Below are 56,973 nucleotides of genomic sequence, written 5' to 3'. Positions count from 1 at the left end.
ACCATGAAGGCGTGGTTGCGCGTGACCGTAGCCGTCGTCCAGACCGGATCGACCACCGCGAGATCGCCCTGCGGAACGAATTTCAGAACCTTCGCATCGGCGGCCCGCGCGAGCCGCGGTGCCGGAAAAGCCAGCGCCGCCGCGCCAGCCTGGAGAAATCTGCGCCTCGTGGTCATGCCGGCCTCCCCTGTGACGCGGGGCCCTGCATGAGGCAGGCCTCGCACCGTTTCAGGGTATCGCAAGCGGCGTGCCAGCCAAGGGGAACAACGCCCTGGTCTCGATCTTTCATCCGGCGGGGGCGCGGCAGGATCCCGGCGTGCACTCACACCGGCAGGCAATGCTCAGAAAGGATTGACGTAGTTCGTGATGGCGATCTGCCGAAGCAGGACCTTGCGGATGACATGCGCGACAGCGACGCGGTCGGTGAAGATGGCCTCTAGATATTCGATCCTGCATCGGCTTTTCCCGAAAACCGCAGGCAGCTTGTCGCGGCTAGAGAGCACGCTGAGTTCTCTCGGAAACACGCCGTCATCCCGGACAAGCTGTGAAGCAGCGCAGCTCCGGGATGACGATTCCGTGCAAAACGAGTGCGCTCTAGAACGGGATATCGTCGTCGAGATGGCTCGACGAGGAGCGCGAGCCGCCGCCACCGCCACCGCCGCCCGACATCGCCGGCTGGCGCGAGCCGCCGCCGCCCATAGGGCTCGAGCGGCCGAAGGACGAGCCGGAGGAGCGGTCCTCCATCGAGCCGCCGCCCTCGCCATACTCGTCCGAACCGCCCTGCCCGCGGCTGTCGAGGATGGTCAGCTCGCCGCGGAAGCGCTGCAGCACGATCTCGGTCGTGTACTTCTCGACGCCGGACTGATCCTGCCATTTGCGGGTCTGGAGCTGGCCCTCGATATAGATCTTCGAGCCCTTGCGCAGATACTGCTCGGCAACCTTGGCGAGGTTCTCGTTGAAGATTACCACCGAGTGCCACTCGGTGCGCTCCTTCTTCTCGCCCGACTGCTTGTCGCGCCAGGTTTCGGAGGTCGCGATGCGCAGATTGACCACCGGCTCGCCCGAGCCGAGGCGGCGAACTTCGGGATCGCGCCCGAGATTGCCGACCAGAATGACTTTGTTGACGCTACCAGCCATGAGAGGCTCCATTTCCTGCGCACTTCGAAACCGGCGTTCGACCGGAGCCGGACCCTACCGGCCTATCGGCGCACTATCAACGATGTTCCCGTTTTGTTCAAGCGCTTCAGCAGACGTTGTCCCCCGAATTCGTCGCGGCGCGATTGGGCCGGCTTCCGCCGCAGCCAAGCCTATGGCGCAAACTCATTCTCGCCCCAGATCGTGGCTTCCGTCAGGCCGAGCATCGCGAATTCACCCGCCCGCAGCGGCGCTTCGCCGACCGAGAAGAACTCGTCGAGCTGCGGCGGCGCCACCGACGTGCCGCTGAGCATGGCATGGGCCTGGCCGCGATGATGCACCTGATGCTGGAACAGGTGGAGCAGCAGCCGGTCGAGCTGCTCGCGCTGGATGCGCGAACCGCGATGCACCTCGACGATGCGCACAAGCCCGTTCCGGGCGGCGCCCTCCACCACCGCGATCAGGCGCCGGTCCATCTCCTCCTGCGCCGCCTTCAGGGCGGCTAGCGTCTCGCAGGGTTCCGGCTCCGCCCATGCGGCCGGACCGAGCCGGCCGCCTTCCATCGCATCGATGTAGAACCGGTCGACGATCAGGATATGGTTGAGCGTCGCCCGCAGGCTCGGGAAGAAGCCCGTGCGCGGGGCAGCGAATTCCGCCTGGGAGAGCCCGGCACAGGCATTCAGCAGGCGGTGATTGGCCCAGAGATTGTTGTAGGCCATGGTCCGGTAAGGGCGCAGCTCGTCCATCGCCGTCTCCTCCTCGACGTTCGGCCGGCATCTAACCATATCCGGGCGCACGAGGCGTGGCAGGAGCGCATATCTTGCCGCCATTGCGAGCGCAGCGAAGCAATCCAGAGACGGCAGAGCCCGACGCCCCCTGGATTGCTTCGCTCGCTCGCAATGACGAAAAAGCGTCTACCCGTGCCGCGGCTCGGTGATCTTCGGCAGGAACCAGGCGAGCAGCCCGATCGCCGGCAGGAAGGCGCAGATCCGGTAGACTGCCTCGATGCCGATCCGGTCGGTCAGCTCGCCGAGCATGGCGGCCGCGATGCCGCCGAGCCCGAAGGAGAGCCCGTAGAACAAGCCGCCGACCAGCCCGATCCGGCCGGGCATCAGCTCCATCGCATAGATCAGGATCGCCGCGAAGGCGCTCGACATGATCATGTTGATCACGATCGTCAGCGCGCCGGTCCAGAACAGGTCGGCGAAGGGCAGCACCAGCGTGAAGGGCAGCGCGCCGAGGATCGAGAACCAGATGATCTTGTTGCGGCCGATCCTGTCGCCGAGGATGCCGCCGAAGAGCGCGCCTGCCGCAGAAGAAGCGAGGAACAGGAACAGCATGAGCTGCGAGCTCTGCACGGAGATGCCGAACTTGCCGATCAGGTAGAAGGTGTAGAACGAGCTGAAGCTCTGCGAATAGGCGTTCTTCGAGAACAGCAGGATGACGAGGATCGTCGCGGCGAAGGCCACCGCCGCCGTCGAGCGCTCGCGGACGACGGGGCCGGCGCTCTGCTTCGCCGCCTTGGCCGCGGCCTGCACGCGCTGCAGCGCGGCGTGGCGCCCGGCGGTCCAGGCCAGCAGCATCATCGCCAGCAGCGCGGCGGCGGAGAACCAGGCGAGGCTGGTCTGGCCCCGCGGCACGATGATGAAGGCCGCCAGCAGCGGCCCCAACGCCCCGCCCGTCTGCCCGCCGACCTGGAAGATGCCCTGCGCCAGACCGTGCCGGCCGCCCGACGCGCTGCGCGCCATGCGCGTCGCCTCGGGATGGAAGATCGAGGAGCCGAGGCCGACGCAGCCGGCCGAGAGCAGCAGCAGCGGATAGCTGCCGGCATAGGCGAGCCCGATCAGCCCGGCCAGCGTGAAGCCCATCCCCGCCACCATCGAATAGGGCATCGGATTCTTGTCGGTATAGGCGCCGACCAGCGGCTGGAACAGCGAGGCGGTGATCTGGAAGGTCAGCGTGATCAGGCCGATCTGCCCGAAATCCAGCCCATAGGCCGTCTTGATGATCGGATAGATCGCCGGGATCAGCGACTGCATCATGTCGTTGAGCAGATGGGTCGCGCTGAGCGCGATCAGCACCGGCATCGCGGCGGCGCTGCGGGCTGGGCTGGCGGTCGGGCTGATGGTCATGGCCGGCGTGTCTTCTTGTCGTTCGTCCGCGAAGATCGATCCGGGGCCGGGGGCGCCGCGATGGTGCGCCCCGCCTCTCCGGTGTCGGCTAAGCGGTTGGACCCAAATCGGGCCCGAGACCAGCCGGAATCATGCAGGGACGTCATGCATCTGCGAAAGGAAAGTCATGACGAAACCAGCCCCGGCGCCTTGCCTGCCGGCCCGCTCTCTCGCTAAGCCTCCGATCCCTGCGCCGGGCATCGGCGCGCCAGCGAGGACATGCCTTCGATGAGCGTTGCAAACGGCCGGCAGTTCCTCGCCATGCCGGGGCCGACCAACCTGCCCGACCGTGTGCTGCAGGCGATGATGCGCCCGGCCGAGGAGCTCAGCTCCGCCTCGATCGTCGACCTGACGGATTCGATCCTCGCCGACCTCAAGCAGGTCTTCCGCACCAGCGGCGAGACCTTCGTCTATGCCGCCAACGGCCATGGCGGCTGGGAGGCGGCGCTGACCAACGTGCTCTCGCGCGGCGACAAGGTGCTGGTGCTGGCGAGCGGGCGCTTCGCCATCGGCTGGGGCGAGATGGCGGCCTTCATGGGCGCGGATGTCGAGGTGCTGCCGGGAACCTGGCGGGCTGCGATCGATCCGGCCGCCGTCGAGGCGCGGCTGCGCGCCGACACCGGCCACGCCATCAAGGCTGTGCTGATGGTGCAGATCGATACCGCTTCTGGCGTCGTCAACGACGTGCCGGCGATGCGCCGGGCGATCGATGCCGCCGGCCACCCGGCCCTCTTCATGGTCGACGGCGTCGCCTCGGTCGGCTGCATGCCCTTCGAGATGGACGCCTGGGGCGTCGACGTCGCGATGTCGGCCTCGCAGAAGGGGCTGATGAGCTCGCCCGGCCTCGCCTTCGTCGCGGCGAACGCGAAGGCGCTGGCGGCGCACAAGACCGCGACGATGAAGACGCTGTACTGGGACTGGTCGTCCCGGATGGACACCGTCGCCTATATGAAGCACTGCGGCACGGCCCCCGAGCACCTGCTCTTCGGCCAGCGCGCGGCGCTGGACATGATCCTCGCCGAGGGGCTGGAGGCGGTCTGGAAGCGCCACGCCCTGCTGGCCGGCGCCACCCATGCCGCGGTCTCGCGCTGGGCGGAGGGGCAGTCGCTGGCCTTCAACATCACCGAGCCGGCGCAGCGCGCGCCGTCCGTCACGCCCGTTATCGTCCATGGCTTCGATACTGCGGCGATCACCGATTACTGCCGCGACATCTGCGGCGTGCAGCTCGGCATCGGTATCGGCGAGCTCGGCGGCAGGGCCTTCCGCATCGCCCATATGGGCCATGTCAACGCGCCGATGGTGCTGGGCGCGCTCGGCGCGGTCGAGATGGCGCTGCAGGCGCTGGCCGTCCCCCACGGCAGTGGCGGCATCGCGGCGGCGGTGGAGTATCTCGGCGCCGCAACCGCCTGAGCCGGGCGTTCCGGGGATCTTCCTGCCGCGCCATGCGACGCAGCGGCAGGCCTCGCCCCGCCTTGACGCTGTCGGAAACCCGGCGTGTAAGACCCCGAAAACGAGCTCGACCATGTCCACGACACGCATTGCGAACGCCGCACTCCGCGCGAAGGTGACGACGGCGGAGACCGCCGCGGCCCTGATCCCTTCGGGCACGACGCTCGGCCTGAGCGGCTTCACCGGCTCGGGCTATCCGAAGGCCGTGTCGCTGGCGCTGGCGGCCCGCATCGAGGCGGCGCACGCCGCCGGTGATCCCTTCCTCGTCAAGGTCTGGACCGGCGCCTCGACCGGACCCGAGCTCGACGGCGCCCTCGCCAAGGCCGACGGCATCGAGTTCCGCCTGCCCTACAACTCCGATCCCATCGCCCGCCAGAAGATCAACAGCGGGAAGATGTCCTATTTCGACATGCATCTTTCGCAGGTCGCGCCGATGGCCTGGCAGGGTTTCCTCGGCCCGCTCGACATCGCTGTGATCGAGGTCGCCGGCATCCGTGCGGATGGCTCGCTGATCCCGTCATCCTCCATCGGCAACAACAAGACCTGGCTCGACCGCGCCGGCAAGGTGATCCTCGAGGTCAATCACTGGCAGAGCGCGGCCCTTGAGGGCATGCACGACATCTATTACGGCACCGCCCTGCCGCCGAACCGCGTGCCGATTCCGCTGGTCAGGCCGCAGGACCGCATCGGCGAGGCCTATCTGCGCTGCGATCCGGAGAAGGTCATCGCGATCGTCGAGACCGACACGCCCGACCGGAACGCGCCCTACTCGCCGCCGGACGCGGTCGCTGGCGCCATCGCCGGCCATCTTATCGAATTCCTGCGGCACGAGGTGGCCAAGGGTCGGCTGCCCTCCTCGCTGCTGCCGCTGCAGTCGGGCGTCGGCAACATCACCAATGCCGTGCTCGCCGGCCTGCTCGACGCCCCCTTCGAGAACCTGACCTCCTACACCGAGGTGATTCAGGACGGGATGATCGACCTGATCGATGCCGGCAAGCTGACCTTCGCCTCGGCGACCGCCTTCTCCGTCAGCCCCGACGCCGCTCAGAAGCTCAACGCCGACATGGCGCGCTACCGCGACAAGATGATCCTGCGCCCGCAGGAGATCAGCAACCATCCCGAACTGGTGCGCCGGCTGGGCTGCATCGCGATGAACGGCCTGATCGAGGCGGACATCTACGGCAATGTGAACTCGACCCACATCATGGGATCCTACATCCAGAACGGCATCGGCGGCTCGGGCGACTTCGCCCGCAACGCTTTCCTGTCGATCTTCATGACGCCCTCGACGGCGAAGAAGGGCGCGATCTCGGCGATCGTCCCGCAGGTCAGCCATGTCGACCACATCACCCAGGATGTGCAGGTCATCATCACCGAGCAAGGCCTCGCCGATCTTCGCGGCCTGAGCCCGAAGCAGCGAGCCAGGGTCATCATCGCCAACTGCGCGCATCCGGATTACCGCCCGGCGCTCGAAGACTATTACCGTCGCGCCCAGGCCGGCTCCTACGGCCAGCAAACGCCCTGCCTGCCCGGAGAGTCCCTGTCCTGGCACAAGAGCTATCTCGAGACCGGCTCGATGCTGCCCCGCTGAAGGCCCGGCCGGCCCCCGAAAGGCCCGGCCCAGTCCTGCCACATCCTGTCAGTATCGACCGCATCGGCCGCCCTGCATCGCGGCCGGCGTGCTAGACATGGCGGCTCGTCGCGGCCGTCTCTGGCATGGCGCGGCATTTGCCCTATCTGTACGGCTTCATCCCCGCGGACGCCCCCATGGCTCGTAAAACCTCGCCCGGCAGCAATTCCTCGTCCGGCAAGAAGTCCTCGCTCGCCGATCAGGCCGCCTCGCTGGAGGCGATGTTCGATCAGGCGCAGAAGCCGGAATCGCGCGTCATCTCGGTGCGCGGCGCCCGCGAGCACAACCTAAAGAACGTCGACCTCGCGATCCCGCGCGACAAGCTCGTGGTGTTCACCGGCCTCTCGGGCTCGGGCAAGTCCTCGCTCGCCTTCGACACGATCTATGCCGAAGGCCAGCGCCGCTATGTCGAGAGCCTCTCGGCCTATGCCCGCCAGTTCCTCGAGATGATGCAGAAGCCCGATGTCGACCAGATCGACGGGCTCTCGCCGGCGATCTCGATCGAGCAGAAGACGACCTCGAAGAACCCGCGCTCGACGGTCGGCACCGTCACCGAGATCCACGACTACATGCGCCTGCTCTGGGCGCGCGCCGGCATCCCCTATTCGCCCGCGACCGGCCTGCCGATCGAGAGCCAGACCGTCCAGCAGATGGTCGACCGGCTCGTCGAGCTGCCGGAGAAGACGCGCGGCTACCTGCTCGCGCCGGTGGTGCGCGGCCGCAAGGGCGAGTTCCGCAAGGAGATGGCGGACTGGCTGAAGCGCGGCTTCCAGCGGGTCAAGCTCAACGGCGAGTTCTACGAGATCCCGGACGCGCCCGCGCTCGACAAGAAGTTCAAGCACGACATCGACGTGGTGGTCGACCGCATCGTCATCCGCCCCGATCTCGGCGCGCGCCTCGCCGACTCGCTGGAGCAGGCGCTGGAGCTGACCGAGGGCATCGCGGTCTTCGAATATGCCGACGAGAAGGAGGAGAACGGCGAGGCCCGCCGCATCACCTTCTCCTCGAAATTCGCCTGCCCGGTCTCCGGCTTCACGATCCCCGAGATCGAGCCCCGGCTGTTCTCGTTCAACAACCCCTTCGGCGCCTGCCCAGCCTGCGACGGCCTCGGCCACGAGATGCGCATCGACCCGGACATGATCGTGCCGGACCATTCGGTGACGCTGAAGAAGGGCGCCATCGCCCCCTGGGCCAAATCGACCTCGCCCTATTACGGCCAGACGCTCGAGGCGCTGGCGAAGCATTTCGGCTTCTCCATGAACAAGCCCTGGTCGGAGCTGCCCGAGACCGCGCGCAACGCCATCCTGTTCGGCACCGGCTCCGAGCCCGTGCGCATGGCGTATAATGACGGCCTGCGCGCCTATGAGGTGAAGAAGCCCTTCGAGGGCGTCATCACCAATATGGAGCGGCGCTGGAAGGAGACGGAGTCGGACTGGGCCCGCGAGGAGATCGGCCGCTTCATGTCCGAGACGCCCTGCGCCGCCTGCAACGGCTATCGCCTCAAGCCCGAGGCGCTCGCGGTCAAGCTCGACATGCGCCATATCGGCGAGATCTCGAAGCTCTCGGTCAAGGACGCGCTCGACTGGGTCACCGCCCTGCCCGCGCGGCTGTCGAAGAAGCAGAACGAGATCGCCCCGCGCATCCTCAAGGAGATCCGCGACCGGCTGACCTTCCTGCTCGATGTCGGGCTGGAATACCTGACGCTGGCCCGCGCCTCGGGCACGCTGTCCGGCGGCGAGAGCCAGCGCATCCGCCTCGCCAGCCAGATCGGCTCCGGCCTCACCGGCGTGCTCTATGTGCTGGACGAGCCCTCGATCGGCCTGCACCAGCGCGACAACGAGCGGCTGCTCGGCACGCTCCGGCGCCTGCGCGACCTCGGCAACACCGTGATCGTGGTCGAGCATGACGAGGACGCGATCCTCACCGCCGATTACGTCGTCGATGTCGGCCCCGGCGCCGGCATCCATGGCGGCCGCATCGTCGCCAAGGGCACGCCGCAGGACATCCTCGACGACCCGAACTCGCTCACCGGCAAATACCTCACCGGCGAGCTCTCGGTCGCGGTGCCGGGCAAGCGCCGCAAGGCGACCAAGGGCCGCGCGCTGAAGATCGTCGGCGCCCGCGGCAACAACCTCAAATCCGTCGATGTCGAGGTGCCGCTCGGGCTCTTCACCTGCATCACCGGCGTCTCCGGCGGCGGCAAGTCGACGCTGGTCATCGACACGCTCTACCGGGCGGTGGCGCGCAAGCTGAACGGCTCGATCGAGCACCCGGCGCCGCATGACCGGATCGAGGGCATCGAGCATCTCGACAAGGTCATCGACATCGACCAGTCGCCGATCGGCCGCACGCCGCGCTCCAACCCGGCGACCTATACCGGCGCCTTCACGCCGATCCGCGAATGGTTCGCCGGCCTGCCCGAGGCGAAGGCGCGCGGCTACCAGGCCGGCCGCTTCTCGTTCAACGTGAAGGGCGGCCGCTGCGAGGCCTGCCAGGGCGACGGCGTCATCAAGATCGAGATGCACTTCCTGCCGGACGTCTACGTCACCTGCGACGTCTGCAAGGGCAAGCGCTACGACCGCGAGACGCTCGAGGTGAAGTACCGCGAAAAATCCATCGCCGACGTGCTCGACATGTCGGTCGAGGAGGCCAAGCTGCTGTTCAAGGCAGTACCCTCGATCCGCGACAAGATGGAGACGCTGCACCGCGTCGGGCTCGACTACGTCAAGGTCGGCCAGCAGGCGACGACGCTCTCGGGCGGCGAAGCCCAGCGCGTGAAGCTCTCGAAGGAGCTCTCGAAGCGCGCCACCGGCCGCACGCTCTACATCCTCGACGAGCCGACGACCGGCCTGCATTTCCATGATGTCGCAAAGCTCATGGAGGTGCTGCACGAGCTGGTCGACCAGGGCAATTCGGTGGTGGTGATCGAGCACAACCTCGAAGTGGTGAAGACCGCCGACTGGGTGATCGACATGGGCCCCGAAGGCGGCGACGGCGGCGGCATGGTGGTGGCCGAAGGCACGCCGGAGGACATCGTGCGCATCGGCAAGGGCCACACCGCGCGCTTCCTGAAGGAGGTGCTGGACCGGCGGCCGATCAAGAAGGGGAAAGGCGCCGTAAGGGAAGCGGCGGAGTAGAAATTTAGCAGCGATTCATGCTGGAGAGCGTATGTGTCGTTAGTCGATCTTGTTGTCTCAAGCGGAACTAATGACACATAATGCGAGACCGAATCTAAAGCGTCGAGCACACTCGCAATGAAATTGCCTTCGATGGTTCATCGACGCGCTAAAGCAGTCACCCCACTTTCAAGCACTTGCTTATCACGCAATATCTAAAGTATCGCAATATATAAATGCGAGTCGGATGGAGTTGTTTCCAGAATATACCGACCATTCAATGAATCATATCGAACTAGTATTCAACACCAGTATAGAAATTGCAAATGATGATTCAATTAAATTGCTTTCTGCCGCCGATTTTGCAATTCTGATTAATGCTTGCCTTCTGCATGATGCAGGGCTGCATCTAACAAAAGATGGATTTTATTCCTTAATTGACAAGAACTGTATTTGGAAGCCCCTCCCACATTTTAATGAGTCGCCTTGGCATGATCTATGGATTTCATTCTTGGCGGAGGCTCGTAGATTTAACGATAAGACTCTAGAATCTTTATTTGGCACTAATTTCAAGCCTGTCGAAAGCTTTCCTAATTCATCTGAAGTTTGGTCAGAGTTTGATTATCTATTAGCTGGTGAATTCATTCGTAGACATCATGCTCGACTTGCGCATGAAATTGCTATTTATGGTATACCATCTACTAATGGCACAACCTTCAAAATATTCAATGCGGAAGAGAGTGATGACATTTTCTTCGCAATTGAACTAAGCGGCCTTGTTGCCCGCAGCCATGGCATTCCCCTTCGAGATACGTTTAAATATCTGGAAAAGCGCTTTCATGGCCGCATTGAAACTAGATCCGCTCATCCAGTTTTCTTGATGGCACTCTTAAGAATCGCTGACTATTTGCAGATTCAATCGGAAAGAGCGCCGACTGCTCGAACGAAAATGGCGACGATGAGAAGCCCGATCTCGGCGCGCGAGTGGCTAGTTCATCAATGCGTCGAGGATATTTCCAATGTGTCCGACCCCGAGTCTGTTGATATAAAGGCAAAGCCTACCGACGTGGAGGCATATTTGCGACTGCAACACTGGGTCACCGGCCTTCAACAAGAGCTTGATCAAACTTGGGCCGTTTTAGGTGAAGTTTTCGGATTGCAGAGCCATAATAAATTGAATAAGCTTGGGCTGCGATTTCGTAGAGTAAAATCAAATATTGATGACACTTACGATTTTGAGCGGGAGTCAGATTTCGTTCCACAGAGGATAAATTTCACAACATCAGAATCCGAGCTTTTAAAGCTTCTCGTCGGGCCACTCTATTCTAATGATATTATGGTTGGAATTAGAGAAATTGTGCAGAATGCACTAGATGCGGTTCGCGAACTTAATCTCCTAGTCGACGCAGGAGAGATTCCTGCTCCAACGATGCAGTGGCAAACCGATTATGATGTTAAAGTTGAATTTCTCAATTCGGATGAAGATAATTGTGTAGGCAAAATAGTCATTAGCGATCGCGGCGTTGGCATGACGCTTTTGACTTTGCGGGACTATTTTCTGAAGGCCGGCGCCTCTTTCCGTAAATCAGACGCATGGAAGCGCCAATACGAAGATGGCGAAGGTCGATCACGCGTACAACGTACCGGGCGATTTGGCGTAGGCGCTCTGGCAGCTTTCCTGCTTGGCAATCGTATCTCCGTTGAGACGCGCCACTACTCAGCACCGGTGGGTCGCGGCTTATCTTTCACTGCAACTATGGATACCGATGCCATCAATATAACGTACTTAGATTGCCCAGTCGGGACCCGAATAAGTGTCGACATTCCCAAACATGTTGGAAAAAATATTTCGGATTCTTTGCCAAATTTATCGTGGAGAAAACTATCCTATACGCTACCGATAAGCTCTTATTTCGGTCGAAAGCCCTCATTAGCATACTCAATGGGCGGAGAAACGCTTGATATCGATAGTAGTTTAATTTTGCCTTCTTTAAATTTCACCATCGATGATATTTGGCACAAGGTATGCATTGAACATTTCACGATTTTCTGGAATTACATTGGGTCTGGAGTGCCTATATCTGTTAATAACGTTATTATAAATGACAAAAAAGGAAACTACCGGAATTATATGGATTCAGATGAGTTTCTTTTTTCTGATCCAAATATCGAGGTTGTTGATTTTTCTGGACACTTCCCACTAAATCTCCAAAGGAATGAGCTGGCTTCTAGATCATTCCCTTTTGCAAAAGAATTACTTGAGGACGTTGTTGATGACTTCATTGTAAGCACAATTAATTCTTTAATCGAAGATCCCTCAATAATCCCGGACTACCCTGGAATAAGAACGGCCTATTCTTATCGATATTCGGATCGCAGAACATGGTTGTATTGTTCTGACGGACTAGTCTTGAACCGATCATCTTTTTTGAAGAAGTATAATCTAAATTTTGCAATTTGCAATTGCGGTATTTCCGATGAAACAGCTATCGACTATTCATTGATTGAATTCTCGAAGGCGTTATCGTTGCGCTGCATTGCTACGAGCGTGTTTTCTCCTAGCATAGCGTATGCTGGATTTAAGTCAAAGGGCGACCTTCTTGAGCTCATTCGAGGATCTGGCAATGAATTTATCCGTCATCATACAGAGTCTTTGAACTGTTACGTTCCGGCTAAGATCTTGGATAAGATTATGTCTGAATTTCGTCCCGGAAGGGAAGCGAAAGGAATACTAAGTGAATTTTCCGCAGAATCCGGAGATTATTGGAAAGCTATCTCAGGCTCACTCTCTTTTGATACTCTATTCGTCGATAGTTTAAAGAAGCATCTTTTTGCGGAGAACGAAAAATTTAACGCCTTCACCCTCAATAAAATTACAATTTCAGATAAGGATGAAGAAGTTCAATCAATAATTCTCGATCGCTGGATGAAATTGGTTGGCGTACCTTATATTCCTGTTGAAATTAATAAACTGAAGAATCTTCGTCGTAGACTAAGAGAAAAACTGAGTAGCACTAAATACGAAAACATCATGCGAATCAGGAAGATTAACAGCTGAGCCTCAGTCAGAATCGAACATTCTGCCTTCAGTAAGAGTGAATGAGATACTTTAATTATTGCATGTCGTTAGGTGAAAGTGCGGTGGAGCAAACTAATCCCCGCCCCTCCTCACCCGCCGTAACCTCCCTTCGCCCATCACCCAAACGGGGCGGCCGTCCGGAGGTATGCTGGAGGTTGGGTGAGGGTCGGCGCCTGCGGGCGGGGGTTACGCCCCGCTCCCGGGAGGCTTCGGGGCACCGCCCTGGGGGTACTACGGCCCCTGTGCGAGGAGCTCGCTGGGAGGATCGGCGGGGAGGCTGAACCCGGCCCAAGATGCGACGAGGTGAAGAACCGAGCTGGCATCGCGGACCGAGGGGAAGCCGAGCCGACGGACGAGAAGCGCGGCCCGGAGTTACAAAATCGCCGAAGGCGGAGCGCCACGGGGCGTGCGACGGGTGGCTCAACCCCGCCGCGCCGCGTCCTGGCTCAACGGATGCGGATTTTCTCGCGCCTCGCGGCGCTCCGCCAGCCCCTGTCGCCACCGCCGCGCATCCGCGCGGGCGGATCACCTGCGCATGCCCGCCGCCCTGCGAGCCTGCGCGCCCTCGCAAGCCACGGAGCCCGCCATGCCGACCGACAAGCCCGCCGAGGACCCTGCCGTCATCGACGCCAGGATCCGCGCCGGCACCGCCGCCGATATCCGCGCCGCCCGCGCCGGCTACAGCCCCGAGCGGCCCTTCGGCGGCATCCCCGTGCCGACCGATTTCTGGAGCTACCGGCGGATGCGGCCGATCCTCCTGCACCGTTTCGGTGACATCTTCGAGGTCTGGCGCTATTGCCGCCACAAGTCCTGCGGGCGCCGGAAGAGCTGCAAGCGCAGCGACTGGAACTGCCTGAGCGAGTTCATCCTCGCCCAGACCGACGAAAACCGCCGGCTGCTGCGCTATTCGATCCAGAATTATGCCGCCGGCATGAACGGCGAAGAGGCGACGGCCAAGGCGCTGGCCCGCGTCGAGGACGAGATCGCCCGCTTCGGCCTGATGGAGGAGCCTACCCCTCCGCCTCCCGCCAATGCGGCGAGGTGACATAGGCCGTGATCGTATCCTGGTCATGGGCGCGGATGGTCACCCGCTCGCCCTTCGGCATGTAGGCGATCTCGCCGGGGCCGATCTCGACCGTCCCGGCATCGCTCGAGACCGAGAGCCGGCCGGCCAGCACGAGCATGATGTCGTCGACCGCCATCACGTGTTCCAGCACGGAGCCGGCGCCCCAGCGGCCATAGCCGACCGTGACCGGCCCGCCATGGCGCTCGTCGACGAGGTTGCCGGTGTAGATCTCGCCCTCCTGCCCGGGCGAGCGTTCCATCGTCGCGTCGGCGAGAGCGAGCTTCCTGAGCTTCATCATCGTCTCCCAATCGGATCTGCTGCGGATCGGGCCCGGAACTGCGGGCGGCCCGGCCGTCCGGGCATGAACAGGAACTACGGCGCTGCGGCGCGGAGGTTCCCGTGCGGGGCGCCCGCTGCCACCGGCGCGGGCCCCTCTCCTGCCCGTCCGCTACCCCGGAATAGCCGGCCGGCCCCGCCCGGCGCGGCGCTAGACTCCCGCCGGGAACAGCAGGAGCCAGCATGACCAGAACCCGCGCAAACATCCTCGGCGTCGGCGTCGACGCCGTCGACATGGAGGCCGCGCTCGCCCGCATCGAGCAATGGATCGCCGACGGCAAGGGCGGCTTCGTCTGCGTCACCAGCGCGCATGGCATCATGGAGAGCCAGAGCGACGCGCATCTGATGGCCGTGCATGGCCGGGCCGGCATGGTGGTGCCGGATGGCGCGCCGGTGGCGATGATGGCGCGCTGGCTCGGCTTCCCGCAGACCCGGCAGGTCTACGGGCCGGAGCTGATGCGCCGCCTCAGCATCATCTCGGCGCAGCGCGGCTACCGCCAGTTCTATTATGGCGGCGGCGACGGCGTCGCCGAGGCGCTGCGCGACCGGCTGCAGGCGACGATGCCGGGGCTCGACGTCGTCGGCACCTGCACGCCGCCCTTCCGGCCGATGACGCCGGAGGAGGACGCCGCGACGGTCGAGGCCATCAACGCGGCGCGGCCCGACATCGTCTGGGTCGGGCTCAGCACGCCGAAGCAGGAATTGTGGATGGACGCGCATGCGTTGCGCCTCGACGCGCCCGTCATGATCGGTGTCGGCGCTGCCTTCGATTTCCTGTCGGGAACGAAGCCGCTGCCGCCGGCCTGGGTCCGGCGGTCGCCCGTGCAATGGCTCTGGCGGCTGGTCTCAGAGCCGCGCCGCCTCTGGCGCCGCTATCTGTGGATCGTGCCAGGCTTCCTGTGGCATGGCGGGCTCCAGCTCCTCCGCCTCCACCTGCCGGAACGTCGGCAGCGCGCCGGGGACGGCCGCGGCCCCGCCGGCTAGCCCCGGATGCCAGAGCGACCGGCTCGGAATCTTCGACCGGTCGCAGCGATGGGCATAGCGCCGGGCGATATCCGAAACCTCGGTCAGCAGCGCGTCCTCCAGCCGGGTCGGCGAGAGCCCCATGCCGATCAGCCCGGCATTGCTGACGTCGAGCTCGTTCTCCTCGGGCTCGAGGCGCGGGTTGTCGACATGCCGGAACGGCGTGCCGCTGATCCGCGAGATCAGCCGCGCGAGGTCGATCACCCGGTGCGTCTCGGTGACCTGGTTCAGTATCCTGACCCGCTCGCCGCTGGCCGGCGGCTCCGACAGCGCCAGCGCGATGCAGCGCACCGTGTCGCGGATATGGATGAAGCCGCGCGTCTGCCCGCCGCTGCCATGAACGGTGAGAGGATAGCCGAGCGCCGCCTGCATCAGGAAGCGGTTGATCACCGTGCCGTAGTCGCCGTCATAGTCGAAGCGGTTGATCAGGCGCTCGTCGGCGGCGGTCTCGTCGGTCTGCGTGCCCCAGACGATGCCCTGATGCAGGTCCGTGACCCGCAGCCGGTCGTTCTTGGCATAGTATTGCAGCAGGAGTTGATCGAGCGCCTTGGTCAGGTGGTAGATGCTCTCCGGATCGGCTGGATAGAGAATCTCGGTCTCGAAGATTCCGCGCGGGGTCTGCGCTCCGACGCGCAGATAGCCCTCTGGGCGCGGAAAGCCGGTCGAGCTGTAGCCATAGACGCCAACCGAGCCGAGATGGACGAGATACGCGTCGAGCCCAGTCTCGGCCAGCGCGCAGAGCAGGTCATGGGTCGCGGCGACATTGCCGCCGACGGTGTATCGTTTCTCCTGCGCCGAGCGCATCGAGTATGGGGCCGAGCGCTGCTCGGCGAAATGCACGATCGCCTGCGGCTGGACCGCGAGGAGGAGATCGCGCAGGCGCGGATAGTCCTCGCCGACGCGCATCTCGACGAAGCCGATGCGGCCGCCGCCGATGCCCTCCCACGCCGCGAGCCGCTCCGCGATCGGCCGGATCGGCGTAAGCGAATCGGTGCCGAGAGCCCGGTCTATCTGCCGCCGCGAGAAATCGTCCACGATCATCACGTCATAGCCGAGGCGGGACAGGTACAGGCTCGTTGGCCAACCGCAAAACCCGTCGCCTCCCAGGACGAGAACCTTGCGGCGCGTTCCATCGCCGCGTCTCGGGACAGATGTCATCAAGGCATCCCTCCGGTATTTCTAGAAAAGGGACGAACAGACCTCAGAAAGGCACAAGCATCGAGCTGCCCTCCCGCAAGCACTCGCGAAATGGCCAGGAGTGGTCGGCTCCCGTTTCAGAAGATGAATTTTTGAATTCCCCCTTGGTACGGGCAGCTTATAACATTGCGGCGTCCGCGCCTTCCGCTCTTTGGGGGTAGCCCGTCGGGTCATGGATTGTTGAGGATCAAGTCCCCCGGCCGGACCGCGCGCAGCGCCGGCAGCGGCATGAGGGTTCACGGCACCCCTGCGCCTTGGCGCCGCAGGGGTATGCCTTGGTCACGCCTCGTTAACCCCTTTTTTCCACCCTGCCCGCTTCGGACGAAAGGAATCAGAATGAACAACCTCGCGCCCCGCGCCGCCGTCGCCCTTGTCGCCCTGATGGCTGCGGCCCCTGCCTACGCGGCCCCCGCGACGACGCTCGGCACGTTCAGCAACTGGAACGCCGCGGCCTATGGCTCGGGTGACAGCCGGCGCTGCTTTATCATCGCCGCGCCGACCGCCGCTGCTCCTTCCACATTGCGCCATGGCGACGTGCATTTCTTCGTGCAGTCGAGCGACGGCGCACACCGCACCGAGTCGAGCCTGCAGGCCGGCTACGCCTTCGCCAAGGAATCTGAGATCACGGTGACGATCGGCGACGAAAGCTTCCGGATGATCACCCAGGGCAACAATGCCTGGCTGCGTCAGCTCGAACGCGAGCCGGAACTGCTCGCCGCCATGCGGGCCGGCAGCGAGATGGTGCTCGCGGCGCGCTCCGCGCGCGGCAACGAGACGAGCTACACCTTCTCGCTGAACGGCGTCACCGCGGCCGCCCGGCTGCTCGATCGCTGCGCCTGAGCGACCTTACGACGCAGCGCAACATCAGCGTGGGGACGGCACGGCAGAATTCATTGCCGCCCCTGCGCCTCTTACGCATGCAATACGCGCCCTGCACCGGAATCGGGCGGAAACCGCCCCGATTCGCGAAGGATCATAGCTGCCCTGTTCGATTCCCCGCGAATATGGTGAATTAAACCCTGCACCGCGGCGCACAACCGGCAGAGCCCATCATGGCGCTCAACAATGCGGCAACACCTTTTCGGGCCTCCGTTGAAACAGGATAAATGCCTGTTTTTTAGGCTGCATTCTTTCAAATCTTACCAACGCGTTACCCACTCAGCGCGGGTGAGCCGCCAAAAAAGGAGAAATCAAGATAGGTTCATGCACTCATCGCATAACGGACCTGACCTTCTGCCTCTGTTTGCGGCGCACCGTCTGTCTTATCTGCAGTGCACAACGAATTTATCGCTGTGGGCACCGACCCGCTCCGGAACTTGACTAGGACGACCACCATGTTTCTCTCCATGATCGCTGCCAAAATCCGCGCCTATCTCCGCTATCGTGAGACCGTCCGCGAACTCTCCCGCCTGACCGACCGCGAGCTCGACGATCTCGGCCTGTCGCGCTCGGAAATCGCCTTCATCGCGCGCACCCACGCCGCGTGAGGATGGCATGCGGCTCCCTGACGGGAGCCGGTCACGAGTAGTGTCTCCCGGACTCGCGTTCCCCTCCCCTCGCGAAGACCGGTTGTAGAGCGAATGCCCGCTTTCGAGCGGGCATTTTGCGTTTCGGGCTCCCGTATCCCTTGACCTTCGGGGCGGCTGCGGACACATCCGCAGGCTATGGAACCCATTCACATCATCGGCGGCGGGCTCGCCGGCTCCGAAGCAGCCTGGCAGATCGCCGAGGCCGGCGTCCCGGTCGTGCTTCACGAGATGCGCCCCGTGCGCGGCACCGACGCGCACAAGACCGAGGGGCTCGCCGAACTCGTCTGCTCGAACTCCTTCCGCTCCGATGATTCGCTGAGCAACGCGGTCGGCCAGTTGCATTGGGAGATGCGCCGGCTCGGCTCGCTGATCATGGCCAAGGGTGACGCCCATCAGGTCCCGGCCGGCGGCGCGCTCGCGGTCGACCGCGACGGCTTCTCCCAGGCGGTCACGGCTGCGCTGGAGGTGCATCCGCTCGTCAGCATCGCGCGCGGCGAAATCGCCGGATTGCCGCCCGCGGAGTGGGACAGCGTCATCGTCGCGACCGGCCCGCTCACCTCACCTGCCCTGGCCCAGGGCATCCAGTCGCTCACCGGCGAGGATTCGCTCGCCTTCTTCGACGCCATCGCGCCGATCGTGCATTTCGACTCGGTCGACATGGATCAGGCCTGGTTCCAGTCGCGCTACGACAAGGCCGGCCCCGGCGGCACTGGCGCCGACTACATCAACTGCCCGCTCGACCGCGACCAGTACGAGGGCTTCATCGACGCGCTGCTCGCCGCCGAGAAGACCGAGTTCAAGGAATGGGAAGGCACGCCCTATTTCGACGGCTGCCTGCCGATCGAGGTCATGGCCGAGCGTGGCCGCGAGACCCTGCGCTGGGGCCCGATGAAGCCGGTCGGACTGACCAACAAGCACAACCCGACGGTGAAGGCCTATGCGGTCGTGCAGCTTCGGCAGGACAATGCGCTCGGCACCCTGTTCAACATGACCGGCTTCCAGACCAAGCTGAAATATGGCGAACAGGCCGCGATCTTCCGGATGATCCCCGGGTTGCAGAATGCCGAGTTCGCCCGTCTCGGCGGCATCCATCGCAACACCTATCTCAACTCGCCGAAGCTGCTCGACGACAGGCTGCGGCTGAAGGCTGATCCCCGGCTGCGCTTCGCCGGCCAGATCACCGGCTGCGAGGGCTATGTCGAGAGCGCTGCGACGGGGTTGCTCGCCGGCCGCATGGCCGCCGCCGAGCGCCTCGGCCATGACCTCGACCTGCCGCCAGCGACGACGGCGCTGGGCGCCCTCGTCAATCATATCACCGGCGGGCATATCGTCACGATCGACGAAGGCCCGCGGTCCTTCCAACCGATGAACATCAATTTCGGCCTGTTCCCGCCGGTGGAGGGTGCGGCGACGCATGGCCCCGACGGCAAGAAGCTGAAGGGCCCGGCCAAGAGCGTCGCCCGCAAGCATGCCCTAACCCACCGCGCGAAGCAGGTGATGGAGGACTGGGCGGGCGCGGAACCGAAGGGCGTGCCTGCGAGCGCCTGACCTGAACTCAGCAACCGGCCACACCCGATCGTGATGGCCGGATACGACTAAAGTCGAATGCGGCGCCCGCGAACAGAAAACGCCCCTATTTAGCCCCGTTTCTCCGGCGCAACTGCGCGAATATGCCGATTTGCGGCGTTTCGATGGTATTTCGCTGCCCCATCGTCAGCAGGGTTTTCGCATGCCGCGATGCAGCAAGCGCTGTGGCAGTGCGTCATCAGCTCGCCTATCGAAGGCGCCAGCAGAACAATATCGAGGAAATTCCGAGAGATATGACGACGACAACCGCCGAGGCGCGTCCGGCAGCATCCGACGCGAACATCCGCAAGGCCGTCACGGCCGCCACCGTGGGCACCGTCATCGAGTGGTATGACTACGCGCTCTACGGCGCGGCTTCCGGCCTGATCATCAACAAGCTGTTCTTCCCGAACCTCTCGCCGACCACCGGCGTGCTGGCCGCCTTCGCCACCTTCGCGGTCGGCTACTTTGCCCGCCCGGTCGGCGGCATCGTGATCTCGCATATCGGCGACAAGTTCGGCCGCAAGCCCGCCCTGATCCTGACCATCGCGATGATGGGCGTGGCGACGGTGCTGATGGGCCTGCTGCCGACCTACGAGACCATCGGCATCATGGCGCCGATCCTGCTGGTGCTGATGCGCCTGATCCAGGGCTTCGGCGCCGGCGCGGAGCTCGCGGGCGCGATCGTGCTCGTCGCCGAATACGCACCGGCCAACCGGCGCGCCTTCTATACCAGCCTGCCCAACGCGGCGACGCTGGTCGGCATCATGCTGGCGACGCTGTCCTTCCTGGCGATCTCCTATCTGCCGGAAGAGGTGCTGCTCGGCTGGGCCTGGCGCGTGCCCTTCCTGATGTCGGGCGTGCTGTTCCTGGTCGCGCTCTACATCCGCAAGCATCTCGACGAGACGCCGGAATATGTCGCGGCGATGGCCCGGGCGGAAGAACGCAAGCACGAGCAGTCCGTCCCGCTCGGCGACCTTTTCCGCAACAGCCCCAAGGAGGTCTTCTTCGGCTTCCTGTCGGTGACGGCGCACAACGCCAACGCCTACATCCTCAGCGCCTTCTCGCTGAGCTACATGACCAACACGGTCGGCATGAGCCGCACGGACGGCCTGATCGCGGTGACGATCGGCTCGCTCTTCGGCATCGTCGGTGTCGGCTTCATGGGCGTGCTGGCGGACAAGATCGGCGCGGCCAAGGTCTACATCTTCGGTGCGCTCGTCATCGGCGCCCTCGCCTTCCCGCTGTTCTGGATGTTCGACACCGGCAGCCTGCTCTGGTGCACGGTCGGCATCGCGCTCGGCTACGGGCTCGGCTTCGGCTCGACCTCCGGTGCGCAGGGCGCGTTCCTGACCAATCTCTACCCGACGCGCTACCGCTTCTCGGGACTGGCGATGTCGCGTGAGCTGAACGGTGTGCTGGTCGCGGGCCCGACGCCCTTCATCGCCCAGGCGCTGGTCGGCTGGGCCAATGGCAGCCCGGTCTATGTCTCGGGCTACATCGTCGTCTGCTGCCTGCTCTCGATCTTCGCGATCCTGGTGATCAAGAGCCGCTCGGTTCACGTCTGAGCATCGGTTCGATCCAGAAGCGCTCCGCCGAGGCACCCCGGCGGAGCCGCAGAAGACAAAGCCCCCGGCCTCGGCCGGGGGCTTTTTCGTTGGTCGCCTTCCTGTCCGTCAGACAGCCCGGCGCGCGGCGCGCCAGATCGCCCATTGCCGCCGCCAGGCCGGCAGGGTGATGATCGTGCGGTAGGGATCGTAACCCGCGACCTCCATCCGCCTGAGATAGGGCTCGACCAGCCCCGCCGGCAGGAAGGCCGGCATCACGGCGGCGGGAATCGTCCCGCGCAGGTCGCGCAGCTTCTGTAGATGGCCACGCGCGATCTCGCGCATCTCCTTCAGCGAATAGAGCAGGCCCGGCCCGCCCCGCCCGCGCACGATGTCGTCGCGGGTGACGCCGCTGCGCGCCAGCAGGTCGGCCGGCAGATAGACCTGCCCCTCGGCCGCGTGCCAGGGGAAGGCCCGCATCAGCCCGGTGAAGGCATAGGCGACGCCGGCATAGCCCGCGGCAGCGGCCCCGCCGGGATCACGGCCTTCGGCGAGGACGATCGAGGCCAGCCGGATCAGCGCGCTCGATGTCTCGCCCGCATAGCCCTCGAGGTCTCGCAGCGAGGGCATCGGATCGTCGTAGAGGTCGAAGATGCGCGCCTCGATCAGGCCGGTCAGCGGCGCGATGGGGAGGTTGTAGCGCGCGATCGTATCGAGCAGTGCGGCTGCCACCGGATGGGCCTGCGCCTCGCCGTCGGGCTGGCCCTCGAGCAGGTCGCGCCACCATTGCAGCCTGACCTCGCCCGGCAGCGGCTCGCTGACCAGCGCCCGCACCCGCGCGATCTCGTGGCTGAAGGCATAGAGCGCAAACAGCGCGGGACGCTGCGCTTCGGGGGCGTAGAGGCAGGTGATGTAGCGATCATGGTCCTGCTCGCGCACCAGCGTCGCGCAATGAGCATAGGCCTGCGGCAGCGGCGATCCTGCGGCTTCGCTGCGGCGGTCGGTCTCGGTTGCCTGCGGCATCACATTCTGCCTCGATCGGGCGCTGCATCACGGGACCGATGCGCGTCCTACCGGGCGCGAAGCTTCGATCCATCTTGTTGTTTCAGCATCGGATTGATCCGAAAAGTGGATTCCGCTTTCGGTCCGATCCTCCAAGCTTGCTCAACCAGTGTAGGACGAGCCGGCGGCGCATGGCTACGCCTCACCGGCATGGCAGGCGCGATTTGGCAAGGACGTGTCCCGTCACTGCGAGCGCGGCGAAGCAATCCAGGAGCACATAGAGCGCTGCCGCCCTGGAGAAGCGTCCAAGGCGATCGAAAAATGCGCTAGTCCACCGCGATCAACGCTGCCGCGACGCGCCTGTCCTCGGCCACCAGCACATTGTAGGTCCGTGCCGCAGCCCCCGTCGCCATGCCCTCGACCGTGATGCCGGCCGCGCGCAGATGCTCGCGCAGGGCGGCAGGAATGAAGGTGATGTCGGCGCCGGTGCCGATCAAGAGGAAGTCGATCGCCTCCGCCTCATCGAGCACGGGGCGCAGGCTCTCGGGCGTGATCTCCGCGAAGCGCGTCACCGGCCAGATGCGGATGCCGGACGGCGTCGCGAGGATCGAGCCGCGATGGCTCATTCCGGCGAAGCGGAAGCCGCCCGCGCCGAAGGCGTCGAGCGGATGGCGACCGGGGACGAAGCCGTCGAAACGCGCCGTCATGCGCCTGCCCGCCCCATGCCCGGAACCAGGCTCAGACCCTGGCCTTCGCGTCGGCGGCGACCTTCTCCTCGACGGGGACGTTGCGGCCGGAGCGGACGTCCACATAGAGCAGGATCGGGGTCGAGACGAACATCGCCGAATAGGTGCAGACCACTACGCCGAACAGCATGACCAGCGCGAAGCCCTCGATCGCCGTGCCGCCGAAGACGACGAGCGCGATCAGCGACAGCACCGAGGTCGTCGCCGTCATCGCCGTGCGCGACAGCGTCGAGTTCACCGAGAGGTCGAGCAGGTCGGGGATTGGCATCGACTTGTAGCGACGCAGCAATTCGCGCGTGCGATCGAACACCACAACCGTCTCGTTCAGCGAGTAGCCGACGATGGTCAGGATCGCGGCGATCGAGGTCAGGTTGAACTCGAGCTGGGTGATCAGGAAGAAGCCGAGGGTCAGCACGATGTCGTGCAGCGTCCCGAGGATCGCGCCGATGGCGAGCGGCATCTCGAAGCGGAACCAGAGATAGATCAGCACGCCGACGATCGCGAGCACCACGCCGAGCGTGCCCGCCTGGACCAGTTCGCCCGAGACGCGCGGTCCCACCGTCTCGACGCGGCGGAAGTCGTAAGCCGCGCCGAAGGCCTCGCGCGCCTGCACCACGACCTGTTGCTGCGCCGGCTCCCCGCCGGGCTGCAGCGCGAAGCGCATCGAGACCTCGCCGCCCGAGCCGAACTCCTGGACCTCGACCTCGCCGAAGCCGAGCCCGTTGGCGGTCTGGCGCAGCTGGCCGATCTCGATCTGGCCGCTCTTGACCTGCATCTCGATCAGCGTGCCGCCCCTGAAGTCGATGCCGAAATTGAGGCCGACCGTCATGAACAGCACGAGCACGAGCACGGAATAGGCGGCCGACAGCGGATAGCTGTAGCGCCGGAACCAGACGAATTTGAACTTGGTGTTGTCGGGAACGATGCGAAGCAGACGCATGCTCTAATTCTCCAGAATGGCAGGCGTCAGAAAGGCAGAGCCTTGGGCTTGGCCAGGCGATACCACAGCGCGATCAGCATGCGCGTCAGCGTCACGGCCGTGATGACCGTGGTCAGGATGCCGAGGATGAACACCACGGCGAAGCCGCGCACCGGCCCCGAACCCAGCGAGAACAGCGCCACCGCTGCGATCAACATCGTCACGTTGGAGTCGATGATCGTCGCGAAGGCGCGTTGGAACCCGGCTTCGAGCGCCGAGACGAGGCTGCGTCCCTGATGGCTCTCCTCGCGCATGCGCTCGTAGATCAGCACGTTCGAGTCGACTGCCGTGCCGATGGTCAGCACGATGCCGGCGATGCCGGGCAGCGTCATGGTCGCGCCCAAGATCGACATCAGCCCGAGGATCAAGCAGACGTGGACGACGAGCGCGATGCTCGCGATCACGCCGAACAGCCCGTATGTGCCGATCATGTAGAGCACGACGAGCACGGTCGCGATGATCGTCGCCATCTTGCCCGCCTGGATCGAATCGGCGCCGAGGCCCGGACCGACGGTGCGCTCCTCGACGATCGTCATCTTGGCCGGCAGTGCGCCGGCGCGCAGCAGGATGGCGAGATTGTTGACCGACTCGACGGTGAAGTTGCCGGAGATCTGGCCCGAGCCGCCGGTGATCGGCGACTGGATGACCGGCGACGAGATCACCTTGTTGTCGAGGACGATGGCGAGCGGGCGGCCGAGATTCTCGGTCGTCGCCTGGCCGAAGCGCTGGGCGCCGCGAATGTTGAAGCGGAAGTTCACGATCGGCTGCGAGCTGCGCGAATCGAAGGCGGGCTGCGCGTCGACGAGGTCCTCGCCCTCGACGATCACGCGCCGCTCGACGGGCACCAGCGCGCCGCCGGCATCCTGCGAGGGCAGCATGTCGACATCGCCGCCCTGGCTGTCGGCGACCATGCGGAACTGCAGCTTCGCGGTCTGGCCCAGGATTTCCTTCAGCCGCTGCGGGTCCTGCAGGCCCGGCACCTGAACCAGGATTCGGTCGAGGCCCTGGCGCTGGATGTTCGGCTCGGTCGTACCGAGCGCGTCGACGCGGCGGCGCAGCACTTCCATCGCTTGCTCGACGGCGCGGCGGACGCGCTCATTGGCGCCGGCCTCGGTCACCGAGAGCTGGATCAGCCCGTCCGGCTGCTCCGCAATGTCGATCGTGTTGTTGCCGGAAGGCCCGAAGGCCCCGAGCGTGCCGACCGGCTGGGCGAGCTCGCGCAGCTTCGGCAGCAGGCGGGCGCGGTCGGAGGCTTCCGGCACGCGCACGCTCACGCCGCGCGCCGTCATGTTGATGCCGCCCTGGAAGCTGACGCGCTCCTCGCGCAGGATGCGGCGGACGTCGTCGCGAAGCTGTGTCACCTGGCTGCGCACGAGGTCGGCGCGGTCGATCTCGAGCAGCACATGCGAGCCGCCCTGGAGATCGAGCCCGAGCACGACCGCATGGATCGGCAGCAGGATGCGCGGAATCCAGGACGGAGCGTTCTGCGCGATCGATTGCCGTGTCTCGGGCGAGAACAGGTTCGGCAGCGCGAATCCGCAGCCGAAGAGCAGCACGAGCAGGACGACGATGACCTTGCGGGTCTGGAAACGGAGCATCTGCGTGAACAGCCTTGTTGTCGCGCGCCGGCTCGCCGCGGAGCCGCAGCGCCTATCAGCTCTTGACCGGCTCGCCCTTGGCGCGAACGTCGGTGATCATGCCCTTGATGAGCTTGACCCTTACACCCTCGGCGATCTCGGCCTCGAGCTCGGCGGAGTCGTCGGCCACCTTGGTGACCTTGGCGATGATGCCGCCCGAGGTCACGACCGTGTCGCCGCGCCGCACGTTCTTGAGCATTTCCTGATGGGCCTTCGCGCGCTTCTGCTGCGGGCGGATGATCAGGAACCACATGATCACGAAGATCAGGACGAACGGCACCAGCGACATCAGCATGTCGGTGGAGCCGCCGCCACCGGCGGCTTGAGCGAAAGCGGGGGTGATCACGAAGAGGGCTCCTTCATCGAAGCGGCGCGACGCGCCGCCGGCCGCAGGCTGCGGCAAGTCCATCGTCAGGCGAGAAAAGCGCGCGGACTATAGCCAGCAACGCCGGTAAATCAATCTGACGCGCCCGGTTCCCCCGGCGCGTTCCTCACCTATGGGCTTGGCGCTATTCGCGCAATGCCCTTGCGCTTTGCGAGGCGGGACGCTTAACGGTTTTATGAGCCGTAACGCCGGGTACGGTTGCCCGCCCTTGGAAAGCTTTTCGCCATGACCGACCTTGCCCCAGACCAGACGCTCGCCACCTTGCTGCGGATAGCGGACGCGCTGGAACGCATCGCACCCGCACCGCGCAAGGCGGCCGACCTGACCCTCGCAGACGCCTTCGTCTGGCAGCCGGCCGGCTCGGACCTCGTGCCGGTGGCCAAGGTCAACCGCGTGGCGCTGTCCCTGCTGCGCGGCGTCGATCGTGTCCGCGACACGCTTGCCGAGAACACCGAGCGCTTCGCCCGCGGCCTGCCGGCCAACAATGTCCTGCTCTGGGGCGCGCGCGGGATGGGCAAATCGTCGCTGGTGAAGTCTGTCCATGCCGACACCAACCAGCGCCTGGATGGCGAAGCTCTGCCGCTCAAGCTGATCGAGATCCATCGCGAAGACATCGAGAGCCTGCCCGCGCTGATGGGAATTCTGCGCGTCGACCCGCACCGCGCCATCGTCTTCTGCGATGACCTGTCCTTCGATGGCGACGATACTTCCTACAAGTCGCTGAAGGCCGCGCTCGACGGCGGCGTCGAGGGCCGGCCCGGCAATGTCGTGTTCTACGCCACCTCGAACCGCCGCCACCTGCTGCCGCGCGACATGATGGACAATGAACGCTCGACCTCGATCAATCCGGGCGAAGCGATCGAGGAGAAGGTCTCGCTGTCCGACCGCTTCGGCCTCTGGCTCGGCTTTCACAAATGCAGCCAGGACGAATATCTCGAGATGATCGACGGCTATGTCGCGCATTTCGGCCTGAAGTTCGCCGCCGAGGAGTTGCGCCGCGACGCGCTGGAATGGTCGACCACGCGCGGCTCCCGCTCCGGCCGCACTGCGTGGCAGTACATCCAGGACCTGGCGGGCCGTCTCGGCACGCGGCTCGAGGATTGAAGCGCCGTTCGACCCGACAAAGCCCCCTCGCCGTCGTTGCAAGCGTAAGCGAAGCAATCCAGGAAGCGTAGAGCGTTGCCGCCCCTGGAATGCTTCGTCGCTGACGCTCTTCGCAATGACGCAGGCGGCCTTGATGCCGAGACCGTCAGAGCTTGCGCAGCGCCTCGGACAGCCGGGCGGTATCGACGCCGAGGCCATCGCGGAACGCGAGGCGCTTCTGCGGCCCGATATAGGGCTTGATGATCGAGACGCTGAAGAAGCAGGGCGCGGATTTGCCCGAGCAGTTCACCGAGCGGCCATGGGTCAGCGCGACCTTCACCGGCGTGGCCAGCCCAGGCACCGAGACGGAGACGTCGGCGATGTTATCGCCGGCCATCCCGCCGACCGCCAACGTCGCCTTGTCGGCGCGGACGATTCCGCTGACGACGACGTAATATTTGCCCCGCTGGCGCACGACCTCGTCGACATACCAGCGGCCCATCATGTCCTCGCCGGCGTCGACCCCCGCGCGATAGGCCAATGTCAGCCCCGTGCGTACCGATTCGTAATCGTCGCGGATGGCGTTCTCCGCGACGAAGCTGACCTTCGTGCCGACGGCCACCGCGATTTCCGTCTTCACCGCCTCGTTCGGGAAGCTCCCGGTCAGGGCGATGCCGTCGATCCGCGTCGAAGCCAGCGTGGTCGGCGAGGCGTTGCTCGGCCGCAACTGCAGCGGGATGTCGTCCGAGAGCCGCGTCAGCGTCGCGGTGCTCTGGTCGTAGAGAAAGAGCGTTCCGGGGTTGAACAACCCGGCATTCCGATAGCCGAGCCCGATACTGCGCGAGAAGCTCAGATCCGCCCCGACATCACTGTGATGGCAGCCCGCGCACAGCGCCGCCAACGCCAAGCCCAACAATGCTCTCATGACTTGCTCCCCAGCCGATGCACAACTTATGCATGCATGATGAGTCGCTGACAAGCATCGCGAGCATCCGCAGCGTAGCTGGCGCTTTGGCATTCGAGCCCCATCCTGAGGAAGCCCGAAGGGCTGTCTGGAAGGATGTTTCCGATCGCGCGGGAGCCTCCTGAAGCATCACTCGAGATGCCGCTGTGCGGCTCCTCAGGATGAGGGCTGAGGAGATTTTCGATCACGGCGCCCGCAAGCTGCGGGCAAAAGAAAAGCGGGGCGGCCTTTCCTGGGGCCGCCCCGCCTTGTTCCGACCGGCGGGGTCTCGCGGAGACCGGTCGAAGACTGACCTGGAGGATCAGTTGTTCAGATAAGGCGTCGGATCGACCGGGGACGAGCCCTTGCGCAGCTCGAAATGCAGCTGCGGCGAGGAGACGTTACCGGTCTGGCCCGATTTGGCGACAACCTGGCCGCGCTTGACCGTCTCGCCGCGCTTCACATTCAACTCGCCATTATGGGCATAGGCCGAGACGTAGCCGTTGGGATGGCGGATCAGCACGAGGTTGCCGTACCCCTTCAACTCGCTCCCGGCATAGGCCACGGTCCCGCCCTCGGCCGCCTTCACGGGCGTGCCCTCGGGAACCGCGATGTTGATGCCTTCATTGCCGCCCCGGCCGCTGAAGCCGGCGATAACGCGACCACGGGCCGGCCAGCGGAAATCGGCCTTCTCGCTCGCCTCTTCCTGCTTCGGCAGGCTGGCCGTGGTGACGGCGGCCTCCGGCTCGGCCTTCGGCACGGCCGTGACCTTGGGCTCGGTTGCCGGTGCGCTCGCGACGACGACCGGTTTCGCCTTTTCAGGGGCCGGCTTCGCCGCAGCCACGACGGGCCGTTCCGCGACAGGCTTGGGCGCTGCTGCGACGGCAGCCGGCCGGGCCGTCGGCGTGGCCGCAGCCTGCGCCGATGCCCTGGCGGCAGCCTTGGCCTTGGCCTCGGCGGCGAAACGAGCCCGCGATTCGCGCATCGCCACAGCGTCGGCTTCGGCCTTCGCCTTGGCTTCGGCGGCAGCAGCAGCCCGCGTCTGCCCGGTGCTGGCCCTTGCATCGGCGGCAGCCCTGGCCTCGGCCTGGGCCCCGCCACGAGCACCCTGCACGGAAGACGTCGGCCTGACCGGCGCGGAAGATGCCGGGCCGGCAACGAAACGTGACGCGTCCGAACGGGTTTCGCCGGCTGCCTGCGCGACCTGGCGGGGAGCCGAGGGCGCACCCATGGAGGCCGCGTTATAGACGGGGATGGTCAACCGCGTACCCGGCGCGACCTGCGGACTGGGAAGCCCGTTCGCCGTGATCAGCGCCGACCGCGGCACGCCGTAGCGCGACGAGATCGTGTCGAGCGTCTCGCCCTGGGCAACGACGATCGGCGTACCACCCTGGGCGCTCCAGCCCGAGCCGCTGCCAGCAGACTGCTGCGGCGCATGGCTGCGGAGCGCGACGGCCGATTGCGGCGGCGGCAGGGGCTCTGAGCGCACCGCGCTCATGCCCTGCGCGGGCGCCGAATAGACAGGCGCGCCGGCCGTCCGGCCGATCGAGCCGGTCGTTGCCGGGTCGCGCACCGAGGCCGGAGCCTCGGCGGTCTTGAAGGGACTTGAAAAGGGCGCGTCGGAAAAACGCATCGCCTCGGACGAACAGGCACTGACGCTCAAGGCGAGCAGGCACGCCGTCGACGCACGGAGGACGATACGAAAATGGACCGATCCGGCTTGACTATGCATGGGACAGAGCACTCGCGAACAACGCAACTCGATGAGGGTGATTAAAGCCCCGTTCAGGTTACGAAAGTCTTTCGCCGGCGATGTCGTCGTTTGCTTTTTCGCAGGTCGTACGGAAACGGGCCGAAGCGGCCCTGGATCAGTTCGCATTGAACGGAAGCATCGACGCTCAAGCATGGGAGCCGTGGCAGACCCGCTTTCCCCTCGTGGGGAGGCGCAAGTGTTTGCGGCGAAGGCCTAAAGCGCCCGCGCCAGCCCCGGTATCAGCGGCGGCAGCCGCACGGCGGGGCCGGTCGCATGGTCGAAGCTGCCGTCGGTGAGCCTCGTGACGACGACGCGCCGCGCCACCCCCTCGATGCGCAGAGCCCCGACCAGGCGCCCGCCGGGCTGAAGCCGCATCAGCAGTGATTCGGGGATGGCGTTGGTCACCCCGTTGACGAGGATGCGATCGAAGCGTCCCAGCGTCCGGTCGGGCTCGAAGCCGTCGGCATGCCGCAACTCGACCGCGCGCCCGAAACCATTGCCCTCGACCCGCTCATGCGCGGCCAGCGCCAGCGAGCGGTAGCGTTCGAGCGAGACCACCTCCCCGCCCATCGCCGCGAGCAGCGAGGCGACATAGCCAGAACCGGTGCCGACCTCGAGCACGCGCGCGGAGACCTGCATGTCGAGCGCCGTGAGCAGGGCTGCGACGGTATGCGGCGCGGTCATGGTCTGGCCGCAGGGCAGCGGCACCGAAACGTCCTGCCGGGCGAGATCGGCGAAGCGGGCCGGCGCGAACCGGTCGCGCGAGACCCGCTCCATCGCCCGCAGCACGGTGAGATCGCGCACGCCCTGTGCCCGCAGCGACAGCAGGAAGGCGACCGTCCGCTCGCCCTCGCTGGCCGGCGCCTCCTCCATGCTGCCGCCCTCGCCCTCGGTCATGGTCTAGCGATTATCGCTCACGCGAAGACCTGGGCGAAGCGGGTCAACGTCGGCTCATGCGTCAGGTCGAGCTCGAGCGGCGTGATCGAGATCTTCCTCTCGGCGAGCGCACGCAGATCCGTGCCGTTGGCCGGCTCGGTCTTCCCGCGCGAGAAGGCGATCCAGAAATACGGATTGCCGCGGCCGTCCTGCCGGGGCTGGAGCTGCAGCAGCTCCTGGTCGCGCCGACCCTGCACGGTGACGGCAACGCCCTCGACCTCGCCCGGCACCACGTTCGGGAAGTTCAGGTTGAACAGCACGCCCTCGGGAATGCCTTCCGCCAGCAGCCGCCGGATGATGCCGGGCGCATGGTGCTGCGCGCAGTCCCAATGGATGTTGTCGCGCCCGCCCGGCCCATAGGCCTGGCTGACCGCGATCGAGGGAATGCCGAGCAGCGTACCCTCCATCGCCGCCGCGATGGTGCCGGAATAGGTCACGTCCTCGGCGACGTTCTGGCCGCGGTTGACGCCTGACAGCACGAGGTCGGGCCGATTCTCGACCATGATCGAGCGCGCCGCCATGATCACGCAGTCGGTCGGCGTTCCGGTCACGGCGAAGCGCTTCTCGGCGATCTGGCGCAGCCGCAGCGGGTTCGACAGCGACAGCGAATGCGCGACGCCGGACTGGTCGGTCTCCGGAGCGACCACCCAGACGTCATCCGAAAGCTCCGCTGCGATGCGCTCCAGCACCGCGAGGCCTTCGGCATGGATACCGTCGTCATTGGTCACGAGGATGCGCATGGATAAGCCTTCAAACAGAGCCGACAGGAAGAGCGGTGAGCAAGCGGGGGCGTCAGGCCTTCTCGATCCGCGTCACGCCGCGCATATAAGCCACCAGCACCTCGGGCACCGTGATCGAGCCGTCGGCGTTCTGGTAGTTCTCCATCACCGCGATCAGCGCCCGGCCGACCGCCGTGCCCGAACCGTTCAGCGTATGGACGAAGAACGGACCCTTGCCGTCCTTGGTCCTGTAGCGGGCGTTCATGCGCCGCGCCTGGAAATCGCCGCAGACCGAGCAGGACGAGATCTCGCGATAGGTCTTCTGGCCTGGCAGCCAGACCTCGATGTCGTAGGTCTTCTGCGACGCGAAGCCCATATCGCCGGTACAGAGCGTCATCACGCGATAATGCAGGTCGAGCTTCTTCAGCACCGCCTCGGCGCAGGCGAGCATACGCTCATGCTCCTCGCGCGACTTCTCCGGCGCGGTGATCGAGACGAGCTCGACCTTCTCGAACTGGTGCTGGCGCAGCATGCCGCGCGTATCGCGCCCTGCCGATCCGGCCTCGGCCCGGAAGCAAGGCGTCAGCGCTGTGTAGCGGCGCGGCAACTCCTCCTCGGACAGGATCGATTCGCGCACGAGATTGGTAAGCGGCACTTCGGCGGTGGGGATGAGCCAATGGTCATCGCCTGCCCGGAACTGGTCGTCCCGGAACTTCGGCAGCTGCGCCGTGCCGAACATGGCATCGTCGCGCACCATCAGCGGCGGCATCACCTCGGTATAGCCATGCTCTTCCGTGTGCGTATCGAGCATGAACTGCCCGATCGCCCGGCTCAGGCGAGCAATCTGGCTGTTGAGCACGACGAAGCGCGAGCCCGACAGCTTCGCCGCCGTCTCGAAATCCATCTGGCCCAGCGCTTCGCCGAGCTCGAAATGTTCCTTGGGCGCGGCATTCTGGCCGAACAGACGGCCGCCCGCCTTCTCCGGCGGCTCGCCATGAATCGACTTCACGACGTTGCCATGCTCGTCGGCGCCTTCGGGCACATCGTCATGCGGGCGGTTCGGGATCGCGGCGAGCTGCTCGTCGAGCGCGTCCTTGGCGGCCTTCTCCTCGGCTTCCAGCGCCGGCTGAAGCTCCTTCAGCCCGGCGACCTCGGCCTTGAGCTGGTCCGCGAGCGCGACATCCTTCGCGCCCATCGCCTTGCCGATTTCCTTCGACAGCGCGTTGCGGCGCTCCTGCGAGCTTTGGGCCTTCGCGATCGCCGAGCGGCGAGTGTCGTCGAGCGCGAGCAGCGACGACGACAGCGGCTCGAGCCCACGTCGCGCCAAGCCGGTATCGAACGCCTCGGCGTTCTCGCGAATCCACTTGATATCGTACATCGTCGTCAGGCCACGCCGTCACGGATGGGAACAGCGTGATGCTCTAGACCGGGATGCGCGTCTAGGGAACAGGGAAGGTGACGAAGGAAGCCCTCCCCGTCATGGTCGGGCTTGTCCCGACCACCCACCTGTCTTCGCTTGTCGGAACCTGAGCTCAAGACGTGGAATGCTCGGGACAAGCCCGAGCATCACGATGCGAGGGATGAGCCGGCGCTACTCGCCCGCGGCCGTTTCCGCTGCCTCTTCGGCCGCCTTCTTCGCCTCGCGCTTCTTCTCGACATGGCGCACCGAGAAAACCGAGAGCTCGTAGAGCAGCAGCATCGGGATCGCGAGCATCAGCTGCGAGATCACGTCGGGCGGGGTAAGCACGGCCGCGACCACGAAGACGAAGACGATCGCGTAGCGGCGCTTTTCCTTCAGGAAGGTCGAATCGAGGATGCCCGCCTGGCCGAGCAGGGTCAGGATCACCGGCAGCTGGAAAGAGACGCCGAAGGCGAAGATCAGCGTCATGATCAGCGAGAGATACTCGCTGACCTTGGGCAGGAGCGCGATGCCGGCCTGACCGTCCGTCGCCGCCTGCTGCATGCCGATGGAGAACTTCATCAGCACCGGCATGGCGAAGAAGAACACCATCGCCGCCCCTGCGATGAAGAAGATCGGCGTCGCCGCGAGATAGGGCGCGAAGGCCTGGCGCTCGTTCTTGTAGAGCCCCGGCGCGACGAACTTGTAGATCTGCGTCGCGATCACCGGGAAGGCGAAGAAGCCCGCGCCGAAGGCCGCGATCTTGATCTGGGTGAAGAGATATTCGAGCGGCGCCGTATAGATGAGCTGGACGTTGGCGCCGGGTCCCGCTGCCCAGACATAGGGCTGGACCAGGATATTGTAGATCTGCGTCGCGAAGGCGAAGCAGATGAAGAACAAGATCAGGAAGGCGATCAGCGACTTGATCAGCCGCGACCGCAGCTCGATCAGATGCTCGATGAGCGGCGCACGCGAGGCCTCGATCTCTTCTTCACCCTCGCGGCTGTTGGCGATGCTCATGCCGCGCTCCCTTCGCCCGGCTCGGCCGCAGCCGCCGCAGTCTTCCGCTTGCGCGCAGGCTTCGCAGGCGCTTCGGCCTCAGGCTCCGCAGCCGGCTCGGCCTTCGCGGCCTTGCGGCGGCGCTTCGGCTTTTCCTCGGCGGCAGGCTCAGCCGCAGCTTCCACCGAAGCGGTCTGGGCGGGCGCGATCTCGACCGGCGGCAGCGGATCGGGCGCAGGGATAGCCGCGAGCTTGGCCTCGGCCTCCTTCAACGCCGCATCGTCGAGCCCGGCCGAGGCCGGCATGTCGATCGGCTGGAAGTCGGTGTTCAGCGAACTGGACACGGAGCCGCCGACATCCTCGACCTGTTTTTTCAGGTCATGGAGCTCGGCCTCGCGCATCGCGTCGTTGAACTGGCCCTGGAACTCGCTGGCCATGCGCCGGATCTTGCCGACCGCCTGGCCGACGGTGCGCATGGCTTTCGGCAGGTCCTTGGGGCCGATCACGACAAGCGCGACCGCCCCGATCAGCATGAATTCGCTCCAGGCGATGTCGAACATCGACGGCTCGTCCTCTCAGCATCCCGCCGTGGCGGGGTGCTCGCCCTCAGGCCTTGGTCTCGGCCTTGGCCGCAGCGGGATTGGTCGCTTGCGCGTCGATGATCTTCGGATCAGCCGGGGTCGCGGCGCTCGGAGGGGGCGGCGGCGTTTCGTCCTCGGCCATGCCCTTCTTGAACGACTTGATGCCCTTGGCCACGTCGCCCATCAATTCGGAAACCTTGCCGCGACCGAACAGCAGCATCACGATGACGCCGACGACGATCCAGTGCCAGATGCTGACGCCACCCATGGCGAACTCCTTGACGATCTCGATGCGACCCGGGTGTCCTCCCCCCGGGCCAAGTGTTTGTTGTGGCGGAACCTATGTGGACCCCGCAGGGAACACAAGGACTTCGTCGGTCGGAATGTCGAGGCCGACATCGTCGCCCTCGCGCAACTTGCCGGCGAATCCGGCCCGCACCGCGAGTAGCCCGTCGAAGCCGTCGATCGCCACCAGGATGTGATCGACCTCGCCGAGGAAGCGCCGCGTCACGACGCGGCCCGGCTGGTGAAAACCCTTCGGCACGATCCGGACCGCATGGGGGCGGATGCAGGCGATCGCCTCGCTGCCCTCGGCCATGCCCTTGGCCCGGAAGCGCCCGATCGGCGTCTCGACCACACCGCCCGAGACCCGTCCGCCGACCTCGTTAAAATCGCAGAAGAATCGGGCGGCAAAGAGACTGGCGGGGCGGCGATAGAGCTCCTCGCCACTGCCGATCTGCACGATCTCGCCGGCTCGCATCAGCACGATCCGGTCTGCGATGCGCATCGCATCCTCGGGGTCATGCGTGACGATGATCGAGGTCGCGCCGGTTTCCTCCAGCAGCGCCGCGGTCTCGTCGCGCACCACGTCGCGCAGGCGCCGGTCGAGATTGGAGAAGGGCTCGTCCATCAGCAGCACGCCCGGCCGAGGCGCCACCGCGCGCGCCAGCGCGACCCGCTGCTGTTCGCCGCCCGAAAGCATGTGTGGATAGGCGTCCGCGAGGTCGGCAAGGCCAACGCGCGCGATCGCCCGCAGCGCCGTGGCATCGACCGACGCTTCGCTCTCGCCCGGTCCGCCGAGCCCGAAGCGGACGTTTTCGCGCACCGTCAGATGGGGAAACAGGGCATAGTCCTGGAACACCAGGCCGACGCCGCGCTTCTCCGGCTCGACGAAGTTTCCCGCCGAGGAAACATCCCTGCCTTCGAGCAGAACGCGCCCGGCGCTCGGCCGCTCGACGCCGGCGGCGAGCCGCAGCAGGGTCGTTTTGCCGCAGCCCGACTGGCCCAGCAGGGCGACGATCTCGCCGGGCCCGATCGAGAGCGAGACGTCGTTCAGCGCCGTGACGTCGCCGAAGCGCTGGGTGACGCCCTCGAAGGCGAGCGCCATGGGGATGGCGGCACCCGCCGTGCCGCGGCGCCCCCAGCTCAACCAGCGCGATTTGGTCTCCTGAACGGCCAAATGATGCTCCGAACCTGCAATATCTCCACCGTCATCCTGGGCGACCGAAGGTCGTCCCGGGATCCATCACAGGACGCGACATCGCTCCATGAAGGCCCCCGGAACTGCGCGGCTGCGCCGCTTGTCCAGAATGACGGCGGAGGTTACGTGAAAAACGACCCCGCCCTACTCGTCCGCCCCATGCGGCCCGGCGTCGCCGTCGTCAAGCGGCGTGAACAGATCGCCCAGCGGGTCCTCGTCGGCGCGCAGGTCCGGGTCGTCGTCCGGAACCGGCACGGCGAGGTCGCGCGTCAGCCGCCCCTCGATGAAACCCGTCCCCTTCAGTTCCTCGAGGCCGGGCAGGTCGTCGATCCGGTCGAGCCCGAACTGATCGAGGAACGCCGGCGTCGTGCCGAAGGTCACCGGCCGCCCCGGCGAGCGGCGCCGGCCGCGCAGGCGAACCCAGCCGGCCTCCAGCAGGATGTCGAGCGTGCCCTTGGCGGTGGCGACGCCGCGGATCTCCTCGATCTCGGCGCGCGTCACCGGCTGGTGATAGGCGATGATCGAAAGCACTTCGAGCGCCGCCCGCGACAGCCGGCGCGGTGGCTCGGCTTCCGCTGCCAGCAGATAGCCGAGGTCCGGGGCCGTACGAAAGGCATGGCCGCCTGCGACCTGCCGCAGATTGACCCCGCGCGCCGCGTAAAGCTCCGTCAGCCGCGCCAGCACCTGGCCGACATCGATGCCGCCTGGAATGGCGCGCGCCAGTTCCTCGGCCGACAGCGGCACAGCGGAGGCGAAAAGCAGCGCCTCGACGACGCGCAGCGCCTGCGCGAAGGCCTCCGCGCCGCCGCCATCCGCCTCATTCTGCAGAGCATTCGCCATAGCCACGGTCATCAGGCGTCCCGGCCGACCAGCGGCAAGGCGGGCGGGCGGGCCGAGCGGCGGCGCAGATAGAGCGGCGCGAAGGCCTCGTCCTGGCGCAGGTCGAGCACCCCTTCCCTCACCATCTCCAGCATGGCCGAGAGCGCGGAGGCCCGCACGGTCGCCGTCATTTCCTCGGCAGGCAGGCCATTTGAGGCGATGTAGCGGGTCAGGTACGGGTCGACCGCGGTCCAGTCCCCCGCCTCGCCGACGAGTCGCTGCAGCGCCTCGCGCGCCTCGACCAGCGACCACACGACGCGATGGCCGACCGAGATATGGCCCTGCACCCGCTTCATGCGCTGCTGCGCATAAGCCGCCAGCAGGTCGTAGAGCTCCGCCTCCCAAACCGGCCGGGCTCCGGCCACGACTGCCTCCGGCGCCCCGCGGGCGAAGACGTCCTGGCCAAGCCGCTCGCGCGAGGCGAGCCTGCGGGCCGCGGCCCGGATCGCCTCCAGCCGGCGCAGGCGCAGCGCCAGCGCGGTGGCGAGGTCGGCGGCGCTCGGCTCGTCGCCCTTCGGCGGTTCCGGCAGCAGCAGGCGCGACTTGAGATAGGCGAGCCAGGCCGCCATCACGAGATAGTCGGCTGCAAGCTCGAGACGCAGCGCCCGCGCCTCCTCGACGAAGGCGAGATACTGCTCAGCCAGCGCCAGGATCGAGATGCGGTGCAGATCGACCTTCTGCCGCCGGGCAAGATCGAGCAGCAGGTCGAGCGGCCCCTCATAGCCATCGACATCGACAAGCAGGGCAGGCTCGTCCTCGCGGCGCGGGTCGTCGTCCTCGAATGGCAGTTGCGCCGCCATGACCGGCTGGCCCCTTGTTCCAATCGCGCCCCTTCACCTCTCAACCCTCATCCTTCGAGACGCAGCCTGAAGGCTGCTCCTCAGAATGAGAGCTGAGCTTGCGATGATGCGCAGCCCCGACAGGCAAATTCCGCTGTTCAGGCGCCCGACGCAAGCGCCCTGGCGACGTCGGCACGCGCGGCCTCGACATCGAGCGGCTCGGGCTCGTGCCGGATGCGGGCGAGCGCCATCGCGGCGCGGCGGGCGCGGGCGCCCTTCATCTCCGGCACGGCGCCTGCGATCGCGACCATCTCGTCCATGATGCCGTGGCAGTGCAGCACGACATCGACGCCGGCCCGGGTCGCGGCGCGGGCTTTCTCCGCGAAGCCGCCGGACAGGGCCTTCATCGAGATGTCGTCGGTCATGATCAGCCCGTCATAGCCGAGCTCGCCGCGCATGATCTCGCGCACGACCTTGCGCGAGACCGTCGCCGGATTCTTCGGGTCGAGCGCGGTGAAGACGACATGCGCCGTCATCGCCAGCGGCATGTCCGCGAGATGCCGGAAGGGCCGGAAATCATGCGCGCGAAGCTCGTCCAGCGGCGCATCGACGACCGGCAGGTCGTGATGGCTGTCCGCCCGCGCCCGGCCATGGCCGGGCATGTGCTTGATCACCGGCAGCACGCCGCCGGCGAGAAGACCCTCGGCCGCCGCCCGGCCGAGCCTGGCGACCTGATCGGGGTCGTGCGCATAGGCCCGGTCGCCGATCACGTCATGGCTGCCGGCCACGGGTACGTCCAGCACCGGCAGGCAGTCGACATCGATGCCGGCGCTCTTCAGATCATGCGCCATCAGCCGAGCCGAGAGCCGCACCGTCTCGCGCTGCAGCAGCGGATCGTTGATCGCGAGGAAGGCCCGCGCCGCCGGGTATTTCGGCCAGTTCGGCGGGGCCATGCGCTGGACCCGCCCACCCTCTTGGTCGATCAGGACCGGCGCGTGCCAGCCCACCGTCTCGCGCATTTCGGCCGTCAGCGCAGCAACCTGCGCAGGATCCTGGGTATTGCGCCGGAAAAGAATGAAGCCCCAGGGCCGCGCATCCCGGAAGAAGGCGCGCTCGTCAGGGGTCAGGCTCGTCCCGAGGCAGCCGGCGATGAAGGCGCGCGATGTCATGTCACTGCGTTAGGAAGCAGTGCGGGGATGGTCAAGCACAGCCCGCCCCCGCGCCCCGGAAAACCGCAACTGTTGCCGTCATTCCGGACAAGCGGCGCAGCCGCGCCGATCCGGAATCCATCGAAGGGCCCAAGCCCTGCAAGGATTGAACTCCCTGCAGGAACTGAACGCTATGATGGATTCCGGGCACCCGTTGCGCTTCGCCCGGAACGACGGAGCACTCCGTCTTGGGGGCCTGCGCCCTCAGCGCATCTGCGCTGACATCTGGGCGTTGAAGGCGTCGAAGGGCAGCTCGGCGATGCGGAACCAGAGGTTCTCCTTCTTCCAGTAAGGCAGGAAGGAATCGTAGAAGGTCTTGAAGGCCGGGTTCGAGGCGGCAAGCTCGCCATACATCGCGTAGGCTTCCTTGAACGCCGCCTGCATCACCTCCTGCGGGAAGGGCCGCAGCTCGGCCCCCGTGCCGGCGAGGCGCAGCAGCGCATCGGGATTGCCGTTGTCGTACTTCGCCATGCACAGCATGTTCGCTTCGGTGCAGGCGGCCTCGACGATCGCCTTGTAGGAGGCCGGCAGCGCGTTCCACTTCTCGAGGTTCACGATGAAGCTGACATTGGCGTTACCTTCCCAGAAGCCGGGATAGTAGTAGTACTTCGCGACCTTCTGGAAGCCGAGCTTCTCGTCGTCTAGCGGGCCGGAGAACTCGACCGCGTCGAGCGTGCCGCGCTCCAGCGCCGGATAGATGTCGCCGCCGGCGATCTGCTGCGGCACCACGCCAAGCTTGGCCATGATCTGCCCGCCCATCCCGGCGATGCGCATCTTCAGGCCCTTCAGGTCCTCCAGCGACTTGATCTCCTTGCGGAACCAGCCGCCCATCTGCGCACCGGTGTTGCCCGAAGGGATGGTGAAGAGATTCTGCTTCTGCATGAACGCGCGGCACAGCTCCAGCCCGCCGCCGGCATAGAGCCAGGCATTCTGCTGGCGGGCATTGAAGCCGAAGGGCAGCGAGGTCTCGAAGGCGAAAGCCGGGTCCTTGCCGATATAGAAGCTCGACAATGTGTGGCTGCATTCGACCGTGCCGTTCTGCACGGCGTCGAGCGCCTGCAGGCCGGGCACGATCTCGCCGGCCGAGAAGACCTGGATCTGGAAATTGCCGTCGGTCGCCTCGGCGACGCGCTTGGCGACCTGGGTCGAGAGGCCGAACAGCGTGTCGAGGCTCTTCGGGTAGCTCGAAGTCAGCCGCCAGGCGATCTTGGGCTGCGACTGGGCGATGGCGGGGGCTGCGATGAGGGCGCTGCCAGCGGCGCCGGTTGCAGCCGTCTTCACGAACTTGCGACGATCCATGGTATCCTCCGGGTGTTCTTATGCTCTTGTGTGGCCGCGTCTGCGGGCTGTCGCTTCGACTCGGGTTGCGCGCCTATCGCATAAAAGCCGAGGCCGGGCCACCGGCAGCCGCTGCCGGTGAGTCCCGACGCGTCGCAAACGAAAAACCGGCGGCGCCCAAGGGGCGCCGCCGGCTCTACAAGCCGTCGTGACGGCTCAGTTCTTGGCGATGAAGCACTGCCCGCCCGCGGACTGAAGCTGCGTGCACATCGTCGTCGCATCCTCGCGCGAATAGGGACCGACCCGGAGGCGATAGACCGTCTTGCCGCCGGCGAGCTCGGTCTTCCGGACGATCGGGGCCTGGCCGGTGAGTTGGCCCGGATATTTGCGCTGGAGCGCGGCGAAGGTCGCACGCGCCTCCGATTCGCTGCCGGGGGCAGCGAGCTGGACCACGAAGTCGCCGGTCCCGCTGCGGAGCGCGGCGGTAGCGGGCGCGGCCGGAGCGGCGGGCGCCTGCGCAGCTGCCGGCGCATTGGCGACCCGATAAGGCGTGGCGGCCGGGGTGGTCGCGGGAGCCGGCGCGGCGACCCTCTCCTGTACCTTGAGCTGCTCCGCAGCCACGGCCGGGCGCGGACGCGGCTGCGCCATAGCGGTATCGATCGCTCCCGGCCGGACCGCCGGAGCCGAGCCCGTGGTATTCGGCAGCGTGCCGTTGGTATAGCTGGCATCGCTGTTTGGCGGCGGCGCGGGCGTGCCGTCCGGCCGGATCGTCACGGTGCGGACCCGACGGGGCTCGCCGAGGCCGGGCACCGGCGGCACGGGCGTCAGCATGGGCTCGGACGCCAACGGATCGCGCTGGATGGTGGCAGGCGCCTGGGCGAGCACATTGGCGGCCGGCGTCGCCGCGACGCCGGAACCCACCGCCGGCAGCGCCGCGCGCGGCTGCATCGAACGCGCAGCCTGCTGGACGTCGATCGGCTGCTCCTCGCTGCTGACGACCTTGGTCCCGCCAACCGCCTCGCCGGAGCGCTCATAGATCTGCTTGTTCTGGTTCGGGATTTCTTTCCCGCCCGGATTGACCGGCTCGACCTTGGTCGGGCTGGCATCGGCGGTGATGGTCGGCGGCTGGCCGTCCGACGGCGTAGTCGGGCCGCGCAGCGACATCGACACGCCGACGCCGATGACCCCGACCGCGATCACCGCAGCGGCGGCCCAAAGCCCCCGACGCGAGCGGCGCGTCCGCAGGACCGGCATCGCGTCGTCGGCCGGCAGCTCCGCATGCGCCTGCGGCGCGGCGAAGGGCGGCTCCTGCTCGTAATGCTGCTGTTCGTAATGCTGCTGCTCATAGCCCTGCTGCTCGTAGCCCTGCTGCCCGTGATACGGATAGGGCTCACGCTCATCGTCGAGATCGCGCGGCACATGGACCTGCCCCTGCATGGCGGCCGGGCGCTGATAGAGCTGCGGCTCCGACGGCTCGAAGCTCTCAGGCTCGGGGGCGAAGCGGGGCTCGGCTCGCGCCGGAACCGCGGCGGCCGGGGTGGGAGCCGGAGCCTGCCGCGCGACGGCGTCGGTCCGGCGCAGCAACGCCTCGAACTCGTCCAGGGCACCGCGCAGTTCGGCCGGCGGCGTGGGCTGCTCATTGGTCACCAGCACCGGCCGGACAGGCTCGATCTGGGGCTGCGGCTCGCGGCGAGCCTGCGTTGGGGCCTGCGCCTGCCATGATGCCGGCGAGCGCTGGGGCGCGGCAGCCTGTCCACGATGGCTGAAGATGTCCCTCAGCGGATCGCCCTGATCGACGATGCGCGTCAACTCTGCGAGCGGATCGGCCGCCGGACCGGCCTTGGGGGCCTGGCCGGCGCTGCGGAGCTGGCGCTCGAGATCTTCGAGATCGAGCGCGAAACGATTCCTAGCTGGCTCACTCATGGGTATGATCCATTCCAGCGCAGGCCGACGACGCCGATGGGAAACCCAACGTGCCGCGTGATCAGCCTGACCTTGTGCGCACCGAGGGCCAGCAGGCCATCAGCGCATCTCTTCCGGCGCCGCAACTCCGGCGACAGCCAGACCGGAAGCAAGGACGCTGCGCACCGCATGCACAAACGCCAACCTCGCCAAGGTCGACTCTCGATCAGTTTGATTAACGAACCGTAATTGCGGCGAGTCTTTGCCCTTGTTCCACAAGGAATGGAAAGCGCTGGCCAGCTCATGCACGAAAAATGCCACCCGATGTGGCTCGTGAACAGCGGCTGCGCCTTCGATGACCCGGGGATAAGAGGCGATCAACTTGACGATAGCGATCTCGGCCTCGTCGGTCAGCCGCGACAGATCGGCACGGGCCAGGGCCGCCGGCGCAAGCTCCAGGTCCGGAAACACCTCGCGCGCCTGCCTGAAGATGGAGGCGCAGCGAGCATGCGCGTACTGGACGTAGAAGACCGGATTGTCCTTCGACTGCTCGACCACCTTGGCAAGATCGAAGTCCAAGGTCGCGTCGTTCTTGCGGAAGATCATCATGAAGCGCACCGCGTCGCGGCCGACCTCGTCGATGACTTCGCGCAGCGTGACGAAATCGCCCGAGCGCTTCGACATCTTCACCGGCTCGCCGTTGCGCAGGAGCTTCACGAGTTGGCAGAGCTTGACGTCGAGATCGCCCTTCTCGTGCGTCACGGCCTTCACCGCTGCCTGCATGCGCTTGACGTAGCCGCCATGGTCGGCGCCCCAGACGTCGATCATCTGGGCGAAGCCGCGCGTGAACTTGGAGCGGTGATAGGCGATGTCGTTGGCGAAATAGGTGTAGCTGCCGTCGGACTTCAGCAGCGGCCGGTCGACATCGTCGCCGAACCGGGTGGCGCGGAACAGCGTCTGCTCGCGATCCTCCCAATCCTCGTCCTTCTGGCCCTTGGGGGGCGGCAGCCGACCTTCATAGATCAGGTCGCGCGAGCGCAGATCCTCGATCGTCTCCTTGACCGCATCCTTGTTGCCATCAACCTTCTGCAACGAGCGTTCCGAGAAGAAGACGTCATGAACGACGCCGAGCGCAGCGAGATCGTCGCGGATCATCGCCATCATGCCGTCGATCGCGACGCTGCGCACCAGCGGCAGCCATTCGGCTTCCGGCTTGGCCAGAAGCGCGTCGCCATGGGCTTTCGCCAGCGTCTCGCCGACGGAGACGAGGTAGTCGCCGGGATAAAGCCCCTCAGGGATGGTGATCGTCTCGCCAAGCGCCTCGCGATAGCGCAGGAAGGCCGAGCGGGCGAGCACGTCGACCTGCGCCCCAGCATCGTTGATGTAGTATTCGCGCGTCACGGCATGGCCGGCGAAGGCGAGAAGGTTGGAAAGCGAATCGCCGAACACGGCACCGCGACCATGGCCGACATGCATCGGCCCGGTCGGATTGGCCGAAACGTATTCGACATTGACCTTCGGCTCGGGCTTTTCGCGGCCGCGCCCGTATTCGAGGCCACGCTTGACGGCATCCTTCAGGATCGCCGTGAAGATGGCGGGCTGCAGCGTCAGGTTGATGAAGCCCGGCCCCGCGATCTCCGCCTTGATGATCTCGACATCCTTGGCCAGTTCCTCGACCAGCAGCGCGGCGAGCGCACGCGGATTGGTGCCGGCCTCCTTGGCGAGCACCATCGCGGCATTGGTGGCGAGATCGCCATGGGCCGGGTCCCTGGTCGGCTCGACCACGACGCGCCCGAGATCGAGCCCCGCGGGCAGCGCCCCTCGCTCGGCGAGCGCGACAAGCGCGGCGGCGACACGGGCGGAATAGGTCTCGAACAGGTTCATGGCGGCCAATATCTACTGCAGATGGGCTGGTTCTGCGGGGTCGGAAGCGCTCGGCCCTATCGCAGCGAGGGGGTCGCGTCAAACAGGCGGCGATGCTCGTCGAGCGCGTACCAATCGGTCATGCCGGCGATATAGTCGGCGATCCGGCGCGCGCGACGATGCGCGTCGAGGCTTTCGCAGCCTGCGGCCCAATCCGCCGGCATCAGCCCGGGTTCAGCGCTGAAGCGCGCGAACAGGTCGCGCACCACCTGCGCCGCATCGCTCCGGATCGGCGCGATGCGGGCGTGGCGATACATGTTGGGATAGAGGAAGGCCTTGATCTCGCGGTCCGCCTGCTCGATCGCCTCGGGGAAGGCGATGACCGGCCCCGGCGCCCGCCGGATCGCATCGGCATCCGCCGGCGCCAGCTCGGCCAGCCGGGCTTGCGATTCCCCAATCACACCCTCGACGAAGCGCGTGATCACCCGCCGCACCAACTCATTGGTCGCGCGTGCGGTCTCCAGCCCCGGATGTAGCGCCTCGATCTCGTCCAGCAGACCGGCGAGGAAGGGCACGACCCTGAGCTCGGCATGGCCGAACAACCCGGCGCGCAGCCCGTCGTCGATGTCGTGGGCGTTGTAGGCGATGTCGTCGGCCAGCGCCGCCGCCTGCGCTTCGGCCGAGGCGTAGGAGGCGAGCCAGAGGTCCTGCTTGCCCTGGTATTCGACGATCGCCGCGGGAATGCCGTTCTTCGCATAGCGCGCGGTCGGGCTGCCGTCGGCTAGGAGCAGCGGCCCATTATGCTTGACCAGCCCTTCAAGCGTCTCCCAGGTCAGGTTCAGCCCATCGAAGCCGGCATAGCGTCGCTCCAGCCGCGTCACGATCCGCAGCGTCTGCGCGTTGTGGTCGAAGCCGCCGAAGCCTTCCATGCACTCTTCCAGCGCGTCCTCGCCGGTGTGGCCGAAGGGCGTGTGGCCGAGGTCGTGCGCCAGCGCCAGCGCCTCGGCGAGGTCCTCGTCGAGGCCGAGCGCCCGCGCGAGCGCCCGGGCGATCTGCGCCACCTCGATCGTATGGGTCAGCCGCGTGCGGAAATGGTCGCCCTCATGCGAGACGAAGACCTGCGTCTTGTGCTTGAGCCGGCGGAAGGCGGTCGAATGGATGATGCGGTCGCGGTCGCGCTGGAACTGATTGCGCGTCGCCGAGCCCGGCTCGACGACGAGGCGCCCGCGACTCAGGCTGGAGCGGCAGGCATAGGGCGCCCGCCAGCGCTCGCCGGGCTCGCGGCCGTGCTCGAATTCGATGTCCTGTGGATGCGGCATGGCTGATCCGTCGCCGCCCCCGGCTTGTAGAGGCGCTGCCGCGCAATTACCTTTGTGGGTAACCAGGGTGCAAGGAGCATCTGCCCGAGGAGCCCATGCCATGTCGATCGATACCGAGGCCAATCCGCGCGGCATCGCCGTGACGGAGCAGGCCGCGACCCGCATTCTCTCCGTGATGCAGACGGAGGCTCCGGGCTCGATGTTGCGCGTCAGCGTCGCAGGCGGCGGCTGCTCGGGATTTCAGTATATCTTCGACGTCGACCGCGAGAAGGCGCCCGGCGACATCGTCATCGAGCGCGACGGCGCGACCGTCCTGATCGACGAGGCTTCGCTCGACCTGCTGGAAGGCTGCACCATCGACTTCGTCGACGACCTTGTCGGCCAGTCCTTCCGCATAACCAATCCGAACGCGACCAGCTCCTGCGGCTGCGGCACGTCCTTCGCGCTTTGAGCCCGCCAGACCGACTTCAGGACGCCTGCGCCTGCCGGCGGGCGGCGTTCGCCTCGGCATAGGCCAGCAGCCGGTCGAGATCGTCGCGGGCGATGTCGAAGGTCTCGCCCATCTGTTCGAGCGCGTCGTCGATATCCGCGGCGCTGAAATTCGCCGGTAGCAGCGGCGCAACCGGCGCCGCCTTGAGCGGTGGCAAGCGGTGCGGATAGCTGCGCCCCATCAGGCTGTGGAACGCCATCCCGAGCCCCACCATCGCAAGTGAATCCACACCTACCGGCACGAGCGGGAACAGCGCGCCCCAGGCGCCGACCGCCGGGCCTCCAAGCACCGCCGTCAGTGCGACGGCCCCACCCGGCGGATGCAGGCAGCGCGCCAGCGACATCGCGCCGATCGCCAGCGAGACCGCCAGCGCCGCGGCCAGGGTGGTGTCGGGTACCGTCCAGGCCACGAGCAGCCCGACCGTGGCAGAGATCACATTGCCGCCGACCACCGACCAGGGTTGCGCCAACGGGCTCGTTGGAACCGCGAAGACCAGAACCGCGGAGGCACCGATCGGCGCCACGACCAGAGGGGATTGAGAGGGCAGTACCGTGCCGGTGACAGCCGCCAGCGCGATAGCGGCGAAGGCCCCGGCACAGGCCATTAGCCGCTCGGAGGCGGTCGCTCCCGCAAGAATGGGTTTGAATATCTTCACGCGCCGCAGACTCCCTCGGTCGGCGGCGGCGACCATAGAATAGGCATTTTGCATATTTCAACGGCAATTTGCAGCAAATCACACGTCAGGAATGTTAATTCCTTACGAAAGGCTGTGCCGCCATGCCTGCCGCAGCCCCGGCGAACAACAAAAAAGGCGCCGGGGGCGCCTTTCCGATTGCTTCCGTGCGGCGGACGTCAGTGGGAGTTCGGCGCCCCGCCCTGCTCCAGCCGAATCTCGGCCGCCATCAGCCCCTTCGGCCCGGGTCCGTAGCGCACCAGCACGACCTGCCCCGGGATCAGCTCGACCAGCCCGTAGCGCCGCATCGTCTCCATATGGACGAAGACGTCGGGCGCGCCTTCGCCGGCCGAGACGAAGCCGAAGCCGCGCAGGCGGTTGAACCACTTCACCGTCATCCGCTCGAGGCCGCTGGTCGGCGTGACCTGAACATTGGTGCGCGCGAGCGGCATCTCGGCGGGGTGGCGCGCGGCGGTGGTGTCGATCGACAGCACGCGGACCGCCTGACGGCCGCGCGGCTTCTCGACCGCTTCGAGCACGATATGGGCGCCCTCCGCGATGGCGTTGAAGCCGTCGCGCTTCAGAATGGTGACATGAACGAGGATGTCGGCGCCGCCGTCCTCGGGCACGACGAAGCCGTAACCCTTGCTGACGTCGAACCATTTGACATGGCCGCTGATCTCGACGGTGGCCTCGTTGCCGAGTCCTTCCGGCCCGTCGAGTCGCATCACACGATTGAGCGATTGGATCGGGCCCATCGGTCGCCGCCCGCTCTCACCGAACTCATCGGACATCTGCCGTACACCCCCGCGCGACTGCCTTGATTCGCGCTGTCAGGTTACCATCGCTGCGGAGTCGCGATACAGCCGGCTTTGCGTCATCCACATCCTCGCAGCCATAAAATGGCGCCGGAGCCGGACTTTTTTGCATGGGGCGTGCTCGGCCGACCACGCGATGCCCAAAAGGCAGCAGCGGCGAGCGCCGAAACCAAAAGGCGCAGAGCCTTTTGGGAGAGCCGCCACCTTTATTCCGCCAGCCGCCCCAGCGCCGCCCCGATCTCCGCCCTGACGACCAGATCGGCGATCTCGTCGAGCTCCGTCGGCTCGCGGTTGACGATGACCAGCGTCGCGCCCTGCTTCTTGGCGATGATCGGCAGCGTCGCCGCCGGATAGACCACGAGCGACGAGCCGACGACGAGGAGAAGCTCCGCTTCCAGCGCGAGTTGCTGGGCCCTGCTCATCTTCTCCTGCGGCATCGCCTGCCCGAAGGAGATGGTCGCCGACTTCACCGGGCCGGCGCACATCGTGCAGGCCGGCGGCTCCCCGGTCGCCTCGAAGACCGGACGGATCGCCGCCAGTTCATGGCGCCAGCCGCAGAGCAGGCAGATCGCATAGGTGCCGTTGCCGTGTAGTTCGATCACCTGCTCGTCGGGGACGCCGGAAGCCTGATGCAGCCCGTCGATGTTCTGCGTGATGATGGCGGGCGACCGTCCCTCCGCGACCAGCCGCGCCAGCGCAAGATGGCCGCGATTGGGCGCAGCCCCGGCGAAATGATCGTCCATCACGAATTTGCGCCGCCAGGCCTCGATCCGCGCCTCGCGGCTCTTCACGAAGGCGTCGAAGGGGATGGGCTTGTTGACCATCCAGGGCGATCCGGCGGAGCGGAAATCGGGCACGCCGGATTCCGTCGAGATGCCGGCCCCGGTGAAGCTGAGAATACTGGGGGCACGGTCGAGCAGCGCGTGCAGTTCGTCGATGGCGTCGTTGGTCTCGTCCTGCATCTCGGCTCGCGCTCCCTTGCTCCCGACCGACAGGATATGGCGCGGGGTGCGGCCTCATCCAAGCGCAAGGGCGCCCCGCGCCGCCGCCCGATTGACGTGAAGCCGGCTGCATCCCAATGCTGCCGGCCATGCTCCAGACCTCCGCCGCCGCCCTCAACCCCGACCTGCTCGACACCGCCACCCCGCCCATCCCCGAGGCGCAGGGCTGGGCGCGCGCCTATGACGGGCGCTCGGGCCCGCTGGTCGACCTGTCCCAAGCGGTCCCGGGCTCGCCGCCGCCGGCGGCGCTGCTGGAGCGCCTCAGCGAGGCCGCCCGCTCGCCCGACGCGACGCGCTACGGCCCGATCACCGGCGACATGGCGCTGCGCGAGGCCTATGCGGCCGAAATCTCCCGTCTCTACGGCACGGCGTTCCGGCCGGCGGAGGTCGCGATCACCTCCGGCTGCAACCAGGCTTTCGTGATGACGATGATGGCCGTGGCGAAGGCCGGCCAGAATGTGCTGCTGCCGGCGCCCTGGTATTTCAACCACGAGATGACGCTGCGCATGCTCGGCGTCGAGGCGCGCCCGCTGCCCTGCGACCCTGCCGCCGGCTTCGTTCCCGATGTCGCCACGGCCGAGGCGCTGATCGATGCCGGCACCCGCGCCATCGTGCTGGTGACGCCGAACAATCCGACCGGCGCGATCTATCCGCCGCAGACCATCGCCGCCTTCGCCGCGCTCTGCGCCCGTCGCGGCATCTGGCTGGTGCTGGACGAGACCTATCGCGATTTCCTGCCGGCCGATGCTGGCGCGCCGCATGAGGTCTTCGCGTCAACGCCCTGGCAGGACTCGGTGATCGGGCTCTACAGCTTCTCGAAGGCCTATGCGGTGCCGGGCTGGCGGCTCGGCGCCATCACGGCCGGCGAGCCCGTGATGGCCGAGATCGCGAAGGTGCTCGACTGCGTCCAGATCAGCCCGGTTCGCGCCGGCCAGGCCGCGATCACCTGGGCCATCGAGGGTACGCGCGCCTGGCGCGAGGCCAACCGCGACGAAATCAACGCCCGCGCCGCGCTATTCCGGGCCGCGATGGCGCCGCATAACGGCTGGCAGGTGCTCGCGGCCGGCGCCTATTTCGCCTATGTCGCCCACCCCTTCGCCGGAGTTCCGGCGGCGGCAGTGGTGCGCGAACTGGTTCAGCAGCGCGGCGTGCTCGCCTTGCCCGGCCCCTATTTCGGGCCGGGGCAGGAGCAGCATCTGCGGGTGGCCATCGCCAATGTCGCGGCCGACAGGTTGGGCGAGCTCGGAGACAGGCTGCGCGGATTTTCGATGTAGGGCGCCGTCATTCTCGGGCGAAGCGCAGCGCAGACCCGAGAATCTCTTTCAAGAGATGCTCGGGTCAAGCCCGAGCATGACGCGCGGCACTGACTTCGCCTATCAACGCAGCAGCGCCGCGTAGCGGTCGCGATAAGCCCAGACCAGCAGCCCGCCGAGCACCACCAGGATCACCGCCACGGGCATGCCCTGCGGATTGATCACCAGATGGAAAAGCACGATCACCGCCATCACCGGCGCGATCAGGGCCAGGCCGAGCGCCGGCGCGATGTTGGTCAGCAGGCTGAGCGAACCGACGAGATTGATCGTCTTCAAGAGCGGCCAGAAGAAGCCCGAATTCTGCAGCGCGACCTCAAAGGCGACGCCGCGCTCGCTGGTCGGCGGATGGATCAGGTGGTTGCCGGTCGCCAGCCACCAGAAGCCGTCGACGGCGGAGACGAGGAAAAGCAGCCCGAGCAGGACGCGCGGGACGGTGACGAGAAGAATGGTCTTCATAGGAGGCCCCAGCCTGGAGACGGAAACGCCGGCGCGGCCGATCTGGCCTCGCCTGTTCATGGCTTTGTCGCGGGAACGACCGATCGGGTTCAGGGCGCGTCCGCGCACGCGCTTGTGAGATGCACGGAGGAGGATTTCATGGCCTTCAGGTCCTGTCCATCAACCGCCCGCGAGCCCGACGACCTATGCGCCCTGCCCTGACCCGTCGCATCCTGCTGCAGCTTGCCGGAGTCTCCTCGCTTGCCGCAGCCATGGCCGGTGCCGTCCGCGCCGAGGGCGGCCCGGTCGCGCCGCCGCCCGGGGGCAGCGGCTTTGCCAACAGCACGCCGCTGCGCATCGGCACGGCTTCGCTGCGGGTGCGCGACGTCGAGCGGATGAGCGCCTATTACCGCGACGTGCTCGGCCTTACAGTGCTGGCACGCGGCGAGGCCGGCGTGACTCTGGGCACGGCGGAAGGCGCCCTGCTGATCCTGCAGCCGCGCCCCGGCGCCGGGCTGGAGCCTCCGACGCAGGCCGGCCTGTTCCACACCGCCTTCCTGATGCCGACGCGCAAGGACCTCGCGCGCTGGCTGGTGCATGTCGCCCGCAACCAGACGCCGCTGACCGGCTTCGCCGACCACAGCGTCAGCGAGGCGGTCTATCTCAACGATCCCGAGGGCAACGGCATCGAGGTCTATGCCGACCGCGCGCCCGAGGGCTGGCGCTGGGAGGCAGGCCGCGTCGTGATGGGGACCCAACGCCTCGATGTCGACGACATCCTGTCCCTGACAGACGCTCGCGCGAGCGACTATGCGAACGCGCCGGATGGCCTGCGCATCGGCCATGTCCATCTGCGGGTCGGCGATGTCGCGGCCGGCGACCGCTTCTACCGCGACCTGCTCGGCCTGGAGCCGACCTCGCGCCGCGACACGGCGAGCTTCCTCTCGTCAGGCCGCTATCACCACCATCTGGCGATGAACACCTGGAACAGCGCCGGCACGGGGGCGCGCGATCCATCGCTTACGGGTCTCGACTGGTTCTCGCTGGTGACGGCGAAGGGCGATCTCCTGACCGCCACGCATGAGCGCCTGAAGGCTGCAGGCATCTCAACCAAGCCGGTCTCCGGCGGCTTCGAGAGCGCCGACCCCTGGGGCACGCGCGTCAGGCTGCTGCAGGGCTAGCGATGCGCCGGCGCGTCATCCTCGCCAAGCCGCGCAGCTCCGGGATCCATCATAGGGCTCTGTCGGGGCAGAACAATCGCCCCTGCTTTGTTGCAGGCACTTCACAAGCTCGGATCACGCGATCCCTGTAACGATCTGACGTTACAGGATTTTTCTACATCGTCGCGCCGATCTGCCACGGCACGAATTCAGCATCGCCATAGCCCAGTTCCTCGGACTTTGACTTTTCGCCCGAAGCGATGCGCAGGAGATAATCGAATATCTCCCGGCCCTTCTGCTCCAGCGTCACGCCGTCGAGGACATCGCCGCAGTTGATGTCCATGTCGTCGGTCTGCTTGAGGTACATCGGCGTGTTGGTGGCGAGCTTGACCGAGGGCGTCGGCTTGCAGCCATAGGCCGAGCCGCGGCCGGTGGTGAAGGCGAGGATATTGGCGCCGCCGGCGACCTGCCCCGTCGCCGAGACCGGATCGTAACCGGGCGTGTCCATGTAGACGAAGCCCTTCGACTTCACCGGCTCGGCATAGTGGTAGACGGCGGCCAGCGTCTTGGTGCCACCCTTGGCGGCCGCGCCCAGCGACTTCTCCAGGATCGTCGTGAGCCCGCCGGCCTTGTTGCCGGGCGACGGGTTGTTGTTCATGTCCATGCGGGCGCGGGCGGTGTAGTCCTCCCACCACTTGATGATGCCGACGAGCTTCTCGCCGACCTCGCGGGTCGCGGCGCGGCGCGTCAGCAGATGCTCGGCGCCGTAGATCTCCGGCGTCTCGGAGAGGATCGCCGTGCCGCCATGCTCGACCAGCAGGTCGACCGCCTTGCCGAGCGCCGGATTGGCGGTGATGCCGGAATAGCCGTCGGAGCCGCCGCATTGCAGCGCCAGCATCAGCTCGGAGGCCGGCACCGTCTCGCGCGTGGCGCGGTTGGCGATCGGCAGCATGACCTTGAGTGCCTCGATCCCGGCCGCGACCGCCTTTCGGGTGCCGCCGGTCTCCTGGATCGTCAGCGTGCGGAAGACGTCGCTTTCCTCGACGCCATAGGCGTCCTTCATGCGCTTGATCTGAAAACCCTCGCAGCCCAGGCCGACGACAAGGACCGCCGCCATGTTCGGGTTGCAGGCATAGCCCCAGGTCGTGCGCTTCAGCACCTCGAAGCTTTCGCCATTGTAGTCGATGCCGCAGCCGGTGCCGTGCGTCAGGGCAATCACGCCGTCGACATTAGGGTAGTCGTCGAGCAGGCCGGAACGCTTGACCTCCTCGGCCATGAAGCGCGCGGCCGAAGCCGAGCAGTTCACCGAGGTCAGGATGCCCACGTAATTGCGGGTGCCGGCCCGGCCGTCCTTGCGCCTAAACCCCTGGAAGGTGGCCTGCTGCTCGACCGGCAGCACGAATTCCGGCTTCGCCTCGGCGCAGAAGGCATAGTCGCGCTCGAAGGCGTGGAAGCCGGTATTATGCTCGTGCACCCATTCGCCGGGCGGGATGTAGACGGTGGCGAAGCCGATGATCTGGCCGAATTTGCGGATGGGCTCGCCGGTCGCGATCGGCGCCAGCGCCATCTTGTGCCCGCGCGGAATGCGCTTCAGGGCCGTGACGCCGGCCGCCGTCACGCCCACATCGATCGGATCGACGGCGACCGCGACATTGTCGGCGGCGTTGAGCTTCAGGGTACGCGGCGGGATCGCTTTGTCGAGCATGGGATCGTGACCACTGGCTTCCGGGCCCCCACGACGGCCGCGGCGGCACGCCAAGACATGCGCTTCCTCCAGCTTTTTTTCAATCGTTTGAAGGAAAGGCTGTCCGCTGGCGCCTGGATCGCCAGTTGGCCTGTCGGGCGCCGCCGCGGCGTTACCATTTGCTAACTAACGAAGCGGAACCATCGGCGCGGGTAGCAGAGCGGTAACCGTTGCAGCTCCAGACTGCCGCCGTCGCAGGTCCGCGCGGCCGATGCCCCTCGCCGCATTCCCGGCCAGCCGGGAAACCGGGGCGCTTCCGGCTGCGATGCGTTCCCGGCCGAACATTATCGACGAAACCGGGAAGTCCTGAAGATGTTTTCGAGGCGCGGATTGATATTGGGCTCGCCGGTGCTCCTGGCCGCCGCTCCGGCTGCCGCACAGCCTGTCGACCAACGGGCCGATCTTCAGGACATCACCGGGCGCGGCAGCCTCCGGGTCACCGTTCCGAACTTCGACTCACGACCGTTCTTCAGCGCCGTGAGCAACCGGCTCGAAGGCCTGGACATCGATCTCGCGCAGGCCATCGCATCCGAACTCGCGGTCGAGGCCGCCTTCGACCGCAGCCCCACAAGTTTCAACGAAGCGGTTCAGCTCGTGGCGCGGGGCGATGCCGATCTCGCCATCTGCAAGCTGAGCCGGACGCTGCCGCGCGCCCGCATCATCGGCTATTCCCGCCCTTACGCGCAGCTCAACCACGGGCTGCTGACGCACCGCGTCCGCTTCGCCGCGGTAGCCCGCGGCCGCGACATGACGGAGGTCATCCGCAACTTCGAGGGCGAACTCGGCGTGATCGGCAATTCCTCCTTTGCGGATTTCGCCGGCCGGAATTTTCCAAAGGCGCGCCTGCAGCGCTTCGACACCTGGTCCGGGATGATCGACGCCATCCGCAGCGGCAACATCGATGCCGCCTATCGCGACGATTTCGAGATCAAGCGCCTTCTGGTCGAAGACCCGTCGCTGACGCTTGTCGCACGCTCGGTCACGCTGACGGACCTCACCGACACGCTCGCCATCGGCATCAGGCCCGACGCGCCGCAGCTCGCCGCCTTCGTCGACCTGTTCCTGGAGCTCGCGCATTCGGCCAAGCCGCTGAGCGGCGACGACCTGCTCGCCCGCTACCGCAAGACGACGGGTCTCTAGGCCATGACCGCAGCAAGCGACACTCAAGCCGCAGCGCCGATCCCGGCCTGGGCGAGGCTCTCCAAGATCCTGCGTTCGCCGCTGACGGTCGTCGCCTTCATCATCGGCGGCGTGCTCTGCGGGATCTATTTCCCAGCCTTTTCCAAGGCGCTGGCGCCGATCGGCAGCACCTATCTCAACCTCCTCAAGATGGTCGTGCTGCCCTTCATCGTCTCGTCGGTCATCTTCTCGATGAGGTCGATGGTCCGCGACCCGCAATCGGCGACCTACCTGGTGAAGGTCGCGGGTGCCGTCACCGTCGTGTCCTTCCTCGCGGTCGCCATCGCCGGCGCGCTGACGCTCGCCATCAAACCCGGCGAGATCAACGACCAGCAGTCGCGCATCGAGCTCGGCAAGGTTCTCAACAGCCAGGGCCCGGTGGCGACCGATCTGCAGATGACGCTTGCGCCCGTGGCCGAGAACGCCGCGGCGCCGAGCCCCTTCGCCAACATCCTCGACCTCGTGCCGAGCAACGTCTTCAGCGCGCTTTCCAGCGGCGACACGATCAAGGTCCTGCTGTTCTGTCTGCTCTTCGGCCTGGCGGTCGGGCATGTCCCGCAGGCGGTGTCGTCCAGCCTCGCCGATGCGCTCGACACGGTCTATCGCGCCTGCATCATCCTGACCCACTGGTTCAACGTGCTGCTGCCCTTCGCGTCCTTCGCGATGATCGCCGACCAGACCGCCTCGATCGGCATCGAGCCGCTGCGGCTGATGATCGACTTCCTGATGGTGCTGGGGCTCGCGACGCTCGTCTTCATGGCGCTGTCGATCTTCGTCATCGCGTCCCGCTCGCGCACCAGCCTGTGGACGACGCTCAAGGCCCATCAGCCGGTCCTGATGATGGCGATCGCCACCCGCTCCAGCGTCGCCTGCATTCCGTGGATCATCGATCTGCTGAGCGAGAGGCTGAGGTTCAACCGCGTCGTCGTCGAATTGCTGGTGCCGCTCCAGATCGCCCTGATCCGCGCCGGGCCGATCATGCTCTATGTCTGCGGCACGATCTTCATCGCGCAGCTCTACGGCCGTCCGCTCGGCCTCGGCGAGCTCGCCCTCGTCGGCGTCGCCTCGGTCCTGATCGGCCTGACCACGGCCGGCATGTCGGGAATCGTGGTGCTATCGCAGATGGCGATCCTCTGCGGCTATCTCGGCCTGCCCTTCGAGGCGGCCTTCGCCCTGTTCCTGGCGGTCGACTCGCTCAGCGATACGCTGCGCACGCTGACCATCGTCTCGACCACAGCAGCAGCGACCGCGGCAATCGCGCCGTGCGACGACGGTCTGGCGGCGAGACATCACGAGCCGGCTGAAGCGACTTCCAGAGCTGCCTGAGCACGCTGAAGGCGCATCGCGGACTGCAAAGCCGAACAAAAAAGCCCGGCCTTGCGGCCGGGCTCGAACTGTCGGAGGGGGGAGCCCGCCGTCAGGCGGCAGGCCCGCGCCTCACTTGGCGGCCGGAGTGGCCTTGGCGACGATGCCCTCGAACGGCTTGTAGGCGTCCTTGGCGAGCGAAGCGTAGAGCTCGCCCATCTTGGTCGCCTGGGCGACGGCGCCCTCGAAAGCGGTCTTGACGTAGTCGGCCTGGATCTCGAGCGCCTTGTCGAAGGTCTTGACGCCGGCGAGCTTCTCGAGGGTCGCGGTGCCGGCCTCGAAGGACTTCTTGGCATAGTCGGTCGCCTCGACGGCGATGGTCTGCACGCCCTTGGAGGTCGCGCCGAAGGCCTTCAGGGCCGCGTCGACGTTGTCCTTGGAGGCTTTCTGGATCGTCTCGAACTGCTGGATCATGTTGTTTCTTCCCTCGGCACTGGGTGCCGCCTCTGTAGGCGAGCCTTACGGCCCGGTTCAGCGCCCCAAGGCCAGATGAATAGGGTTCACCAACGGGACTGCGCGTATATTGTGCAACGCAACATGAATGTCAAGGACGCGCTGCACTGCATCAGACGCATGGTCACGTCCGCAGGGTCGACCGAGATCGATCGCATTTTAACGGCTCCGTAACCGCACCGTCCTAACCTCCTCCACTGTGTCCCATATGCCACGTCGCAGGGCGTGTCCGGGGACCGGGACGTGAGTTCTGGTTGAGGCGAGTTGCATGGTTTTCAGTTGCGTTGATTTCCGGCGCGCGCGCGTTCGCGCCGTCGTCGGCATGATCGGCATTGTCGCGGTCGCCATCGCGGCGGTTGCCTCACCGGCCGAGGCGGCGCGCAAGAAGAAGCGCCCTGCCGGCGGCGGCTACGCGCCGCCCTATGCGGCGATGGTCGTCGACGCGAGGACCGGCCGCACCTTGCACGCGGTCAACGAGGATGCGCCGCGCATCCCCGCCTCCATCACCAAGGTCATGACGATCTATCTGCTGTTCGAGCAGCTGGAGCGCGGCCGCCTTTCGATGAACTCGGAGCTGTCGGTCTCGTCCCACGCCTCCCGGCAGGAACCCTCCAAGATCGGCCTCAGGCCCGGCGAGACGATCACGGTGCGGGACGCGATCCTCGCCCTCATCACCAAATCGGCCAATGACGTCGCGATGGTGGTCGCCGAGAACGTCGGCGGCTCGGAAGAAGAGTTCGCCCGCTTGATGACGGCGCGAGCCCGCTCGCTCGGCATGGGCCGCACCACCTTCTACAACCCGCACGGCCTGCCCCATAACCCGCCGAACATCACCACGGCGCGCGACCTGACGATCCTCGCCCGCGCCATCCAGGAGCGCTTCCCGCGCCACTATCCGATGTTCTCGACGCGCGTGTTCAACCACGAGAAGGGCAATTTTCGCAACCACAACAGGCTGCTCGGCCGGATCGAGGGCGTGGACGGCATCAAGACCGGCTATACCCGCCTCTCCGGCTTCAACCTGATGACCTCGGCCAAGGCCGACGGCCGCCATGTCGTCTCGATCGTGCTCGGCGGCCGCTCCGGCGCCTCTCGCGACAAGATCATGGCCGATCTCGTCGTCGCCAACCTGCCGAAGGCCGCGACCAGCGGCCGTGCCTCGACGATGGTCGCCGAGATCCCGGAGCCGGTCGATCGGCCGCAGGAACTCCAGCGCCCGGCCCCGGTCGTGACCGCCGCCGTGGCAGAGCCGTCGCCCGCACCGGCGCCGATGCCCGTGCCGCGCCCGCGCATCGAGGCCGAAGCTCCGCTCCCGGCCGTCGCCCGCGCCTATGCACCGGTCCCGACCACGACGCCGACCGCTCCGCCGCGCCCGGTCAATGTCGGCGGCCCGCCGCTGCAGATTTCCGGCATGCGCCCGGTCACCGCGACCACGACGCCCTCTGCCATGCGCTGGTCGATCGGCGCTCCCGCGGCCGACGCCAAGGTGCTGCGCCCGCCGGCCAATGTCGACGTCACCTCCTCGATCGCCAAGGTCGCGGAGCCTGAGGAGCGGCCGGCCGTCACGCTCGCCGAGCTGAAGGCTCCCGCCGCTTCCGCCCAGGCCGCTGCTCCTGCCCCCGTTGCAAG

At 66.1% G+C, this 56,973-nt stretch carries 50 protein-coding genes and 1 pseudogene (2 of these 51 cut by a window edge); 17 read left to right on the top strand and 34 right to left on the bottom strand.

Annotation, left to right across the window (positions count from 1 at the left end):
- The 5 genes from ASE63_RS08075 to ASE63_RS08060 form a co-directional block, all read right to left on the bottom strand.
- Positions 1-176 carry the start of an ABC transporter substrate-binding protein gene (locus tag ASE63_RS08075; RefSeq protein ID WP_056799261.1) on the bottom strand. 1,411 nt of this gene lie to the left of the window's left edge, so the window shows 176 of its 1,587 coding nt (coding positions 1-176); its start codon is at positions 174-176; the stop codon falls past the left edge of the window.
- 165 nt (positions 177-341) lie between these two features.
- Complete coding sequence (locus ASE63_RS27120) at positions 342-524, bottom strand: hypothetical protein (RefSeq protein WP_156410246.1); 183 nt, start codon at positions 522-524, stop codon at positions 342-344.
- 70 nt (positions 525-594) lie between these two features.
- The gene (gene ssb, locus ASE63_RS08070) at positions 595-1,137 is read right to left on the bottom strand and encodes a single-stranded DNA-binding protein (RefSeq protein ID WP_056799347.1); all 543 of its coding nucleotides are present in this window, start codon (positions 1,135-1,137) and stop codon (positions 595-597) included.
- Positions 1,138-1,307: 170 nt separating this feature from the next.
- Positions 1,308-1,880 carry a DinB family protein gene (locus ASE63_RS08065; protein ID WP_056799260.1) on the bottom strand — a complete coding sequence of 191 codons (573 nt, stop codon included), beginning with the start codon at positions 1,878-1,880 and terminating at the stop codon, positions 1,308-1,310.
- Positions 1,881-2,048: 168 nt separating this feature from the next.
- Positions 2,049-3,266, bottom strand: a complete 1,218-nt coding sequence (locus ASE63_RS08060; RefSeq protein WP_056799258.1) for an MFS transporter — start codon at positions 3,264-3,266, stop codon at positions 2,049-2,051.
- 267 nt (positions 3,267-3,533) lie between these two features.
- On the opposite strand from ASE63_RS08060, the gene ASE63_RS08055 reads away from it, so the two are divergent.
- The 5 genes from ASE63_RS08055 to ASE63_RS08040 all read left to right on the top strand — a co-directional run bounded on the left by ASE63_RS08055 (position 3,534) and on the right by ASE63_RS08040 (position 13,624).
- Positions 3,534-4,715: an aminotransferase class V-fold PLP-dependent enzyme gene (locus tag ASE63_RS08055; RefSeq protein WP_056799342.1), complete on the top strand. Its 1,182-nt coding sequence runs from the start codon at positions 3,534-3,536 to the stop codon at positions 4,713-4,715.
- A gap of 112 nt (positions 4,716-4,827) precedes the next feature.
- Positions 4,828-6,345, top strand: a complete 1,518-nt coding sequence (locus tag ASE63_RS08050) for an acetyl-CoA hydrolase/transferase family protein (RefSeq protein ID WP_056799252.1) — start codon at positions 4,828-4,830, stop codon at positions 6,343-6,345.
- A 260-nt stretch (positions 6,346-6,605) separates the two neighbouring features.
- Entirely contained in the window at positions 6,606-9,521 is a 2,916-nt protein-coding gene (gene uvrA / locus ASE63_RS08045; protein ID WP_244491331.1) for an excinuclease ABC subunit UvrA, read from the top strand.
- 259 nt (positions 9,522-9,780) lie between these two features.
- Positions 9,781-12,558: an ATP-binding protein gene (locus ASE63_RS26445; protein ID WP_162261736.1), complete on the top strand. Its 2,778-nt coding sequence runs from the start codon at positions 9,781-9,783 to the stop codon at positions 12,556-12,558.
- 607 nt (positions 12,559-13,165) lie between these two features.
- A complete protein-coding gene (locus tag ASE63_RS08040) occupies positions 13,166-13,624 on the top strand; it encodes a hypothetical protein (RefSeq protein WP_156410245.1) in 459 nt (152 codons plus the stop codon).
- Here the strand turns inward: ASE63_RS08040 and ASE63_RS08035 are convergent.
- Entirely contained in the window at positions 13,590-13,940 is a 351-nt protein-coding gene (locus ASE63_RS08035) for an AraC family ligand binding domain-containing protein (RefSeq protein ID WP_056799336.1), read from the bottom strand. The genes ASE63_RS08040 and ASE63_RS08035 overlap by 35 nt on opposite strands.
- 224 nt (positions 13,941-14,164) lie before the next feature.
- Here ASE63_RS08035 and ASE63_RS28300 point away from each other — a divergent pair.
- A pseudogene (locus ASE63_RS28300) lies at positions 14,165-14,800 on the top strand (WecB/TagA/CpsF family glycosyltransferase); the annotation flags it as partial.
- A gap of 27 nt (positions 14,801-14,827) precedes the next feature.
- Here the strand turns inward: ASE63_RS28300 and ASE63_RS08025 are convergent.
- Positions 14,828-16,162 (bottom strand): NAD-dependent epimerase/dehydratase family protein, encoded by a 1,335-nt coding sequence (locus ASE63_RS08025; protein ID WP_082609750.1) that lies wholly within the window; start codon positions 16,160-16,162, stop codon positions 14,828-14,830.
- Between the two features lie 375 nt (positions 16,163-16,537).
- Between ASE63_RS08025 and ASE63_RS08020 the strand changes: the two genes are divergently transcribed.
- From ASE63_RS08020 to ASE63_RS08010, 4 genes are all read left to right on the top strand, one after another.
- On the top strand, positions 16,538-17,041 hold the full coding sequence (locus ASE63_RS08020) for an invasion associated locus B family protein (RefSeq protein WP_056799247.1): 504 nt from the start codon (positions 16,538-16,540) through the stop codon (positions 17,039-17,041).
- 494 nt (positions 17,042-17,535) lie between these two features.
- A complete protein-coding gene (locus tag ASE63_RS26435) occupies positions 17,536-17,688 on the top strand; it encodes a DUF1127 domain-containing protein (RefSeq protein WP_156410244.1) in 153 nt (50 codons plus the stop codon).
- 177 nt (positions 17,689-17,865) lie between these two features.
- Positions 17,866-19,278: a methylenetetrahydrofolate--tRNA-(uracil(54)-C(5))-methyltransferase (FADH(2)-oxidizing) TrmFO gene (gene trmFO / locus ASE63_RS08015; protein ID WP_056799245.1), complete on the top strand. Its 1,413-nt coding sequence runs from the start codon at positions 17,866-17,868 to the stop codon at positions 19,276-19,278.
- A gap of 272 nt (positions 19,279-19,550) precedes the next feature.
- Entirely contained in the window at positions 19,551-20,864 is a 1,314-nt protein-coding gene (locus tag ASE63_RS08010; RefSeq protein WP_056799242.1) for an MFS transporter, read from the top strand.
- 108 nt (positions 20,865-20,972) lie between these two features.
- Here ASE63_RS08010 and ASE63_RS08005 read toward each other — a convergent pair whose 3' ends face one another.
- The 5 genes from ASE63_RS08005 to yajC form a co-directional block, all read right to left on the bottom strand.
- Positions 20,973-21,866 (bottom strand): phytoene/squalene synthase family protein, encoded by an 894-nt coding sequence (locus ASE63_RS08005; RefSeq protein ID WP_056799239.1) that lies wholly within the window; start codon positions 21,864-21,866, stop codon positions 20,973-20,975.
- A gap of 305 nt (positions 21,867-22,171) precedes the next feature.
- Positions 22,172-22,552 (bottom strand): MTH938/NDUFAF3 family protein, encoded by a 381-nt coding sequence (locus ASE63_RS08000; protein ID WP_056799236.1) that lies wholly within the window; start codon positions 22,550-22,552, stop codon positions 22,172-22,174.
- 31 nt (positions 22,553-22,583) lie between these two features.
- Entirely contained in the window at positions 22,584-23,531 is a 948-nt protein-coding gene (gene secF / locus ASE63_RS07995) for a protein translocase subunit SecF (protein ID WP_056799232.1), read from the bottom strand.
- 26 nt (positions 23,532-23,557) lie between these two features.
- Positions 23,558-25,168, bottom strand: coding sequence for a protein translocase subunit SecD (secD, locus tag ASE63_RS07990; RefSeq protein WP_056799224.1), 1,611 nt, complete (start codon positions 25,166-25,168; stop codon positions 23,558-23,560).
- Positions 25,169-25,223: 55 nt separating this feature from the next.
- On the bottom strand, positions 25,224-25,553 hold the full coding sequence (gene yajC / locus ASE63_RS07985) for a preprotein translocase subunit YajC (RefSeq protein ID WP_056799332.1): 330 nt from the start codon (positions 25,551-25,553) through the stop codon (positions 25,224-25,226).
- 264 nt (positions 25,554-25,817) lie between these two features.
- On the opposite strand from yajC, the gene ASE63_RS07980 reads away from it, so the two are divergent.
- Positions 25,818-26,696, top strand: coding sequence for an ATP-binding protein (locus ASE63_RS07980; RefSeq protein ID WP_056799221.1), 879 nt, complete (start codon positions 25,818-25,820; stop codon positions 26,694-26,696).
- A 145-nt stretch (positions 26,697-26,841) separates the two neighbouring features.
- On the opposite strand, the gene ASE63_RS07975 is transcribed toward ASE63_RS07980, so the two are convergent.
- The 16 genes from ASE63_RS07975 to ASE63_RS07900 all read right to left on the bottom strand — a co-directional run bounded on the left by ASE63_RS07975 (position 26,842) and on the right by ASE63_RS07900 (position 44,713).
- Positions 26,842-27,600 (bottom strand): hypothetical protein, encoded by a 759-nt coding sequence (locus ASE63_RS07975; RefSeq protein ID WP_156410243.1) that lies wholly within the window; start codon positions 27,598-27,600, stop codon positions 26,842-26,844.
- 340 nt (positions 27,601-27,940) lie between these two features.
- Positions 27,941-29,251, bottom strand: a complete 1,311-nt coding sequence (locus ASE63_RS07970; protein WP_056799215.1) for a peptidoglycan DD-metalloendopeptidase family protein — start codon at positions 29,249-29,251, stop codon at positions 27,941-27,943.
- Positions 29,252-29,584: 333 nt separating this feature from the next.
- Entirely contained in the window at positions 29,585-30,268 is a 684-nt protein-coding gene (locus ASE63_RS07965; protein ID WP_056799214.1) for a methyltransferase domain-containing protein, read from the bottom strand.
- 17 nt (positions 30,269-30,285) lie between these two features.
- On the bottom strand, positions 30,286-31,047 hold the full coding sequence (gene surE, locus ASE63_RS07960; RefSeq protein ID WP_056799211.1) for a 5'/3'-nucleotidase SurE: 762 nt from the start codon (positions 31,045-31,047) through the stop codon (positions 30,286-30,288).
- A 52-nt stretch (positions 31,048-31,099) separates the two neighbouring features.
- The gene (gene serS, locus ASE63_RS07955) at positions 31,100-32,404 is read right to left on the bottom strand and encodes a serine--tRNA ligase (protein WP_056799208.1); all 1,305 of its coding nucleotides are present in this window, start codon (positions 32,402-32,404) and stop codon (positions 31,100-31,102) included.
- A 213-nt stretch (positions 32,405-32,617) separates the two neighbouring features.
- Positions 32,618-33,445, bottom strand: a complete 828-nt coding sequence (tatC, locus tag ASE63_RS07950) for a twin-arginine translocase subunit TatC (RefSeq protein ID WP_056799203.1) — start codon at positions 33,443-33,445, stop codon at positions 32,618-32,620.
- A complete protein-coding gene (gene tatB / locus ASE63_RS27880; RefSeq protein ID WP_056799200.1) occupies positions 33,442-33,984 on the bottom strand; it encodes a Sec-independent protein translocase protein TatB in 543 nt (180 codons plus the stop codon). The genes tatC and tatB overlap by 4 nt, the downstream gene beginning before the upstream one ends.
- Before the next feature lie 46 nt (positions 33,985-34,030).
- Positions 34,031-34,273 carry a twin-arginine translocase TatA/TatE family subunit gene (locus ASE63_RS07940; RefSeq protein WP_056799197.1) on the bottom strand — a complete coding sequence of 81 codons (243 nt, stop codon included), beginning with the start codon at positions 34,271-34,273 and terminating at the stop codon, positions 34,031-34,033.
- Positions 34,274-34,345: 72 nt separating this feature from the next.
- Positions 34,346-35,464, bottom strand: a complete 1,119-nt coding sequence (locus ASE63_RS07935; RefSeq protein ID WP_244491325.1) for an ABC transporter ATP-binding protein — start codon at positions 35,462-35,464, stop codon at positions 34,346-34,348.
- 165 nt (positions 35,465-35,629) lie between these two features.
- Positions 35,630-36,325, bottom strand: coding sequence for an SMC-Scp complex subunit ScpB (scpB, locus tag ASE63_RS07930; protein ID WP_056799191.1), 696 nt, complete (start codon positions 36,323-36,325; stop codon positions 35,630-35,632).
- 11 nt (positions 36,326-36,336) lie between these two features.
- On the bottom strand, positions 36,337-37,164 hold the full coding sequence (locus ASE63_RS07925) for a ScpA family protein (protein ID WP_056799188.1): 828 nt from the start codon (positions 37,162-37,164) through the stop codon (positions 36,337-36,339).
- Positions 37,165-37,301: 137 nt separating this feature from the next.
- Positions 37,302-38,312, bottom strand: coding sequence for a beta-N-acetylhexosaminidase (gene nagZ, locus ASE63_RS07920; RefSeq protein ID WP_056799186.1), 1,011 nt, complete (start codon positions 38,310-38,312; stop codon positions 37,302-37,304).
- Between the two features lie 243 nt (positions 38,313-38,555).
- A complete protein-coding gene (gene dctP / locus ASE63_RS07915; RefSeq protein WP_056799184.1) occupies positions 38,556-39,650 on the bottom strand; it encodes a TRAP transporter substrate-binding protein DctP in 1,095 nt (364 codons plus the stop codon).
- A gap of 195 nt (positions 39,651-39,845) precedes the next feature.
- Complete coding sequence (locus ASE63_RS07910; protein ID WP_056799181.1) at positions 39,846-41,552, bottom strand: SPOR domain-containing protein; 1,707 nt, start codon at positions 41,550-41,552, stop codon at positions 39,846-39,848.
- 99 nt (positions 41,553-41,651) lie between these two features.
- Positions 41,652-43,415 carry an arginine--tRNA ligase gene (argS, locus tag ASE63_RS07905; RefSeq protein WP_056799178.1) on the bottom strand — a complete coding sequence of 588 codons (1,764 nt, stop codon included), beginning with the start codon at positions 43,413-43,415 and terminating at the stop codon, positions 41,652-41,654.
- Between the two features lie 56 nt (positions 43,416-43,471).
- Positions 43,472-44,713, bottom strand: a complete 1,242-nt coding sequence (locus ASE63_RS07900) for a deoxyguanosinetriphosphate triphosphohydrolase (protein WP_056799175.1) — start codon at positions 44,711-44,713, stop codon at positions 43,472-43,474.
- A 100-nt stretch (positions 44,714-44,813) separates the two neighbouring features.
- Here ASE63_RS07900 and ASE63_RS07895 point away from each other — a divergent pair, with 100 nt between their 5' ends.
- Positions 44,814-45,164, top strand: a complete 351-nt coding sequence (locus ASE63_RS07895; protein ID WP_056799172.1) for an iron-sulfur cluster assembly accessory protein — start codon at positions 44,814-44,816, stop codon at positions 45,162-45,164.
- 16 nt (positions 45,165-45,180) lie between these two features.
- Here the strand turns inward: ASE63_RS07895 and ASE63_RS07890 are convergent, their stop codons facing one another.
- From ASE63_RS07890 to ASE63_RS07880, 3 genes are all read right to left on the bottom strand, one after another.
- Entirely contained in the window at positions 45,181-45,858 is a 678-nt protein-coding gene (locus ASE63_RS07890; protein ID WP_162261735.1) for an HPP family protein, read from the bottom strand.
- Positions 45,859-46,055: 197 nt separating this feature from the next.
- Positions 46,056-46,604 (bottom strand): cold-shock protein, encoded by a 549-nt coding sequence (locus ASE63_RS07885; RefSeq protein WP_244491330.1) that lies wholly within the window; start codon positions 46,602-46,604, stop codon positions 46,056-46,058.
- 296 nt (positions 46,605-46,900) lie between these two features.
- Positions 46,901-47,656: a Sir2 family NAD-dependent protein deacetylase gene (locus ASE63_RS07880; RefSeq protein WP_056799164.1), complete on the bottom strand. Its 756-nt coding sequence runs from the start codon at positions 47,654-47,656 to the stop codon at positions 46,901-46,903.
- A gap of 128 nt (positions 47,657-47,784) precedes the next feature.
- Between ASE63_RS07880 and ASE63_RS07875 the strand changes: the two genes are divergently transcribed.
- Positions 47,785-48,969, top strand: coding sequence for an aminotransferase (locus tag ASE63_RS07875; RefSeq protein WP_056799329.1), 1,185 nt, complete (start codon positions 47,785-47,787; stop codon positions 48,967-48,969).
- 102 nt (positions 48,970-49,071) lie between these two features.
- Here ASE63_RS07875 and ASE63_RS07870 read toward each other — a convergent pair whose 3' ends face one another.
- Positions 49,072-49,464 carry a hypothetical protein gene (locus tag ASE63_RS07870; protein ID WP_056799160.1) on the bottom strand — a complete coding sequence of 131 codons (393 nt, stop codon included), beginning with the start codon at positions 49,462-49,464 and terminating at the stop codon, positions 49,072-49,074.
- 185 nt (positions 49,465-49,649) lie between these two features.
- Between ASE63_RS07870 and ASE63_RS07865 the strand changes: the two genes are divergently transcribed.
- On the top strand, positions 49,650-50,624 hold the full coding sequence (locus ASE63_RS07865; protein ID WP_056799158.1) for a VOC family protein: 975 nt from the start codon (positions 49,650-49,652) through the stop codon (positions 50,622-50,624).
- A 154-nt stretch (positions 50,625-50,778) separates the two neighbouring features.
- Here ASE63_RS07865 and ASE63_RS07860 read toward each other — a convergent pair whose 3' ends face one another.
- Positions 50,779-52,308, bottom strand: a complete 1,530-nt coding sequence (locus ASE63_RS07860) for an altronate dehydratase family protein (RefSeq protein WP_056799155.1) — start codon at positions 52,306-52,308, stop codon at positions 50,779-50,781.
- Positions 52,309-52,659: 351 nt separating this feature from the next.
- On the opposite strand from ASE63_RS07860, the gene ASE63_RS07855 reads away from it, so the two are divergent.
- Together ASE63_RS07855 and ASE63_RS07850 are read left to right on the top strand one after the other, a co-directional pair.
- Positions 52,660-53,487 (top strand): transporter substrate-binding domain-containing protein, encoded by an 828-nt coding sequence (locus ASE63_RS07855; RefSeq protein ID WP_056799150.1) that lies wholly within the window; start codon positions 52,660-52,662, stop codon positions 53,485-53,487.
- 3 nt (positions 53,488-53,490) lie between these two features.
- The gene (locus ASE63_RS07850) at positions 53,491-54,852 is read left to right on the top strand and encodes a cation:dicarboxylase symporter family transporter (protein ID WP_056799148.1); all 1,362 of its coding nucleotides are present in this window, start codon (positions 53,491-53,493) and stop codon (positions 54,850-54,852) included.
- 111 nt (positions 54,853-54,963) lie between these two features.
- Here ASE63_RS07850 and ASE63_RS07845 read toward each other — a convergent pair whose 3' ends face one another.
- Positions 54,964-55,305 carry a phasin family protein gene (locus ASE63_RS07845; RefSeq protein WP_056799145.1) on the bottom strand — a complete coding sequence of 114 codons (342 nt, stop codon included), beginning with the start codon at positions 55,303-55,305 and terminating at the stop codon, positions 54,964-54,966.
- 361 nt (positions 55,306-55,666) lie between these two features.
- On the opposite strand from ASE63_RS07845, the gene ASE63_RS07840 reads away from it, so the two are divergent.
- Positions 55,667-56,973, top strand: partial view of an SPOR domain-containing protein gene (locus ASE63_RS07840; RefSeq protein ID WP_082609755.1) — the 5' portion only. It continues 340 nt past the right edge of the window; only the first 1,307 of its 1,647 coding nucleotides appear in the window; its start codon is at positions 55,667-55,669; its stop codon lies beyond the right edge, outside the window.

This window comes from Allobosea sp. Root381 (assembly GCF_001429395.1).
In the GTDB taxonomy this organism is placed as follows: domain Bacteria; phylum Pseudomonadota; class Alphaproteobacteria; order Rhizobiales; family Beijerinckiaceae; genus Allobosea.
This window is presented reverse-complemented; position numbering and strand designations above follow the sequence as displayed.

What these genes read in the sequence shown, in the direction of transcription:
- ASE63_RS07910 (WP_056799181.1), bottom strand. Translation starts at nt 41,552, where the DNA reads ATGAGTGAGCCAGCTAGGAATCGTTTCGCGCTCGATCTCGAAGATCTC.
- ASE63_RS08035 (WP_056799336.1), bottom strand. Translation starts at nt 13,940, where the DNA reads ATGAAGCTCAGGAAGCTCGCTCTCGCCGACGCGACGATGGAACGCTCG.
- ASE63_RS07870 (WP_056799160.1), bottom strand. Translation starts at nt 49,464, where the DNA reads ATGAAGACCATTCTTCTCGTCACCGTCCCGCGCGTCCTGCTCGGGCTG.
- ssb (WP_056799347.1), bottom strand. Translation starts at nt 1,137, where the DNA reads ATGGCTGGTAGCGTCAACAAAGTCATTCTGGTCGGCAATCTCGGGCGC.
- secD (WP_056799224.1), bottom strand. Translation starts at nt 25,168, where the DNA reads ATGCTCCGTTTCCAGACCCGCAAGGTCATCGTCGTCCTGCTCGTGCTG.
- ASE63_RS08060 (WP_056799258.1), bottom strand. Translation starts at nt 3,266, where the DNA reads ATGACCATCAGCCCGACCGCCAGCCCAGCCCGCAGCGCCGCCGCGATG.
- ASE63_RS08055 (WP_056799342.1), top strand. Translation starts at nt 3,534, where the DNA reads ATGAGCGTTGCAAACGGCCGGCAGTTCCTCGCCATGCCGGGGCCGACC.
- ASE63_RS07885 (WP_244491330.1), bottom strand. Translation starts at nt 46,604, where the DNA reads ATGCGACTCGACGGGCCGGAAGGACTCGGCAACGAGGCCACCGTCGAG.
- ASE63_RS07865 (WP_056799158.1), top strand. Translation starts at nt 49,650, where the DNA reads ATGCGCCCTGCCCTGACCCGTCGCATCCTGCTGCAGCTTGCCGGAGTC.
- nagZ (WP_056799186.1), bottom strand. Translation starts at nt 38,312, where the DNA reads ATGACATCGCGCGCCTTCATCGCCGGCTGCCTCGGGACGAGCCTGACC.
- surE (WP_056799211.1), bottom strand. Translation starts at nt 31,047, where the DNA reads ATGCGCATCCTCGTGACCAATGACGACGGTATCCATGCCGAAGGCCTC.
- ASE63_RS07880 (WP_056799164.1), bottom strand. Translation starts at nt 47,656, where the DNA reads ATGCAGGACGAGACCAACGACGCCATCGACGAACTGCACGCGCTGCTC.
- argS (WP_056799178.1), bottom strand. Translation starts at nt 43,415, where the DNA reads ATGAACCTGTTCGAGACCTATTCCGCCCGTGTCGCCGCCGCGCTTGTC.
- ASE63_RS07965 (WP_056799214.1), bottom strand. Translation starts at nt 30,268, where the DNA reads ATGACCGAGGGCGAGGGCGGCAGCATGGAGGAGGCGCCGGCCAGCGAG.
- secF (WP_056799232.1), bottom strand. Translation starts at nt 23,531, where the DNA reads ATGCGTCTGCTTCGCATCGTTCCCGACAACACCAAGTTCAAATTCGTC.
- ASE63_RS08010 (WP_056799242.1), top strand. Translation starts at nt 19,551, where the DNA reads ATGACGACGACAACCGCCGAGGCGCGTCCGGCAGCATCCGACGCGAAC.
- tatB (WP_056799200.1), bottom strand. Translation starts at nt 33,984, where the DNA reads ATGTTCGACATCGCCTGGAGCGAATTCATGCTGATCGGGGCGGTCGCG.
- uvrA (WP_244491331.1), top strand. Translation starts at nt 6,606, where the DNA reads ATGTTCGATCAGGCGCAGAAGCCGGAATCGCGCGTCATCTCGGTGCGC.
- ASE63_RS07875 (WP_056799329.1), top strand. Translation starts at nt 47,785, where the DNA reads ATGCTCCAGACCTCCGCCGCCGCCCTCAACCCCGACCTGCTCGACACC.
- tatC (WP_056799203.1), bottom strand. Translation starts at nt 33,445, where the DNA reads ATGAGCATCGCCAACAGCCGCGAGGGTGAAGAAGAGATCGAGGCCTCG.
- ASE63_RS08040 (WP_156410245.1), top strand. Translation starts at nt 13,166, where the DNA reads ATGCCGACCGACAAGCCCGCCGAGGACCCTGCCGTCATCGACGCCAGG.
- ASE63_RS07845 (WP_056799145.1), bottom strand. Translation starts at nt 55,305, where the DNA reads ATGATCCAGCAGTTCGAGACGATCCAGAAAGCCTCCAAGGACAACGTC.
- ASE63_RS07860 (WP_056799155.1), bottom strand. Translation starts at nt 52,308, where the DNA reads ATGCTCGACAAAGCGATCCCGCCGCGTACCCTGAAGCTCAACGCCGCC.
- ASE63_RS08020 (WP_056799247.1), top strand. Translation starts at nt 16,538, where the DNA reads ATGAACAACCTCGCGCCCCGCGCCGCCGTCGCCCTTGTCGCCCTGATG.
- ASE63_RS07850 (WP_056799148.1), top strand. Translation starts at nt 53,491, where the DNA reads ATGACCGCAGCAAGCGACACTCAAGCCGCAGCGCCGATCCCGGCCTGG.
- ASE63_RS08050 (WP_056799252.1), top strand. Translation starts at nt 4,828, where the DNA reads ATGTCCACGACACGCATTGCGAACGCCGCACTCCGCGCGAAGGTGACG.
- ASE63_RS08005 (WP_056799239.1), bottom strand. Translation starts at nt 21,866, where the DNA reads ATGCCGCAGGCAACCGAGACCGACCGCCGCAGCGAAGCCGCAGGATCG.
- scpB (WP_056799191.1), bottom strand. Translation starts at nt 36,325, where the DNA reads ATGGCGAATGCTCTGCAGAATGAGGCGGATGGCGGCGGCGCGGAGGCC.
- trmFO (WP_056799245.1), top strand. Translation starts at nt 17,866, where the DNA reads ATGGAACCCATTCACATCATCGGCGGCGGGCTCGCCGGCTCCGAAGCA.
- ASE63_RS07855 (WP_056799150.1), top strand. Translation starts at nt 52,660, where the DNA reads ATGTTTTCGAGGCGCGGATTGATATTGGGCTCGCCGGTGCTCCTGGCC.
- ASE63_RS07980 (WP_056799221.1), top strand. Translation starts at nt 25,818, where the DNA reads ATGACCGACCTTGCCCCAGACCAGACGCTCGCCACCTTGCTGCGGATA.
- ASE63_RS26445 (WP_162261736.1), top strand. Translation starts at nt 9,781, where the DNA reads ATGAATCATATCGAACTAGTATTCAACACCAGTATAGAAATTGCAAAT.
- ASE63_RS08000 (WP_056799236.1), bottom strand. Translation starts at nt 22,552, where the DNA reads ATGACGGCGCGTTTCGACGGCTTCGTCCCCGGTCGCCATCCGCTCGAC.
- ASE63_RS08025 (WP_082609750.1), bottom strand. Translation starts at nt 16,162, where the DNA reads ATGACATCTGTCCCGAGACGCGGCGATGGAACGCGCCGCAAGGTTCTC.
- ASE63_RS07975 (WP_156410243.1), bottom strand. Translation starts at nt 27,600, where the DNA reads ATGAGAGCATTGTTGGGCTTGGCGTTGGCGGCGCTGTGCGCGGGCTGC.
- ASE63_RS26435 (WP_156410244.1), top strand. Translation starts at nt 17,536, where the DNA reads ATGTTTCTCTCCATGATCGCTGCCAAAATCCGCGCCTATCTCCGCTAT.
- dctP (WP_056799184.1), bottom strand. Translation starts at nt 39,650, where the DNA reads ATGGATCGTCGCAAGTTCGTGAAGACGGCTGCAACCGGCGCCGCTGGC.
- ASE63_RS07925 (WP_056799188.1), bottom strand. Translation starts at nt 37,164, where the DNA reads ATGGCGGCGCAACTGCCATTCGAGGACGACGACCCGCGCCGCGAGGAC.
- ASE63_RS07895 (WP_056799172.1), top strand. Translation starts at nt 44,814, where the DNA reads ATGTCGATCGATACCGAGGCCAATCCGCGCGGCATCGCCGTGACGGAG.
- ASE63_RS07940 (WP_056799197.1), bottom strand. Translation starts at nt 34,273, where the DNA reads ATGGGTGGCGTCAGCATCTGGCACTGGATCGTCGTCGGCGTCATCGTG.
- ASE63_RS08065 (WP_056799260.1), bottom strand. Translation starts at nt 1,880, where the DNA reads ATGGACGAGCTGCGCCCTTACCGGACCATGGCCTACAACAATCTCTGG.
- serS (WP_056799208.1), bottom strand. Translation starts at nt 32,404, where the DNA reads ATGTACGATATCAAGTGGATTCGCGAGAACGCCGAGGCGTTCGATACC.
- ASE63_RS07970 (WP_056799215.1), bottom strand. Translation starts at nt 29,251, where the DNA reads ATGCGTTTTTCCGACGCGCCCTTTTCAAGTCCCTTCAAGACCGCCGAG.
- ASE63_RS07900 (WP_056799175.1), bottom strand. Translation starts at nt 44,713, where the DNA reads ATGCCGCATCCACAGGACATCGAATTCGAGCACGGCCGCGAGCCCGGC.